The sequence below is a fragment of the Streptomyces sp. NPDC088387 genome, assembly GCF_044753385.1.
In the GTDB taxonomy this organism is placed as follows: Bacteria; Actinomycetota; Actinomycetes; order Streptomycetales; family Streptomycetaceae; genus Streptomyces.
In genome coordinates this window covers 856,430-912,999 of the sequence record NZ_JBIVNC010000001.1, presented here as the reverse complement: position 1 = coordinate 912,999, position 56,570 = coordinate 856,430, and the positions used below count along the sequence as shown (strand labels likewise).

At 71.4% G+C, this 56,570-nt stretch carries 48 protein-coding genes and 1 riboswitch (2 of these 49 running past the window's edge); of the genes, 24 read left to right on the top strand and 24 right to left on the bottom strand.

The window, feature by feature from the left end; all coding sequences use genetic code 11:
* The 3 genes from ACIQAC_RS04160 to era form a co-directional block, all read left to right on the top strand.
* A protein-coding gene (locus ACIQAC_RS04160) for a cytidine deaminase (RefSeq protein WP_402186767.1) crosses the window boundary here: on the top strand, positions 1-337 show its 3' portion. 17 nt of this gene lie to the left of the window's left edge; the window shows 337 of its 354 coding nt (coding positions 18-354); its start codon lies off the left edge, out of view; the stop codon is at positions 335-337.
* Between the two features lie 220 nt (positions 338-557).
* Positions 558-1,034 (top strand): hypothetical protein, encoded by a 477-nt coding sequence (locus ACIQAC_RS04155; RefSeq protein WP_402186765.1) that lies wholly within the window; start codon positions 558-560, stop codon positions 1,032-1,034.
* A gap of 97 nt (positions 1,035-1,131) precedes the next feature.
* Positions 1,132-2,091, top strand: coding sequence for a GTPase Era (era, locus tag ACIQAC_RS04150; protein ID WP_402186763.1), 960 nt, complete (start codon positions 1,132-1,134; stop codon positions 2,089-2,091).
* A 122-nt stretch (positions 2,092-2,213) separates the two neighbouring features.
* Here the strand turns inward: era and ACIQAC_RS04145 are convergent, their stop codons facing one another.
* Positions 2,214-3,107, bottom strand: coding sequence for a helix-turn-helix transcriptional regulator (locus ACIQAC_RS04145; RefSeq protein WP_402186761.1), 894 nt, complete (start codon positions 3,105-3,107; stop codon positions 2,214-2,216).
* A 128-nt stretch (positions 3,108-3,235) separates the two neighbouring features.
* On the opposite strand from ACIQAC_RS04145, the gene ACIQAC_RS04140 reads away from it, so the two are divergent.
* The gene (locus ACIQAC_RS04140; protein WP_402186759.1) at positions 3,236-4,090 is read left to right on the top strand and encodes an NAD-dependent epimerase/dehydratase family protein; all 855 of its coding nucleotides are present in this window, start codon (positions 3,236-3,238) and stop codon (positions 4,088-4,090) included.
* Positions 4,091-4,106: 16 nt separating this feature from the next.
* Here the strand turns inward: ACIQAC_RS04140 and ACIQAC_RS04135 are convergent, their stop codons facing one another.
* The 3 genes from ACIQAC_RS04135 to ACIQAC_RS04125 all read right to left on the bottom strand — a co-directional run bounded on the left by ACIQAC_RS04135 (position 4,107) and on the right by ACIQAC_RS04125 (position 6,864).
* Complete coding sequence (locus ACIQAC_RS04135; protein WP_402186757.1) at positions 4,107-5,432, bottom strand: GH1 family beta-glucosidase; 1,326 nt, start codon at positions 5,430-5,432, stop codon at positions 4,107-4,109.
* Between the two features lie 73 nt (positions 5,433-5,505).
* Complete coding sequence (locus ACIQAC_RS04130; RefSeq protein ID WP_402186755.1) at positions 5,506-5,772, bottom strand: protealysin inhibitor emfourin; 267 nt, start codon at positions 5,770-5,772, stop codon at positions 5,506-5,508.
* 21 nt (positions 5,773-5,793) lie between these two features.
* Positions 5,794-6,864: a M4 family metallopeptidase gene (locus ACIQAC_RS04125; protein ID WP_402186753.1), complete on the bottom strand. Its 1,071-nt coding sequence runs from the start codon at positions 6,862-6,864 to the stop codon at positions 5,794-5,796.
* Positions 6,865-7,372: 508 nt separating this feature from the next.
* On the opposite strand from ACIQAC_RS04125, the gene leuA reads away from it, so the two are divergent.
* From leuA to ACIQAC_RS04090, 7 genes are all read left to right on the top strand, one after another.
* Positions 7,373-9,094: a 2-isopropylmalate synthase gene (gene leuA, locus ACIQAC_RS04120; protein WP_402186751.1), complete on the top strand. Its 1,722-nt coding sequence runs from the start codon at positions 7,373-7,375 to the stop codon at positions 9,092-9,094.
* A 184-nt stretch (positions 9,095-9,278) separates the two neighbouring features.
* The gene (locus ACIQAC_RS04115) at positions 9,279-9,974 is read left to right on the top strand and encodes a TerB family tellurite resistance protein (protein ID WP_402186750.1); all 696 of its coding nucleotides are present in this window, start codon (positions 9,279-9,281) and stop codon (positions 9,972-9,974) included.
* Positions 9,975-10,055: 81 nt separating this feature from the next.
* On the top strand, positions 10,056-14,048 hold the full coding sequence (gene fxsT / locus ACIQAC_RS04110) for an FxSxx-COOH system tetratricopeptide repeat protein (RefSeq protein WP_402186748.1): 3,993 nt from the start codon (positions 10,056-10,058) through the stop codon (positions 14,046-14,048).
* Between the two features lie 123 nt (positions 14,049-14,171).
* A complete protein-coding gene (locus ACIQAC_RS04105; RefSeq protein ID WP_402186746.1) occupies positions 14,172-16,259 on the top strand; it encodes an MMPL family transporter in 2,088 nt (695 codons plus the stop codon).
* Between the two features lie 54 nt (positions 16,260-16,313).
* Positions 16,314-17,552, top strand: a complete 1,239-nt coding sequence (locus tag ACIQAC_RS04100) for a sensor histidine kinase (protein WP_402186744.1) — start codon at positions 16,314-16,316, stop codon at positions 17,550-17,552.
* The gene (locus tag ACIQAC_RS04095; protein WP_402186742.1) at positions 17,549-18,214 is read left to right on the top strand and encodes a response regulator; all 666 of its coding nucleotides are present in this window, start codon (positions 17,549-17,551) and stop codon (positions 18,212-18,214) included. Before ACIQAC_RS04100 ends, ACIQAC_RS04095 begins: the two co-directional genes overlap by 4 nt.
* 69 nt (positions 18,215-18,283) lie before the next feature.
* Positions 18,284-19,474 (top strand): exo-alpha-sialidase, encoded by a 1,191-nt coding sequence (locus ACIQAC_RS04090; protein ID WP_402186740.1) that lies wholly within the window; start codon positions 18,284-18,286, stop codon positions 19,472-19,474.
* A 185-nt stretch (positions 19,475-19,659) separates the two neighbouring features.
* On the opposite strand, the gene ACIQAC_RS04085 is transcribed toward ACIQAC_RS04090, so the two are convergent.
* From ACIQAC_RS04085 to ACIQAC_RS04065, 5 genes are read right to left on the bottom strand one after another with little or no spacing between them, the layout of a single operon-like run.
* A complete protein-coding gene (locus ACIQAC_RS04085) occupies positions 19,660-20,586 on the bottom strand; it encodes a dihydrodipicolinate synthase family protein (RefSeq protein ID WP_402186738.1) in 927 nt (308 codons plus the stop codon).
* Positions 20,586-21,647: an oligopeptide/dipeptide ABC transporter ATP-binding protein gene (locus ACIQAC_RS04080; RefSeq protein WP_402186736.1), complete on the bottom strand. Its 1,062-nt coding sequence runs from the start codon at positions 21,645-21,647 to the stop codon at positions 20,586-20,588. Before ACIQAC_RS04080 ends, ACIQAC_RS04085 begins: the two co-directional genes overlap by 1 nt.
* A gap of 52 nt (positions 21,648-21,699) precedes the next feature.
* A complete protein-coding gene (locus tag ACIQAC_RS04075) occupies positions 21,700-23,679 on the bottom strand; it encodes a dipeptide/oligopeptide/nickel ABC transporter permease/ATP-binding protein (RefSeq protein ID WP_402186735.1) in 1,980 nt (659 codons plus the stop codon).
* The gene (locus ACIQAC_RS04070) at positions 23,676-24,638 is read right to left on the bottom strand and encodes an ABC transporter permease (RefSeq protein WP_402186733.1); all 963 of its coding nucleotides are present in this window, start codon (positions 24,636-24,638) and stop codon (positions 23,676-23,678) included. The genes ACIQAC_RS04075 and ACIQAC_RS04070 overlap by 4 nt, the downstream gene beginning before the upstream one ends.
* Before the next feature lie 16 nt (positions 24,639-24,654).
* The gene (locus tag ACIQAC_RS04065) at positions 24,655-26,292 is read right to left on the bottom strand and encodes an ABC transporter substrate-binding protein (RefSeq protein ID WP_402186731.1); all 1,638 of its coding nucleotides are present in this window, start codon (positions 26,290-26,292) and stop codon (positions 24,655-24,657) included.
* 301 nt (positions 26,293-26,593) lie between these two features.
* On the opposite strand from ACIQAC_RS04065, the gene ACIQAC_RS04060 reads away from it, so the two are divergent.
* Complete coding sequence (locus ACIQAC_RS04060; RefSeq protein ID WP_402186729.1) at positions 26,594-27,307, top strand: FadR/GntR family transcriptional regulator; 714 nt, start codon at positions 26,594-26,596, stop codon at positions 27,305-27,307.
* A gap of 117 nt (positions 27,308-27,424) precedes the next feature.
* Here the strand turns inward: ACIQAC_RS04060 and ACIQAC_RS04055 are convergent, their stop codons facing one another.
* A complete protein-coding gene (locus ACIQAC_RS04055; RefSeq protein ID WP_402186727.1) occupies positions 27,425-27,838 on the bottom strand; it encodes a nuclear transport factor 2 family protein in 414 nt (137 codons plus the stop codon).
* Between the two features lie 118 nt (positions 27,839-27,956).
* Here ACIQAC_RS04055 and ACIQAC_RS04050 point away from each other — a divergent pair, with 118 nt between their 5' ends.
* Both ACIQAC_RS04050 and ACIQAC_RS04045 read left to right on the top strand, forming a co-directional pair.
* Complete coding sequence (locus tag ACIQAC_RS04050) at positions 27,957-28,577, top strand: TetR/AcrR family transcriptional regulator (protein WP_402186725.1); 621 nt, start codon at positions 27,957-27,959, stop codon at positions 28,575-28,577.
* A gap of 94 nt (positions 28,578-28,671) precedes the next feature.
* Positions 28,672-29,844 (top strand): abortive phage infection protein, encoded by a 1,173-nt coding sequence (locus tag ACIQAC_RS04045; RefSeq protein ID WP_402186723.1) that lies wholly within the window; start codon positions 28,672-28,674, stop codon positions 29,842-29,844.
* A 67-nt stretch (positions 29,845-29,911) separates the two neighbouring features.
* Here ACIQAC_RS04045 and ACIQAC_RS04040 read toward each other — a convergent pair whose 3' ends face one another.
* The 4 genes from ACIQAC_RS04040 to ACIQAC_RS04025 all read right to left on the bottom strand — a co-directional run bounded on the left by ACIQAC_RS04040 (position 29,912) and on the right by ACIQAC_RS04025 (position 34,395).
* Positions 29,912-31,411: an alpha/beta hydrolase gene (locus ACIQAC_RS04040; RefSeq protein ID WP_402186722.1), complete on the bottom strand. Its 1,500-nt coding sequence runs from the start codon at positions 31,409-31,411 to the stop codon at positions 29,912-29,914.
* Positions 31,412-31,528: 117 nt separating this feature from the next.
* Positions 31,529-32,524, bottom strand: a complete 996-nt coding sequence (locus ACIQAC_RS04035) for an ABC transporter substrate-binding protein (protein ID WP_402186720.1) — start codon at positions 32,522-32,524, stop codon at positions 31,529-31,531.
* Between the two features lie 12 nt (positions 32,525-32,536).
* Positions 32,537-33,367, bottom strand: a complete 831-nt coding sequence (locus ACIQAC_RS04030; protein WP_402186718.1) for an ABC transporter ATP-binding protein — start codon at positions 33,365-33,367, stop codon at positions 32,537-32,539.
* Positions 33,367-34,395 (bottom strand): FecCD family ABC transporter permease, encoded by a 1,029-nt coding sequence (locus ACIQAC_RS04025; RefSeq protein WP_402186967.1) that lies wholly within the window; start codon positions 34,393-34,395, stop codon positions 33,367-33,369. The genes ACIQAC_RS04030 and ACIQAC_RS04025 overlap by 1 nt, the downstream gene beginning before the upstream one ends.
* 130 nt (positions 34,396-34,525) lie before the next feature.
* Positions 34,526-34,604, bottom strand: a riboswitch (cobalamin riboswitch).
* Between the two features lie 493 nt (positions 34,605-35,097).
* Here ACIQAC_RS04025 and ACIQAC_RS04020 point away from each other — a divergent pair.
* The 3 genes from ACIQAC_RS04020 to ACIQAC_RS04010 all read left to right on the top strand — a co-directional run bounded on the left by ACIQAC_RS04020 (position 35,098) and on the right by ACIQAC_RS04010 (position 37,027).
* Positions 35,098-35,322, top strand: a complete 225-nt coding sequence (locus ACIQAC_RS04020; RefSeq protein WP_402186716.1) for a hypothetical protein — start codon at positions 35,098-35,100, stop codon at positions 35,320-35,322.
* A gap of 67 nt (positions 35,323-35,389) precedes the next feature.
* Complete coding sequence (recO, locus tag ACIQAC_RS04015; protein ID WP_402186714.1) at positions 35,390-36,166, top strand: DNA repair protein RecO; 777 nt, start codon at positions 35,390-35,392, stop codon at positions 36,164-36,166.
* A 27-nt stretch (positions 36,167-36,193) separates the two neighbouring features.
* Entirely contained in the window at positions 36,194-37,027 is an 834-nt protein-coding gene (locus ACIQAC_RS04010) for an isoprenyl transferase (protein WP_402186712.1), read from the top strand.
* A gap of 120 nt (positions 37,028-37,147) precedes the next feature.
* On the opposite strand, the gene ACIQAC_RS04005 is transcribed toward ACIQAC_RS04010, so the two are convergent.
* The 4 genes from ACIQAC_RS04005 to ACIQAC_RS03990 are packed head-to-tail and all read right to left on the bottom strand — an operon-like array spanning position 37,148 to position 40,283.
* Positions 37,148-37,570, bottom strand: a complete 423-nt coding sequence (locus tag ACIQAC_RS04005) for a Fur family transcriptional regulator (RefSeq protein WP_402186710.1) — start codon at positions 37,568-37,570, stop codon at positions 37,148-37,150.
* A 60-nt stretch (positions 37,571-37,630) separates the two neighbouring features.
* Positions 37,631-38,533 (bottom strand): metal ABC transporter permease, encoded by a 903-nt coding sequence (locus tag ACIQAC_RS04000; protein WP_402186708.1) that lies wholly within the window; start codon positions 38,531-38,533, stop codon positions 37,631-37,633.
* Positions 38,533-39,300, bottom strand: coding sequence for a metal ABC transporter ATP-binding protein (locus ACIQAC_RS03995; RefSeq protein WP_402186706.1), 768 nt, complete (start codon positions 39,298-39,300; stop codon positions 38,533-38,535). Before ACIQAC_RS03995 ends, ACIQAC_RS04000 begins: the two co-directional genes overlap by 1 nt.
* A gap of 17 nt (positions 39,301-39,317) precedes the next feature.
* Complete coding sequence (locus ACIQAC_RS03990) at positions 39,318-40,283, bottom strand: metal ABC transporter solute-binding protein, Zn/Mn family (RefSeq protein ID WP_402186704.1); 966 nt, start codon at positions 40,281-40,283, stop codon at positions 39,318-39,320.
* Positions 40,284-40,444: 161 nt separating this feature from the next.
* Between ACIQAC_RS03990 and ACIQAC_RS03985 the strand changes: the two genes are divergently transcribed.
* Together ACIQAC_RS03985 and ACIQAC_RS03980 are read left to right on the top strand one after the other, a co-directional pair.
* Positions 40,445-41,827 carry a glycine--tRNA ligase gene (locus tag ACIQAC_RS03985; protein WP_402186702.1) on the top strand — a complete coding sequence of 461 codons (1,383 nt, stop codon included), beginning with the start codon at positions 40,445-40,447 and terminating at the stop codon, positions 41,825-41,827.
* A gap of 195 nt (positions 41,828-42,022) precedes the next feature.
* Positions 42,023-42,637, top strand: coding sequence for a LysE family translocator (locus ACIQAC_RS03980; protein WP_402186700.1), 615 nt, complete (start codon positions 42,023-42,025; stop codon positions 42,635-42,637).
* A gap of 16 nt (positions 42,638-42,653) precedes the next feature.
* Here the strand turns inward: ACIQAC_RS03980 and ACIQAC_RS03975 are convergent, their stop codons facing one another.
* Positions 42,654-43,700, bottom strand: a complete 1,047-nt coding sequence (locus tag ACIQAC_RS03975; RefSeq protein WP_402186699.1) for a chitinase — start codon at positions 43,698-43,700, stop codon at positions 42,654-42,656.
* A gap of 221 nt (positions 43,701-43,921) precedes the next feature.
* On the opposite strand from ACIQAC_RS03975, the gene ACIQAC_RS03970 reads away from it, so the two are divergent.
* The gene (locus ACIQAC_RS03970) at positions 43,922-44,926 is read left to right on the top strand and encodes an aldo/keto reductase (protein WP_402186697.1); all 1,005 of its coding nucleotides are present in this window, start codon (positions 43,922-43,924) and stop codon (positions 44,924-44,926) included.
* A 26-nt stretch (positions 44,927-44,952) separates the two neighbouring features.
* Complete coding sequence (locus tag ACIQAC_RS03965) at positions 44,953-45,564, top strand: TetR family transcriptional regulator (protein WP_402186695.1); 612 nt, start codon at positions 44,953-44,955, stop codon at positions 45,562-45,564.
* Between the two features lie 7 nt (positions 45,565-45,571).
* Here the strand turns inward: ACIQAC_RS03965 and ACIQAC_RS03960 are convergent, their stop codons facing one another.
* On the bottom strand, positions 45,572-45,790 hold the full coding sequence (locus ACIQAC_RS03960; protein ID WP_402186693.1) for a hypothetical protein: 219 nt from the start codon (positions 45,788-45,790) through the stop codon (positions 45,572-45,574).
* A 146-nt stretch (positions 45,791-45,936) separates the two neighbouring features.
* Positions 45,937-47,388: an MFS transporter gene (locus ACIQAC_RS03955; protein WP_402186691.1), complete on the bottom strand. Its 1,452-nt coding sequence runs from the start codon at positions 47,386-47,388 to the stop codon at positions 45,937-45,939.
* A 104-nt stretch (positions 47,389-47,492) separates the two neighbouring features.
* Here ACIQAC_RS03955 and dusB point away from each other — a divergent pair, with 104 nt between their 5' ends.
* Entirely contained in the window at positions 47,493-48,647 is a 1,155-nt protein-coding gene (gene dusB, locus ACIQAC_RS03950) for a tRNA dihydrouridine synthase DusB (RefSeq protein ID WP_402186689.1), read from the top strand.
* A 15-nt stretch (positions 48,648-48,662) separates the two neighbouring features.
* Here the strand turns inward: dusB and ACIQAC_RS03945 are convergent, their stop codons facing one another.
* The 3 genes from ACIQAC_RS03945 to ACIQAC_RS03935 form a co-directional block, all read right to left on the bottom strand.
* Positions 48,663-50,228 carry a CDP-alcohol phosphatidyltransferase gene (locus ACIQAC_RS03945; protein WP_402186965.1) on the bottom strand — a complete coding sequence of 522 codons (1,566 nt, stop codon included), beginning with the start codon at positions 50,226-50,228 and terminating at the stop codon, positions 48,663-48,665.
* A gap of 336 nt (positions 50,229-50,564) precedes the next feature.
* A complete protein-coding gene (locus tag ACIQAC_RS03940; RefSeq protein ID WP_402186687.1) occupies positions 50,565-52,502 on the bottom strand; it encodes a glycogen debranching N-terminal domain-containing protein in 1,938 nt (645 codons plus the stop codon).
* Positions 52,499-53,950: an MGH1-like glycoside hydrolase domain-containing protein gene (locus ACIQAC_RS03935; protein ID WP_402186685.1), complete on the bottom strand. Its 1,452-nt coding sequence runs from the start codon at positions 53,948-53,950 to the stop codon at positions 52,499-52,501. Before ACIQAC_RS03935 ends, ACIQAC_RS03940 begins: the two co-directional genes overlap by 4 nt.
* Positions 53,951-54,072: 122 nt before the next feature.
* Between ACIQAC_RS03935 and ACIQAC_RS03930 the strand changes: the two genes are divergently transcribed.
* Both ACIQAC_RS03930 and ppdK read left to right on the top strand, forming a co-directional pair.
* Positions 54,073-55,284, top strand: coding sequence for an ROK family protein (locus ACIQAC_RS03930; RefSeq protein WP_402186683.1), 1,212 nt, complete (start codon positions 54,073-54,075; stop codon positions 55,282-55,284).
* A gap of 398 nt (positions 55,285-55,682) precedes the next feature.
* Positions 55,683-56,570: the start of a pyruvate, phosphate dikinase gene (gene ppdK, locus ACIQAC_RS03925; protein WP_402186681.1), read on the top strand. The gene runs 1,827 nt beyond the window's last position; 888 of the gene's 2,715 nt are visible here — the first part of the coding sequence; the start codon lies at positions 55,683-55,685; the stop codon falls past the right edge of the window.

Genomic DNA, 56,570 nt, shown 5'->3' with positions numbered 1-56,570 from the left:
GCTCGACGCCGAGGACCGCAAGATCGTCACCCTGGCCCGTTCGGCCCGTGCCCGCAACGGTGTGCCCGAGGGTGCCGCCGTACGGGACGAGACCGGCCGTACGTATGTCGCCGGGACGGTGGCACTGGAGTCGCTGCGGCTCAGCGCGCTGCGCACGGCCGTGGCCATGGCGGTGGCGTCCGGCGCGCGGTCCCTGGAGGCGGCGGCCGTGGTGAGCGGGGCCGAGGAGGTGCCGGCCGAGGATCTGGCGGCCGTACGGGACCTCGGGGGTGCGGGGACGCCGGTGCATCTGGCGGGGCCGGACGGGCAGTTGCGCCGGACGGTCTCCGCGACCTGAGGCTTACCGGCGGTAACATGGCCGGTTTTCAACGTTGCTGGGGCTCCGCGCTCCGGTATCAATGAAGCGTCAACCACGACGGGCCGTCAGATTCGTCTCTCGCGGAGCGTGTCCGTACCCGCCCCGCGACTGCCGTCCCTCGCTCAGCTCCCCCGCTGTACCGCACGTGCGTTTCCCGCCCCACCCCACATGGCACCCCCACACGGGAAGGGAACCATCCATGACACCCAAGCGGATAGGCACCGGCGCGGCCATCACTGTCGCCGCGCTCGCGGCCTCCGGGCTCGCGTTCGCCCCGACGGCGCTGGCCGTCACGCCCCAGACGGCCACCATCAACGCCAGCTGCGAAAGCCTCGGCAGCGGCGCGGCCACGCTCACGGCCACCCAGAACGGCACGGCGGCCACGATCACCGTCAACTCGACCGACATCAAGGCCCCGATCGCCCTGGGCGCGGACTCCATCGCGTCCCGGCTGACCCTGGTGAAGGCCGGCGGCGGCACCGTCGTCTTCTCCGGCACCAAGAACCCGGCACTGGCCAGCGGCGGTCCGGTCACCGTCGGCCCGCTCAACGGCACCGTCGCCGCCGGCGACACCCTGGAGTCGTTCGGCGGCTCGCTGTCGCTGACGGTCTTCGGCTTCATCACCTTCACCTGCACCGCGAGCGGACCGCAGTCCCCGGGTCCGTTCGTCTTCTGACGGACCTACGACGACGGGCCGGGCACCCTTGGCGGTGCCCGGCCCGTCGGGGGACCGATCGCGCAGTCGTACGGCAGGGTGCTGTGGATCAGGGACAATGGGCGCCATGAGCGTCCGTACCCCTTCATCCGAGCCGTCCGAGGCCCCCCACCGCGCCGGCTTCGCCTGTTTCGTGGGCCGCCCCAACGCGGGCAAGTCCACCCTCACGAACGCTCTGGTCGGGCAGAAGGTGGCGATCACCGCGAACCAGCCGCAGACCACGCGGCACACGGTCCGCGGCATCGTGCACCGGCCCGACGCGCAGCTGATCCTGGTGGACACCCCCGGCCTGCACAAGCCGCGCACGCTGCTCGGTGAGCGGCTGAACGACGTGGTGCGCACCACGTGGGCCGAGGTCGACGTGATCGGCTTCTGTCTGCCGGCGAACGAGAAGATCGGGCCCGGCGACCGGTTCATCGCCAAGGAGCTCGCCGGGATCCGCAAGACCCCGAAGATCGCCATCGTCACCAAGACCGACCTCGTGGAGTCCAAGGCACTCGCCGAGCAGCTGATCGCCATCGACCAGCTCGGCAAGGAGCTGGGGTTCGAGTGGGCCGAGATCGTGCCGGTGTCCGCCACCGCGGACCAGCAGATCGATCTGCTGGCGGATCTGCTTGTTCCCCTGCTGCCCGAGGGGCCCGCGCTCTATCCCGAGGGTGATCTCACGGACGAGCCCGAGCAGGTGATGATCGCGGAGTTGATCCGGGAGGCGGCGTTGGAGGGGGTGCGGGACGAGTTGCCGCACTCCATCGCGGTGGTTGTCGAGGAGATGCTTCCCCGTGAGGATCGGCCGGCCGACAAGCCGTTGCTCGACATCCACGCCAACCTGTACATCGAGCGGCCCAGTCAGAAGGGGATCATCATCGGGCCGAAGGGGAAGCGGCTCAAGGACGTGGGGATCAAGTCGCGCAAGCAGATCGAGGCGCTGCTCGGTACGCCGGTCTTCCTGGACCTCCACGTGAAGGTCGCCAAGGACTGGCAACGGGATCCCAAGCAACTCCGCCGCCTCGGCTTCTGACCCCCTCTTCCCTCGCCCCCGCCGCCCCTACCCGTCCCATCCCGGGGCTCCGCCCCGGACCCCGCTCCTCAAACGCCGGAGGGGCTGGAGACAGCCCGTCCGGCGTTTGAGGACGAGGCCGTTCAGGCCGAAGGGGGGTCCGGGGGCGCAGCCCCCGGGATGGGACGGGTAAGGGCGGCGGGGGCGAGGTTCTGTAGGCCTACGACGCGTAGGAGCCGGAGGCGGTCGTAGGAGGCCGTGGCCGGGCGGGCCGTGTGGATGACCAGGAGTTGGTGGTGCTCGTGACTGAGCATGACCTCGCAGTCCAGCTCCAGCAGCCCCACCACGGGATGCAGAAACCGCTTGGTGGCCCGGTGGCGGAGCGCCACATTGTGCTCGGCCCACAAGCGGGCGAACTCCCGGCTCCCTGAGCGGAGTTCGGCCACGAGCGCGGCCGGCTCCGGATCGTCGGGCCGCGCCGCGGCGAGCGCGCGCAGATTCGCCACATGGACCCGGGCGTGCTCGGCCCGGTCCTCCTCGGGAAAGAGCGAGCGCGCGTCCGGGTCGAGGAAGTACCGCCGGACCAGATTGCGCTCGCGCCGCGGCCGGGACATCACGTCCCCGGTCAGCGCCCGCGCCAGCGCGTTCTGCGCCAGCACCTCGCCGAGGTCGCTGACGACCTGCGCCGGCGCGTCGTCCAGCCGGTCAAGGATCATCAGCAGCCCGGGCCGCACATGCGTGGACGCCGTCTCGCGCCGGCCCGGCTCCTCACCGGCCAGGTGGAACAGATGGTCGTACTCCACGTCGGACAGCCGCAGCGCGCGGGCCAGCGCGGTGAGGGTCTGCCGGGACGGCCGCGGACCCCGGGACTGTTCGAGGCGGGTGTAGTAGTCCACCGAGAGCCCGGCGAGCGACGCCACCTCCTCGCGGCGCAGGCCGGGCGTACGGCGCCGGCTGCCCGGAGCGAGACCCACGTCCGACGGGGTGAGACGGGCGCGGCCACGGCGCAGGAAGTCGGCGAGTTCGACGCGGTTCACCCTTCCAGCCTGCGGTATCGCACCGCCGTTAACCAGGGACCGCCGGTCCCCCGATCAACAGGTCTCTCCCGCCCCGCGCCCCGCCGCCCCAGGCTGAGGGCATCGGACCAACGAGAGCGAGGCAGATCATGCTGACACTGGTGACAGGGGCGACGGGCGAGGTCGGACGGCGCTTTGTGCCCCGGCTGCTGGCACGGCGGCGCCCCCACGAGGAGGTACGTGTACTGGTCCGGGAAGCGGCCCGGGCCGAGTCCCTGGCGGAGCTCGGCGCCGAGATCGTCGTCGGCTCCCTGCTGGACGGGGAGTCCCTCGGCAAGGCGGTGGCCGGCGCGGACGCGGTCGTGAACATCGCCGCGTCCTTCCGCGGGGTCCCCGACGAGGAGGCCTGGGCGGTGAACCACGGGGCGGCAACCGCCCTGGGCCGCGCCGCACGGGCCGCGGGCGTCCGGCGCTTCGTCCAGCTCAGCACGGGGCTGGTGTACGGCACCGGCCGGGACCGTCCGCTGACCGAGGAGGACGAGATCCGGCCGGGCGGCGACATGTGGGGCGCCTACACCGAGTCCAAGGTCGAGGCGGAACGCGAACTGCTCGCCCTGGACGGTATGGACGTACGTGTCGCGCGCCTGCCCTTCGTCTACGGCGACGGCGACCCGCACCTCGCCCAGTCCCTGCGCTGGGCCGCGCACTGGGCCGGCACCAAGCGCCTCCAGATGGCCCACCACGCGGACGTGGCCCAGGGCCTGCTCCGCCTGCTGTGGGCGCCGGGAGTGGCGGGCCGCACCTACAACATCGCCGACGACACCCCCGTCACGGCGGTCGAACTCCACCAGCTGAACGGGGTGGAGATCCCGGAGGCCCTGCGCACCACCACGGACCCGGACCCGTGGTCCGGCATCATGTCCACCGAGCGCATCCGCCGCGAACTGGGCTACCGCCCCCACTTCCCGAGCGTGTGGTCGGCAAGGGAGGCGGGAGCCCTGTGAGGGGGGAGCGAGTGGATCAGGCGCGCTGCGACGCCACCATCGCCCGGTACCACCCGTACGACGCCTTCGGTGTGCGGGCCAGCGTCTCGTAGTCCACGTGCACGAGCCCGAACCGGCGCGCGTAGCCCTCGGCCCACTCGAAGTTGTCGAGCAGCGACCACACGAAGTACCCGCGCACATCCACCCCGGCCTCCACGGCCCGGTGCAACGCCCGGACGTGCCCGTCGAGATAGGCGATCCGCTCCTGGTCGTCGAGGCCCTCGTACGAGCACCCGTTCTCGGTGATCACCACCGGCGGCAGCTTCTCCCCGTACCGCTCCCGGAAGCCGGTGAGCAGTTCGGTCAGTCCGTCGGGGATCACCGGCCACCCGAAGTCGGTCACCGGCACGCCCTCGATCTCCCGCACGGAGAAGGGCAGTTCGGCCGGCATCCGCACCCCGCCGAAGTCGATCTCGGCACCCTCGGGCGCGCCCACCCGGGTGGGCGCGTAGTAGTTGACGCCGTACCAGTCGACCGGCTCGGAGATCACCTTCAGGTCGGCCGACACGTCCCCCGGCATCAACTCCCCGAGCCCGGCCGGGTATTCACCGAGCAGCAGCGGGTCCGCGAAGAGCCGGTTCAGCAGTACGTCGTAGAAGTCGGCGGCCTCGACGTCGGCACTGTCCCGCGACGCCGGCCAGGTCGGTCCGTGCGAGTTGGCGATGCCGATGTCCGAGGCGCCGCCCGCGCGCAGCGCCTGCACGGCCAGACCGTGCGCGAGCAACTGGTGGTGGGCCACCGGCAGCGCGTCGAACAGCAGCTGCCGGCCCGGCGCGTGGACGCCGAGCGCATGCCCCAGCAGGGTGTGCTCGGCGGGCTCGTTGAGGGTGATCCACTTGGTCACACGGTCGCCGAGCCGCTCGGTGACGGCCGACACGTACGCGGCGAAGCGGGCCGCCGTGTCCCGGTCCAGCCAGTCCAGTTCCGCGGGCAGGTCCCAGTGGAAGAGGGTCGGCACCGGCCGTACGCCCGCCGCGCACAGCTCGTCGACGAGCCGGTCGTAGAAGTCCAGTCCGCCCGGGGAGTCGACCCGGGGCCAGGAGATCGAGAAGCGGTACGCGTCGACGCCCAGGCCCGCGAGGAGCGCCACGTCGTCGCGGTAGCGGTGGAAGTGGTCGCAGGCCACGGCCGCGGTCGAGCCGTCCTTCACATGTCCCGGCTCCGCGGTGAAGGTGTCCCACACCGACGGTCCCCGTTGGTCGGCCGCGCCCTCGATCTGATGGGCGGACGTCGACACGCCCCACAGGAAGCCGTCAGGGAAGCGGGGGATCGGGTCCGTCGCCGTGCGTTGGTCAGTCGCCATGCGCGGATCATCCGTACCCCTGGTAACGGAAGTCAACGGGCGGACGGGAAGAAGGGGCCCGGGCCGGGGCCGGTCACGCCCCTTCTTTGAGTACCTTCGTGATCAGGCTGCGCTGTTCGTCCGTGAGCCGGGGGTCCGTGCAGTAGACCGTCCGGTCGTCGACGGTGATCCGGTAGCTGAAGCCGTCCGGTACGGCCGCCGGCGGGGTGCCCCGGCCGGCGGCGACCGCCCGCTCGGCCAGGGTGTGCCAGTCCTGCGCGTCGGGCCGCCCCGCGGTGTCCACCTCGGCCTGCCGCTCGATACCCGCGAAGCCGCCCGTACGCCTCACCTGAATCCGCATGGGTCCCTGTCTAGTACGGAACTACGCCCCGCGCACCCCGACCTGCTCCCAGGCCTTCAGTACCGCCTGGAACTCCTCGCCCTCGCCGAAGCGGGCCTTGGCCGCGGCCACCGTGAGTCCGGCGAACTCGGCGAAGTTCGCCTGCGCCGTCAGCTCGCCGCCGGTCAGCACGTCGTACCAGATCTGCCCGGCCCGCTCCCAGGCGTGGCCGCCGAGGGTGGTCGCGGCGAGGTAGAAGGCGTGGTTCGGGATACCGGAGTTGATGTGCACGCCGCCGTTGTCGCGGCCGGTGCGCACGAAGTCGTCCATCGTCGCCGGCTGCGGGTCCTTGCCGAGGACGTCGTCGTCGTACGCCGTGCCCGGGGCCTTCATCGAGCGCAGCGCCACTCCGGTCACGCGCGGGGCGAGCAGGCCGGCGCCGATCAGCCAGTCCGCCTGGTCGGCGGTCTGGTTCAGCGTGAACTGCTTGATGAGGGAGCCGAAGACGTCGGAGAGTGACTCGTTGAGCGCGCCGGGCTGGCCGAAGTAGGTGAGGTTCGCCGTGTACTGGGTGACGCCGTGGGCGAGTTCGTGGCCGATGACGTCGATCGGGATGGTGAAGTCGAGGAAGATCTCGCCGTCGCCGTCGCCGAACACCATCTGCTCGCCGTTCCAGAAGGCGTTGTTGTAGTCCTCGTCGTAGTGCACGGTGGCGTCCAGCGGCAGGCCGTCGCCGTCGATGGAGTCGCGCTCGAAGGCGTTGAAGAACAGCTCGAAGGTGGCGCCCAGGCCCGCGTACGCGCGGTTCACGGTGGCGTCCCTGCCGGGTTCTTCGCCCTCGCCGCGGACCTTTGTGCCGGGGAGGGTGGTGCCGTGTGTCGCGTCGTAGATGGTGCGCTGTGGTTTGCCGGCCTCGGCGTCCTCGGGGGCGGCGATCGCGGGGGCGCCCAGGACGGTGGTCAGCCGGCGGTGGGTGCGTTCGTAGGCGTCGCGCTGGAGGGTGCGGCGGGCCGGGCCGGCCAGTGCCGGGTCTTCGGCCTGGGCCAGTTTGTCGAGGACGTGGGGTGGCACGACCGTGCAGAAGGTGGGCTCTTGGACCCCGTTTGTGTTCATGTGCGGCACGATGGCACTCCGTTAGGGGGCTGTCACTAGGGGCAACCTTGATTGGTGAAATATGCGGATGCCTTCGGGTGGGGTGGTCGCGGTGTGTTATCGGCCGCGGGCCGGTGGGGGTTCGTCGCGCAGTTCCCCGCGCCCCTGAGAAGGTCGTTGGTCGGCCGTGGGCCGGTGGGGGCTTGTCGCGCAGTTCCCCGCGCCCCTGAGAAGGTCGTTGGTCGGCTGCGGGTCGGTGGGGGCTTGTCGCGCAGTTCCTCGCGCCCCTAAAGCAAAAGCCCTCCCCCCGACCCGCGCCCGTCGCGCAGCGCCCCCGCCGGTGCAGTCCCGCATGTTGATACGGGTCGGTCGGGGCGCGGGGTGTCGGATAGCATGCTGCGCATCATGCGATTTGGGCTGCTTCTTCTTAGCTGCCGCGGCGAGGGCCTGTAAGACAGGTCGACTCCCTCCCCGCGGAGCTCGGCGTTGCGTCGGCCGTCCTTCCGGACCTCTGAGGAGCCCCGCAGACATGGTGAACCGCCAGCAGCCCAGTTCCATGCCGATTCAGAAGTACGGCCGCTACGAGCAGGTCGACATCCCCGACCGCACCTGGCCGCAGAACCGCGTCACCACCGCCCCCCGCTGGCTCTCCACCGACCTGCGCGACGGCAACCAGGCCCTGATCGACCCGATGTCCCCGGTACGCAAGCGGGCGATGTTCGATCTGCTGGTGAAGATGGGCTACAAGGAGATCGAGGTCGGGTTCCCGGCGTCCGGGCAGACCGACTTCGACTTCGTCCGGTCGATCGTCGAGGACGAGAACGCCGTACCCGAGGACGTGACGATCTCCGTCCTGACCCAGGCCCGTGAGGACCTGATCGAGCGGACCGTGGAGTCCCTGAAGGGCGCCCGCCGCGCCAACGTGCACCTGTACAACGCCACCGCGCCCGTCTTCCGCCGGGTCGTCTTCCGCGGCTCGAAGGACGACATCCGGCAGATCGCGGTCGACGGGACGCGGCTGGTGATGGAGTACGCCGAGAAGCTGCTCGGCCCGGACACGGCGTTCGGCTACCAGTACTCGCCGGAGATCTTCACCGACACCGAGCTGGACTTCGCCCTGGAGGTCTGCGAGGGCGTGATGGACGTCTGGCAGCCCGGCCCGGACCGCGAGATCATCCTGAACCTGCCGGCCACGGTCGAGCGCTCCACCCCGTCCACCCACGCGGACCGGTTCGAGTGGATGGGCCGCAACCTGAGCCGCCGCGAGCACGTCTGCCTCTCCGTCCACCCGCACAACGACCGCGGTACGGCCGTGGCGGCGGCCGAGCTGGCCCTGATGGCCGGCGCCGACCGCGTCGAGGGCTGTCTGTTCGGACAGGGCGAGCGCACCGGCAACGTCGACCTGGTCACCCTGGGCATGAACCTGTTCTCGCAGGGCGTCGACCCGCAGATCGACTTCTCCGACATCGACGAGATCCGTCGTACGTGGGAGTACTGCAACCAGATGGAGGTCCACCCGCGCCACCCGTACGTGGGCGACCTGGTCTACACGTCCTTCTCCGGCTCCCACCAGGACGCCATCAAGAAGGGCTTCGACGCCATGGAGGCCGACGCGGCCGCGAAGGGCGTCACCGTCGACGACATCGAGTGGGCCGTGCCGTACCTGCCCATCGACCCCAAGGACGTCGGCCGCTCCTACGAGGCCGTGATCCGCGTGAACTCGCAGTCCGGCAAGGGCGGCGTGGCGTACGTCCTGAAGAACGAGCACAAGCTGGACCTGCCGCGCCGGATGCAGATCGAGTTCTCGAAGATCATCCAGGCGAAGACGGACGCCGACGGCGGCGAGGTCACGCCGAAGGCCATCTCGGCGATCTTCCAGGACGAGTACCTGCCGAACCCCGACAACGCCTGGGGTCGGATTCAGGTCAAGACCGGCCAGACCACCACCGACAAGGACGGGGTGGACACGCTCACGGTCGAGGCCAGCGTCGACGGCGTCGACACCGTGCTGACCGGGTCCGGAAACGGCCCGATCTCCGCGTTCTTCGACGCCCTCCAGTCCATCGGCATCGACGTACGCCTGCTGGACTACCAGGAGCACACGATGAGCGAAGGGGCGTCCGCGCAGGCGGCCTCGTACATCGAGTGTGCGATCGACGACAAGATTCTTTGGGGAATCGGTATCGACGCGAACACGACGCGCGCTTCGCTGAAGGCGGTCGTCTCCGCCGTCAACCGGGCGGCGCGCTGACCGCTCTGACCGGGGGTTTACGGGTCCCGTCCGCCGATCACGGCGGGCGGGACCCCGTCGATTACCGGCCATGTCGCCGCACAGGTCACGGAAAGGTCTCGTCGGGGGTGCTGACTCGGGCTCAACTATGTGGCTAACATCACGCCAGCGCGGCGATGTTGCCGTGGGGTTACGGAGGTGCGACGTGCTGCCAGGACGCGAACGAGACGGCCGTGCTGCCAGGCATTCGCGCATCCTGGGCACCCGCACCGCGTGGACGGCCGTCGGCGACGGACAGTTCTTCTGTCCGGGCTGCGGCGGAGACCGCAACTACCAGCGGCTCACCGGCCGCCGCCGCTTCACCCTGCTCGGCCTACCGGTGCTCCCGCGCGGCGAGACCGGCCCCACCGTCGAGTGCGCGGCCTGCCGCCGGCACTACGGCACCGACGTACTCGACCACCCGACGACCACCCGCTTCTCCGCGATGCTCCGGGACGCCGTGCACACCGTCGCCCTCGCGGTGCTGGCCGCCGGCGGCACCCGGGCGCGTACGTCGCTCTCCGCCGCCGCCGGCACGGTCCGGGCGGCCGGCTTCGACGACTGCACCGAGGAACAGCTCAACGCCCTCGTGGAGGCCCTCGCGGCGGACACCGGCCGGGTGTACGGGCGGGCCTGCGGACCGGGCCTGGCCATAGAGCTCCACGAGGCCCTGGACCCGCTGGCGCCGCATCTCGCCCCCGCGGGCCGGGAGGCGATCCTCCTCCAGGGCGCGCGGATCGCCCTCGCGGACGGGCCCTACACGGCGGCCGAGCGCGAGGTCCTCGCCACGGTGGGCGCCGCGCTGACCATCACGGCGGACGACGTGACCCGGTTGCTCACGGCGGCCGGTACACCGACGTAGCTCTCCCGGACGGCCCCCGGGCGGCGGTGTGCGGGGGCACAATCGTCTTTCCAGTACGTGCTGGGGGACGAGGGGGAGCACGTGAGACACGGCCTGCGCTGGGCGCTTGTGGTGGCTCTGGACATCGCGGCGTTCGCGGCCGTGTTCCTCGGGTTCTACGCCGCCGACCTGCCACTGCTTCCCACGTCCGACGAGGGCCGTATTGCCCTCGGTGTCGCCGCGGCCACGGTCGCGGCGACCGCGGGCGGGGCATGGGGCGCCTGGTGGGCGCCCCGGACGGCGGCGGCACCCGCGGCGCCGCCGGAACCCGGGGTCCGCTGGGAGCTGCCGCACGCGACCGTGACCGTGCACCGGGACCCCTCCGACCCACCGGCCGCCCCGCGCCCGGTGCGCACGGGCGACCTGCCGCGCGAACCGGCCGGCTTCCAGCCGCGCGAGGACCTGCTCGCCGAACTCGCCGCCGCCACCGAGCGGCACAGCCTGACCGTCGTCCACGCCGTGACGGGCGCCCGCGGTGTGGGCAAGACCCAGCTCGCCGCCGCCTACGCCCGGCGCCGGATCGAGGAGGGCTGGCCCGTCGTCGCCTGGATCACCGCGGAGAACAGCGGCCAGCTCACCCGCGGACTCGCCGACCTCGCCGACCAGCTGGAGGTGCGCGAGGCCGGGGACGACGAGCCGACGGCCGCGCGGGCCGCCCTCACCTGGATCGGCCGCAACCCCGACCCGTGTCTGCTGGTCCTCGACAACGCGACGGACCCCGACGAGGTGCTGGGCCGGCTCCCGACCGCGGGACGCGCCCAGGTCGTGGTCACGGCCACCGACCGGGCCTTCGAGAACCTGGCCGGGGCGCGCGTCGACGTCACCGTCTTCAGCCGGGAGGAGGCACTCGACTTCCTGCGCCACCGCACCGGGCTCCCGCACGACCCGCACACCGACGCCGAGGCGCTCGAGGTCGCCGAGGAACTGGGCCGGCTGCCCCTCGCCCTCGCCCAGGCCGCGCACGTCATCCGCGTACGGGGGAGCGGATACCAGGGCTATCTGCACCGGCTGCGGACCTATCCGCTGGAGGACGTCCTGGAGCGGGTGCCCGGTGAGCGCTACCCGCACCGCGTGGCCGAGGCCGTGCTGATGGCGGTGGAGGAGGCCGAGCGCGGCGAGCACGGACGGCTGGTGCGGGTCCTGCTGGAGGCGCTGTCCGTGCTGTCACCGGCCGGAGTGCCCCGGGACGTCCTCACCGGTGTGCTGCGGCAGGCGGGGTTCGACGACACCGCCGACCCGGAGGCCGCGCTGGGAGCGCTGACCCAGGTCTCCCTTGCCACCGACGCCGGAGCGGACGCGGTGGCCGTGCACCGGCTGGTGCGGCGCGTGGTGCGGGAGCGGTCCGGCGACGCGATCCGGCCCGTCGTCGGGGCCGTCGCCGGGCATCTGACCGAGGTGCTGATACCGGACTCACAGGCCTGGGAACGCAGGGAGTTCGGGGGCCAGCTAGTCGACCAGATCGACACCCTGTGGGGCGTCGTACGCGAGGACCTGGCGGCGTACGACGAGGAGCAGCAGGAGGCGCTGGTACGGCTGCGGTACTGGGCCGCGTACGACCACCTCGGTGAAGTGGGCGCGCTGGCGCGGGCGGTGGACTGGGCGGCCGAGACGCGCAGGGACTGCGAGCGGGTGCTGAGCGAGGACTCCGGCGCCTTCCTGATCGCCCTGGAGCTGGAGGGCGACATGCACGCCTGGGTGGGCCACACCCGGCAGGCCATCGCCGACCGGGAGCGGCTCCTCGAACTCGTCGAGCGGCGCCGGGGACCCGAGCACACCGACACCCTCGAAGCGCGCCGCTCCCTCGCGGCCACCCTCCAGAACACCGGGCGGTACGAGCTGGCCGTACCCCTGTACGAGGCGCTGGAGCGGGACGTACGGCGTATCCACGGCGCGGACCACGAGCAGACCCGCGGTGCGCAGCGGCGCCTGGCGAACGCCTACGCCACCGCCGGCCGGCTGGGCGAGGCCGTGCGGATCGTGGACCTCCTGCGCGGGGACCTGCTCCAGGCGTCCGGCACCACCACCTCGGACCTCGACTCCCTGCCGAGCCTGGCCGACGCCTACGGATCGGTGGGCCGGCAGGAAGAGGGGGCGGCCCTCCTGCGCCGCTACCTCGCGGAGTGCGAAGCCACCCACGGCCCCGACGCCTCCGACACGATCTGGGCGCGCAACGACCTGGCCCTCCAGTGCATGGACGCGGCCCTGTACACCGAGGGCCTCGCCGCGGCCGAGCGCGCGCTGGCGGACGCCGAGCGGGTCTTCGGCGACGAGGCCGAGGACACCACGGAGATCCGCGACACCCTCGCCACCTGCCTCCAGTCCGTCGACCGCGACAGCGAGGCGATGGCCCTGTTCCGGCGGGTCGTCGCCGAGCGGATCGCGGTGCACGGCCCGGAACACCCGCGTGTGCTGGCCGCCCGCGCCCGGCTGGTGTGGTCCCTGGACGAGTCGCGGCGCCCCCGCGAGGCCTACACCGAGCAGCGTGAACTGATCGCCGACTACACACGGCTGCTCGGCGACGACCATCCGAGCACCTTCGGCGTCCGCAGGTTCCACATCCACCTGTGCACACGGCACGGCCGGATCCAGGAGGGGGTGGAGTTCGCCCGCGAGGTCCTGGCCGACCACCAGCGGGTGCACGGCTCCACCCATCCCCGCACCTTCGACGTGTGTCTCGCCCTCGCCGACGCCCTGACGGCGTCCTCCCGGTACCCGGAGGCCGTCGCGCTGCTCCGGCAGACCCTCCTGGACACCACTCGGGCCCTCGGTCCCGGTCATGGCCACACGTTCTCCGCCCGCTCCCGCCTCGCCTCGGTGCTCACCGAGGTCGGTGCGTTCGACGAGGCCCGCGCGCTGCGCGAGGACGCCGTCACCGAATCCGTCCGGCTCTACGGCGACCAGCACATGGAGGTCGTGTACGCGCGCAGCGATCTGGCCGACGCGCTCACCGCGTGCTCGCAGCACGAGGAGGCGCTCGCGCTGCACCGCGAGGTCGTGGAGGACATCGCGCGCCTCCGTGGCGCCGACCACCCCTCCACCACCCTGGCCCGGCGCTGGCTGGCCGACGCCTGCGGCAAGGCGGAGCGGCACGGGGAGCGGTGCGAACTGGCCCACAGGGCCGCGCTGGACACCGAGCGGACCCACGGCGCCGACAGCCTGGTGACGCTGGCCGCGCGGGACGAGTACATGTGGGCGCTGCGCGCCGTGGGGCGCCGGCGCGAGGCCCGCCGAGGCAGGAGACAGCTGCTCGCGGACTACGTACGCCTCCTCGGCGTCGGCCACCCCTTCTCGATCCGCTGTCTCGACGACGTGGCCGACGGCCACCGGGAGGTCCAACGGCGCCTCAAGGCACTGCGGATCCGGCGGCGGGTCCTCGCCGCGCACGAGGCACGGGCGGACCCCTGGCACGGGGAGTCGGTCGGCGCGCGCCGGCGTCTGGGCACCGCCTACGCCTCCGTCGGTCTCGTCCACCGCGGCGTCGCCGTCCAGCGCCGTCTGCTCGACGACCTCACGGAGCGGTACGGCCCGGACCACGGCGCCGTGCTGACCCAACACCACTGGCTGGCCCATGCCCTGCTCAGGACCGGCCGCCGGGGCGCGGCGTCGGCCGTGGCGCAGGCCTGCCGACGTGCCTGCGAACGCGTCCACGGCCCGGACCATCCCCGGACCCTCGACGCCCGCTTACGTGTCGCCATGGTCAACCGGCTGACCGGCCGGCCCCGCGTCGCGCTCCGCGAATACGCGGCGCTGGCCGCCGACCGGGCCCGCGTCCACGGCGCGGACCACCCCCTGGCCTGGTACGCCCGCGTCCACCACGCCAAGGCGCTGCTCTGGGCGCTCCACCCGCACCGGTCGGTCGCCGCGTTCGACACCGTGCTCCAGGACGGCGTCCGCCTCTTCGGCCCCGACAGCCCGCAGGTCCGCAACCTCGCCGCCTGGCGCTACCCCCTGCTCTGCCTCGCCACCGGCCACTGGCGCCGGCTGCGCGCCGCCCGCGCCCTCCGCCCGCGCCCCGCGGTACTCCCGGGGGAGTAAGGGCGCCCCCGCGCCACCCGCGGCAGTAGCCGCCAACTCCCTCTGCCGCGCGACGAATCGGCGCCCCCACCCCGGAAGTCTGGGAACCGACCCAGACACCCCGACCGGAGGGAGGCCCGACTCATGGGGGCCGCTACTACATCGACACGGCGCCGGCGTGCCGTGCCCTGGCTCATGCTGGGGCTGTGGATCGCCGTGCTGGCGATCGCGTCGCCGTTCGCCTCGAAACTCGGTGATGTGCAGCGCGACCGGGCCGTGGACTATCTGCCGGCCAGTGCCGACTCGACGCAGGTCGCCAAGGTGCAGGACCGGCTGCCGGGTGGCGAGACCACCGAGATGGTCGTCGTCTACCACCGCGACGGCGGACTGACCGGCGCCGACAGAGCGACCGCGGCCCGGCAGATCGAGGAGATCGCCGGGGCGCACACCCTGACCGACCGGCCCGAGGGGGTGCCCTCGCGGGACGGGACGACCCTGATGTACCCGGTCGCCAGCAACGAGCCGGGGACCGACGAGGAGGCGCGTGACGCGCTGGTCAACGACGTGCGGGAGGTGGCCCGCGGCGGGGACGGGCTGAGCGTCGAGGTCGGCGGCGAAGGGGCGCTCGCGACCGACGCGTCCGAGGTTTACAACTCCCTCGACGGGCCGCTGCTCTACACCACCGTCGCCGTCGTCGCCCTGCTGCTGATCATCATCTACCGCAGCCCGTTCCTGTGGCTGGTGCCGCTGGTCGTCGCGGGCATCGCCGACTTCCTGTCGATGGGCGTGGCCTACGGGCTCAACCAGTGGTTCGGTACGTCCGTGTCCGGCCAGAGTTCCGGGATCATGACGATCCTGGTCTTCGGCGCGGGCACCGACTACGCGCTGCTGCTCGTCGCCCGCTACCGGGAGGAACTGCGGCGCATCGAGCGGCCCTACGACGCCATGGTGAGCGCCCTGCGCGGCTGCGGGCCCGCCGTGCTCGCCTCCTCCGGCACCGTCGCCGCCGGACTGCTGTGCCTGCTCGCCGCCGACCTCAACTCCAGCCGGGGCATGGGCCCGCTCGGCACGGTCGGTGTGCTGTGCGCGCTGTTCGCCATGCTGACCCTGCTGCCCGCCCTGCTGGTGCTGCTCGGGCGCCGGGTGTTCTGGCCACTGGTACCGCGTTACGGCAGTGAGCCGAAGGCCCGCCGGTCGCTGTTCTCCGCGATGGGCAGCTCCGCCGGACGCCGGCCGCTGACCGTGCTCGCGAGCGGCGCGGTACTGCTCGGGGCGCTCGCCCTGGGCACGCTCAACCTGCCCGGCAACCTCAAGCAGGAGGACTCCTTCACGAGCACACCCGACGCGGTCGCCGCGATGCAGACCCTCGGCGAGGCCTTCCCCGAGCAGGGCACCCAGCCCATCGCCGTCATCACACCGACCGACCGCGCCGACGCCACCCTCGCCGCGGTGCGCGACACCGGCGGTGTGGAGAGCGCCGAACGCGGGCGCAGCGGCGACGGCTGGACCGAGATCGCCGTGATGGCCGCCTCGCCCCCGCAGTCCGACGGGGAGACCCGCACCATCGAGGAACTGCGCGACCGGCTCGACGGCTCCTACGTCGGCGGACCCAGCGCCGAGCAGCTCGACCTGAAGGACACCAACGCCCGGGACCGGCTGATCGTCATACCGATCGTGCTGCTCTCCGTGCTGCTGATCCTCGTGGCGCTGCTGCGCAGCCTGGTCGCGCCGCTGCTGCTGGTCGCCGCCGTAGTCGCGGTGTGGGGCGCGTCGCTCGGCATCGGCGGACTCGTCTTCGAGCCGCTGTTCGGCTTCGAGGGCACCGACCCGGGACTGCCCCTGCTGTCCTTCGTGTTCCTCGTCGCCCTCGGCGTCGACTACGGCATCTTCCTGATGCACCGCATGCGGGAGGAGTCACTGGGCGGCGCCGAACCCGCGGCGGCGGCCCTGACCGCGCTGCGCACCACCGGCGGGGTCATCGCGTCGGCGGGACTGGTCCTCGCGGCGACGTTCGGGGTGCTCACCAACATGCCGCTGGTGCCCCTCGTCGAGCTGGGCTTCGTCATCGCGGTGGGTGTGCTTCTGGACACCTTCCTGGTACGGACGTACCTCGTGACCAGCGCGAGTGTCGCCCTGGGCCGCAAGGTGTGGTGGCCGGGACCGCTCTCCAAGGCGCCCCCGGCGCACGTCCCGCCGAAGGAACCCGAGCGTGTGACGGCCTCGGCCCACTGATCGACCGGCGCCCCTCCCTCCCGGAGGGGCGCCCTCCTCCCGGAGGATGAGCCCGTGCAGGCATCCACCACGGCCACCCGGCTGCGTATCGGCGAACGCGTCATGGCGGCCATCAACCGCGAGCCGTCGACGGCACCGCACGGCACCCGCAACGACGTCGTGCTCGCCGCCGCGACCGCCGTCGTCGCCGTCGTCCTCTCGCAGCTCGGCGACCACGGGCTGCGGGCCGACGCGCTCGGCCTGACGCTGCTGCTCGCCGCCCACGTGCCCCTGGTGTGGCGCCGCCGCCGCCCGGTGCTCGTCCTGCTCGCGGTGGTGGCCCTCGTCGGCCCGTACCACGCCCTCGACAACAACCACACCGCGCCGATCCCCGCGACCATGCTGGTCCTCTACACGGTCGCGGCGACCGGAACCGTGCGGCGGACACTGCTCACCGCCGTCTCCGTCATCGGCGTGACGCTGGTCATCAACGCCCTGTTCGATCCCGACGGCGTCCGGGAGGTGCTGCGGATCTCCGGCTGGATCCTCGCCGTCCTCTTCTTCGGCATCGACGTGCGCTACTACCGCCAGTACTTCGCGGCCGTCGTCGAACGCGCCGAGCGGGCCGAACGCACCCGCGAGGAGGAGGCCCGCCGCCGGGTCGCCGAGGAACGCCTGCGCATCGCCCGCGACCTGCACGACCTGCTCGCCCACAGCATCACCGTGATCGGCGTGCAGACCTCGGTCGCCGCCCATGTCCTCAACGCCGACCCGGAGCGCCTCGACCGGGCCGCCGTCGCCGCCGCCCTCGACGACATCGCCGAGACCTGCCGCTCGGCGCGCGGTGAACTCCGCACCACCCTCGAGGTGCTGCGCGAGCGGGACGGCTCCGAGACCCGCGGCCCGCTGCCCGACCTGCGTGGCCTGGGCGACCTCGCCGACACCGCCCGCCTCGCCGGCGCCAAGGTCGACCTGTCCGTCACCGACGACGACGTGCCGCCCGCCGTGGGCGCCGCCGCCTACCGGATCGTGCAGGAGGCGCTCACCAACGCCCTGCGGCACGGCGGACGCGACGACCTCACCGTGCGGGTACGGGTGTACGCCGACACCGGTGTCCTGCGCGTGACCGTCACCGACGACGGCGCGGGCGCCGGCACCGGAACACCCGGCTTCGGCCTGGTCGGCATGCGCGAGAGGGCCCGCAGCGTGGGCGGCACACTGGACGCCGGGCCGCTGCCCGGCCGGGGCTTCGAGGTCAGTGCCGTACTGCCCGTGAGCGCCGTGAGGGACGACGAGAGGGAACGAGCCCGTTGAACGCGATCCGAGTGCTGCTCGCCGACGACCAGACCCTGGTACGGGCCGCGTTCGCGATGCTCGTCGAGTCCGCGAAGGACATGGAGGTCGTCGGCCAGGCCGGCACCGGCCGCGAGGCCGTCGAACTCGCCCGCAGCGCCCGCGCCGACCTCGTCGTCATGGACATCCGGATGCCCGACCTCGACGGCATCGAGGCGACCCGGCAGATCGCCGCCGACGACGACCTCGCGGGCGTGAAGGTCCTGGTCCTCACCACCTACGACACCGACGAGAACATCGTGGCCGCCCTGCGCGCGGGCGCCTCCGGCTTCCTGGTCAAGGACACCCACCCCGCCGAACTCCTCGACGCCATCCGCACGGTGGCCGCCGGCGAGGCCCTGCTGTCGCCCGGCCCGACCGCACGGCTGATCGAACGGTTCCTGCGCAGCCCCACCGTGCCGCTGACCGGCGGCCCCGACTGTCTCTCCGACCGCGAGCGCGAGGTCCTCACCCTGGTCGCGCGCGGCCTCAACAACACCGAGATCGGCGAGTCCCTCGGCCTCAGCCCGCTCACCGCCAAGACCCACGTCAGCCGGATCATGGGCAAGCTGGGCGCGCGGGACCGGGCACAACTCGTCATCGTGGCGTACGAATCGGGACTGGTACGGCCGGGCGGCATGTGACGCACGACATCCGACGCCCCGTCAGGGACGATGGGGGAGAAGACATCCGACGCCCCGTCAGGGAGAGCGATGAGACTCCTGAGCCGTGCCCTGCTGACCACCGCCGTGCTCTGCGCACCCGTCACCGCCCTCACCCCCCACGCCACCGCCGCCACCGGCTGCGCCTCCTCCGTGCCCTACGTCTCCGGACAGGGCGGCTACGACACCTACCGCATCCCCGCCACCGTCACGACCCGCCGTGGCACGGTCCTCGCCTTCGCCGAGGGACGGCACAACAGCGCGGGCGACACCGGAGACATCGACGTGGTGCTGCGCCGCTCCGCCGACGGCGGCTGCACCTGGGGCCCGCTCTCCGTGGTCGCCGCGGGCCAGGGTGACACCCGCGGCAACCCGGCGCCCGTGGTCGACCCGCGCACCGGCACGGTCGTCCTGCTGACCTCGTACAACAGCGGAAAGGTCACCGAGGCGCAGATCATGCGCGGCGAGGTCACGCCCGAGCAGAGCCGCCGAGTGTTCGTCCAGCGCAGCCGCGACGACGGTGCCCACTTCGACGCGCCCCGCGACATCACGGCCGACGTCAAGGCGCCCCACTGGCGCTGGTACGCGACCGGTCCCGGACACGCCGTCGCCCTCACCCACGGCCGGCACGCGGGTCGCCTGGTCGTCCCCGCGAACCACTCCGCGGCCCCGCCCGCCGGTTCCCCGGACACCGGCCAGGAGCCGCGCTGGTACGGCGCCCACGCCCTCTACAGCGACGACGGAGGCCGCCGCTGGAAGGTCGGTTTCGTCGACGACTCCTACGACGGTGTGAACAACTCCAACGAGTCCACCGCCGCCCAACTCCCCGACAGCAGGCTCTACTTCTCCTCCCGCGACCAGAACGGCACCAGTACCGGCAACCGCCTCGACAGCTACTCCCGCGACGGCGCCCGCACCCTCACCCGCCCGTACACGGTCCAGCCCACCCTGAACGAGGCCCCAGTGGTCCAGGCGAGCGTCCTCCAACTCCCGGGCAGGGGAGCCCCGTTGCTCTTCTCGTCCCCTTCGGTCCCGACGGCCCGCCAGTCAATGGCGATCTGGAGCAGCAGCAACGGGGGCAGAACCTTCACCAAGGCCATCACCTTGTCCCAACAGAAGGCCGCCTACTCGGACTTGGTCCCTCTGGGCAGAGGAACGTTCGGCATTCTCTACGAAACGGGCAAGACGGGAACGTACGACACGATCGAGTTCCGCAGACTGCGGGTCACCGACCTGACGTAGGGCGCCCGCACCGCCCTGACAGGGACGCGGGGCTGTGTTGGATTCGCGGCTCCGCCGCGGGGCGCGACCGGTCACCGACATGCCCCGGGCCCTGCAACGCCGCCAGGGGCGCGGGGAACTGCGCGACAAGCCACGACGAGCCCGCACCCGCGCAACAGGAGTTCCCCGCCCCCACCCCGGGCGATCTACACCAGCCCCGCACCGGCAAGGTACTTCGCCACACACTCCACCTCATGCGAAGCAAGCGGCACCTGCGGCTCAGCGGTAACCGGGCAGTCAATGACCCCCCGCAGATGCAGCGCAGCCTTGAACGCTCCCAGCGCCGAGGAACTGCCCCCCATCCGCGCCGAGTCCCCCACCCCCACCAGCCCGAACAACGCACAGAGCCGCTCCTGCTCGGCCCGGGCGAGCCCCATGTCCCCCGCCCGGCACAGCCGGTAGAGCCGCACATACCCGTGCGGATCCACGTTGGCGAGCCCCGGCACCACCCCGTCCGCCCCCATGGCGAGCGCCGCGTCGACAACGACCTCCGACCCGGTGAGCACACTGAACCCGGGCAGTGACCGCGCGCCCACGACGACCTCCCGGAACCCCCCGAGGTCACCGCTGGAGTCCTTCAGCCCGGCCAGCGTGCCGTCCGCGGCGAGTTCAAGGACCAGCCCGGCGGAGAGCTTGGAGTGCACGGAGCGCGGAAGGTCGTACGCGAGGACGGGGACCGGGCTGCGCTCGGCGAGCAGCCGGTAGTGGCGGGCGATCTCCGCGGGATGGGTGGCGGTGTAGAAGGGCGCGGTGGCGACCACGGCGTCGGCGCCCGCCGCGGCGGCGGAGGCGACGTGGTCGAGGACGCGGGGGGTCGTCATGTCGATCGCGCCCGCGAGCACCGGCAGCCGTCCGCCGACATGGCCCACCACGGTCTCGACGACGAGCCGCCGCTGCCGGTCCGTCAGATACGCGGCCTCCGACGTCGATCCGAGCACGAACAGCCCGTGCACCCCGCCCGCCGTCAGGTGGTCGACCAGCCGCAGCAGCGAGGGGACGTCCACCTCGCGGTCCGGCGTCAGGGGGGTGCAGACGGGCGGGACGACGCCGGTGAGGGGGGCGGGCAGGGACATCAGATCTCCCGGAGGTGGGTCTGGCGGACGAGGTCGCGGGTCGACTCGTCCTCCTCCACAGGATGGTGGCAGCGGAAGCGGTGGCCGGGCGCCGACGCGGCCGAGAAATCGGGCATTTCGCCCGCGCAGACGTCGTCGGCCTTCCAGCAGCGGGTACGGAACGGGCAGCCGGACGGCGGCCGGGTCGCCGACGGCACCGGGCCCACCAGCGGAATCGGGTCGATCGGATCGAGCAGTCCGGGTGTCGCGGAGAACAGGGCGCGGGTGTACGGATGCCGGGCGTGGTCGGTGACCCGGCCGGCCGGGGCCTCCTCGACGATCCGGCCGAGGTACATGGTGATCACCCGGTCGCTCATCCTGCGGACCGTCTGGATGTCGTGCGAGACGAACACCAGCGCGAGCCCGAGGCGGTCCTTGAGGTCGAGCAGGAGGTTGAGGATCTGGGCGCGTACGGATACGTCGAGGGCGCTGGTCGGTTCGTCGGCCACCACGAGGTCGGGGTCGAGGGCGAGGGCCCGCGCGATCGCGACGCGCTGGCGCTGGCCGCCGGAGAGCTGTCCGGGCAGCCCGTCGGCGAGCGCGGTCGGCAGGCCCACGAGCGCCATCAGTTCCCGTACCCGCTCCTCGCGCTGGGCCCGGGTGCCGCGGCCGTGCACGTCGAGCGGGTCGCGCAGGATCTGGCGGATGCTCAGCCGGCGGTTCAGGGCCGTCGACGGGTCCTGGAAGATCATGCCGGTGTGGGCGCCGACGGCCGCGCGCCGGGCGCCGGGCGGCATCGCCCACAGATCCCGCCCGCGGAACTCCACCGTGCCCGCGGTCGGCCGCTCGACCCCCACCAGCACCTTCGCCAGGGTGGACTTGCCGCAGCCGGACTCCCCGACGACCCCGACCGTCTCCCCGGCCCGTACGGCGAAGTCGGCGCCGGTGAGCGCGTGCACCCGGTCCCGGGTGAACAGCCCCCCGCTGCGGGCCCTGTGCACCACGGCGGCGCCCTTCAGCTCGATCAGCGCGGACCTCCCGTCGGACCCGCCGGCGTCCTCGGGTTTGACCAGCGCGTTCATCGGACCGCCTTCCTGACCGTGGCCTCGACGGCCCCGACGGCAACGCTCGTGTTCACGTGACCGCCTCGCTCTCCGTCGTCACCAGGTCGATGGCCGGGTGGTGGCAGGCCGCCGTGTGGGTGGGGGTGCCGGACAGGACGGGGGCCGTGGTGCGGCAGACGTCCGTCGACATCGGGCAGCGGTCGGCGAAACGGCAGCCGGCCGGGAAGTCGGCGGGAGAGGGGACGACACCCTTGATCTGCGTCATGCGTTCGGCCGCGCCCTCCAGGGACAGCACACTGCCGAGCAGGCCGCGTGTGTAGTGGTGGGCCGGTGCCTCCACCAGGTCGGCCGTCACACCGCTCTCGACGATCTGGCCGCCGTACATCACCACCACCCGGTCGGTGATGTCCGCGATCAGCGCCAGGTCGTGCGAGACCAGGACCAGGGCGAAGCCCAACTCCTCGCGCAGGCGCAGCAGAAGCTGTATCACCTGGGCCTGCACGGTCACGTCGAGCGCGGTCGTCGGCTCGTCGGCGACGATCAGCTTCGGGTCGCGGGACAGGGCCATGGCGATCAGGACACGCTGGCGCTGGCCGCCGGAGAGCTCGTGCGGGTAGCTGCGCAGGGTGCGGTCGGGGTCGAGGCCGACCAGGGCCAGCAGCTCCGCGGGGCTGCGGTGCCCACCGCGGCGGACGACCTGCTTCAGCTGGGAGCGGATCGACATCGCCGGGTTCAGCGAGGAGAGGGCGTCCTGGTAGATCATCGCCATCTCGTGGCCGAGCAGCCTACGGCGGACCCGCATCGGCTCGGCGAGCAGGTCGCGCTGGTGGAAGCGGACCTGGCCGGACACGCGGGCGCCCTTGGGCTGGAGCCCCATCACGGTCAGCGCGGTCAGGGACTTGCCGCAGCCGGACTCGCCGACCAGGCCCAGCACCTCGCCGGGCCGCACCTCGAAGCTGATGCCGTCGACGATGTCGACGCCCCGGTGGCGGGCGTCGAAGCCGATGGCGAGGTTCTCCACGGCGAGCACGGGCTGTCCGTCGGGCAGCGGCCGGGCCCGGGAGCGCAGCCGGCGGGCCGCCTCCGCCATCCCGGGCAGCTGGACCACCACTCCGCTGCCGGGTTCGGGTGTCTCCAGCTCGTCGCCCCGGTCCTCGGGGATCTCGACGTCCCGGGCCGCGGGCGCCGCCCACGCGTCGGAGACGCCCTCGGAGAGGATGTTCAGCGACAGCACGGTGACCAGCATGACCAGGCCGGGGAAGACGGTCGCCCACCAGCCGCCGGTCAGCACCATGTTCTTGCCGTCCGCGATGACACTGCCCCAGGACGGGTCCGGCGGCCGCACCCCCGCCCCGATGAACGACAGCGACGCCTCGAACACGATCGCCTCGGCGACCTGGACCGTGCAGAACACCAGGACGGGCGCGGCACAGTTGATGGCCACGTGCCGCCACACGATGTGCGGGGTGCGCGCGCCGATCACCCGCTCGGCCGTCACGTAGTCCTCGCCGTACTGGGCCAGCACGTTCGCGCGGACGACCCGGGCGACCGGCGGGGTGAACAGGAACGCGATCGCACAGATCAGGACCGTGATGCCACCACCGAAGACCGCGACCAGTACGGCCGCCAGCGCGATGCCGGGGAACGCCATCACGACGTCCAGGCAGCGCATCAGCGTCTCGTCGACCGCCTTGCGGGAGGTCGCCGCGACCGCCCCGATCAGCGCGCCCGCGACCAGCGCCAGCCCGGTCGCGCCGAGCCCGATCGCCAGCGACCAGCGGGCGCCGTACATCAGCCGGCTGAGGATGTCCCGGCCCAGACTGTCCTGGCCCATCCAGTGCGCGGCGGACGGACGCCCGGTGCCGTCGACCGGCGGGAACTGCTCCAGCGGGTCGTAGGGGGAGAGCAGCGGCGCGAACACCGCCACCACCACGACCACCACGAGGAAGCAGACGGCCACCTTCGACAGGAGCGGCAGCCGGCGCCAGCCGCGCAGCCGGACGCCGGGACGGGAGAGGGCCTCGGTCAGGGCCCTGCGGGTCATGATCATGCCGTCGAGTCCCTCAGTCGCGGGTTGACCAGCAGATACAGGATGTCGATGACGAGGTTCACCACGACGAAGCCGACCGCCGTGGTGATGACGACCCCCTGGACGACCGCCGGGTCACCGTTCTTCACGGCGTCGATCATCAGCTTCCCCATGCCGGGCAGCGAGAAGATCGTCTCGATGACGACCGCGCCGCCGAGGAGGTAGCCGACCCGGAGGCCGAGCACGGTCAGCGGGTTGATCAGCGCGTTGCGCAGCACGTTCCGCCCCACCACGACATGGGGCGGCAGCCCGCTGCCGATCGCGGTGCGGACGTAGTCCTTGTCCAGTTCCTCCACGACCGAGGTGCGCACGATCCGGGTGAGCTGCGCGGCGACCGGCAGCGAGAGGGCCAGCGCCGGCAGGGTCATCGTCTTCAGCCAGCCGGTGAAGGAGTCGGCCGGGTTGATGTAGCCGCCGGCCGGGAACCAGCCGAGGCCCACCGCGAAGTACTGGATCATCAGCAGCGCCAGCCAGAAGCCGGGCGCCGCGACCCCGATCAGGGACACGATCCGGATGATCTGGTCCGGCAGCCGGTCCCGGTAGATCGCGGCCGTCACCCCGCCGGCCAGCGACAGCACCACCGCGATGGCCAGACCGAGGAAGGTGAGCTGCACGGTCAGCGGCAGGGCGGTGGTCACCTGGTCCAGGACCTCGCCGCGGGTCAGCACGCTGGTGCCGAGATTGCCGTGGACGAGATCGACCACGAAGTCGAGGTAGCGCACCGGCAGCGGATCGAGCAGCCCGTGCTCCTCGCGGAAGTCGTGCAGCTGCTCGGGCGTCGGATTGGCGCCCTGGAAGAACGCGGACGCCGGATCGACGTCCGAGAACCGCATCACCACGAACACGAACAGCACGATGCCGAGCATCAGCGGCACCAGCAGCAGGATCCGTCGGATCAGGATCCTGACGACGGCGACCATGGACGACTCCCCTTCGTCAGACCCATTTGGCCTGGAGCAGATTGATCCCCGGGTACGGCTGGGCCCGCACCCCGGTCAGCCGGCGCGGATCCCAGGCGGTCATCAGCTCGTTGTGCACGACCGGATAGAGCACGGCCTGCTCGGCGACGACATCGATGTAGTCCTGGACCATCGCCTTCTTGCGGGCGGCGTCCGGCTCGCGCGTCGCCCGGTCCATGTCCTTGAACAGCTGCTTCGCCACCGGGTCGGCCGCCCACCGGGTGTAGCCCATCCACAGGTTCTCGGGCCCGTAGTTGTAGTGCATGATCAGATCGGCGTCGAGGCCGAACTGGTTGGGGTTCGAGGCGGCGGCCACCACCTGGTAGTCCTGCTTCTGGTCCAGCTTGGTGAAGACGGCCGTGGTCTCCTGCGGCGCCAGCGTGGTGCTCACCCCGATCGCGTCCCACGACGCCTTGATGGTGGGCAGACAGTCCGTGATCCAGCTGACGTTCACCGCCATGAGCTCCACGTTCAGCCCGCGCACCCCGGCCGCCTTCAGCAGCGCCCGCGCCTTGTCGGGGTCGTGGTCGTAGACCGTCCTCGCCCGCCGGTACGAGGGGTTCGCCTCGTTCAGGAACGAGCTGGCCGCCCTGCCGTGGCCCTTGAGCGCCACGTCCACGATGGTGTCGGTGTCGATGGCGTGGTGCAGCGCCTGGCGCACCCGGACGTCGTCGAACGGCTTGTGCGCGGTGTTGAACATCAGGAACAGGTTGTTCATCCCGGCCCCGCTGCCCACGTCCATCCCACCGCCCCGCAACTGCGCGATGTTGGCGTACGGGATGTTGTCCGCGATCTGCACCCCCGCCCCGGCGCCGGAGATCATCGCGACCCGGGGGGCCGCGTCCACGATCGTCAGCCAGTTCATCCGGGCGAAGGCGGGCGGGCGCGGGCCGTTGTAGCGGTCGTAGGCCTCGAACGTGGTGTTCGACTTCGGGTGGTGCGCGGACTGCCGGTACGGGCCCGAGCCGATCGCGAGACCCTTGATCGCGTCGTCCCAGCCGCCCGGCCGGGAGTAGATGTGCCGGGGCATGACCTTGGCCAGCGTGAGCCGCGAGATCCCGTCCGGGAAGGGGAACTTGAGGGTGAGCCCGACCCGGCGCGCGTCGATCCGCTCCACCCGGTCCAGCCAGGACGCGAAGAAGCCCTTGGCGAGGGTCGGGGTGTCCGGGTCGAGGATCCGGTCGAAGACGAAGACCACGTCGTCGGCGGTGACCGGCTTCCCGTCGTGGAAGGTGGCGCCCTCACGCAGGGTGAAGTCCCAGGTGGTGGCGTCCGGATCGGGCGGCAGCGCGGTGGCGAGCGCCGGGTAGGGGGCGCGCGTGATGGGGTCGGTGTCGACCAGGCCCTCGTAGATGTGGTTGTTGGCGGCCATGGAGAACGCGGACGCCGTCATCGTCGGGTCCCAGCTGCCGTCGTTGCCGTACCCGATCACCGCCGTCACCGCGCGGTCCGCGCCCGAGCCGCCGTCCCCGGCGTAGATCGTCGACTCCGGCCCGCACGCGGTGAGCGCCGAGGGGCCGGCCACGGCGGCGGCCAGCGCGCCGGAGAGTTTCAGGAACGACCGGCGGTCCGAGGAACGGCCGGACCGACGGCCGGTCGCCGGGACGTCGCGCACGTGGCCTCCAGCGGTGGGGGGAGAACTGCGGCGGGGGAGGGCGGCGAGGGGAGAGGCAGCGAGAGGGGGCGAGAGGGGGCGAGAGGGAGGGGGCGGCGAGCGGGAGGGGAACGGCGAGCGAGGGAGATACGACGTTCTACGTCCTGGTGGGCGCGACCCTAGGAAAGGCGCGGGGGGCGGTCAAGGGATCGCACACGAATGGCCCATCTGCCACAGGTCGGACCAATGACGGTGCCGCAGGACGGGAGTTGACGCTGGTCACCGGGCGGGGGAGGGGCGTGAGGCATCGTTCACGCGTACGATGCGGCGCATGTCCACGGACACCAGGAACAGTCGGCTCCAGCGAGCGGTCGTCCAGCTGATCCTGGACCGGGGGCTCCAGGCGGGGGCGCCGCTGCCCACCGAGACGGAGCTGATGGAGGACCTCGGCGTCAGCCGCAACTCCGTCCGGGAAGCCCTCAAGGCCCTCCAGGCCCTCGACATCGTCGAGATACGGCACGGCTACGGCACCTATGTCGGCCAGGCCTCCATGACCCCGCTCGTCGACGGGCTCACCTTCCGCACGCTCACCCGGCAGGGGGCCGACGCGGGCGCGCTCGCCGAGATCCTCCAGGTACGGGAGGTGCTGGAGGAGGGGCTGATCCGGCGGGTCGCGGCGACGCTCTCCGAGGCGGAGCTGGACGGTCTTGAGGCGGTTGTGGACCGGATGGAGAGTGCGGGGCGGCTGGGGGAGCGGTTCGACGAACTCGACCGTGAGTTCCACGAGTTGCTGTATGTGTCGCTCGGCAACGCGTTGGTGCCGCAGTTGCTCGGGGCGTTCTGGACGGTGTTTCACCGGGTGTCCGGGGCGCTGGGGCGGCCGGGGGTGCCGGCGCCCGAGGTGACGGTGGCGCGCCACCGGGACATCGTGAACGCGTTGCGCTCCCGCGATGTTCTGGCGGCTCAGCGGGCGATGGCTGTGCACTTCCACGGCATCGAGGCTCGGGCCGCGACGGAGGGTCGTGGGGGCGAGTGAGCTGGGTCGGCCGCGGGTCCGTTGTGGCGTGTCGCGCCCACGCGGCGGAGCCGCATCTTGACTGGAGCCCCGCGCCCCCAGGGGGTTGCCGGACCGCGGCCGACATGGTGAGGGCGTCTACGGCGCTGTCAGCTGGGCGGCGATGGCGGCGCCGTCCATCCAGACGTTCTCACGGGAGATCCGGCCGTCCTTGAACTCGAAGACGTGCAGCAGCCGGAAGGTGATCCGGCGGCCGTTGCCCGGGATGCCGAGCATCGACCCGGTGACCACGCCGGTGATCAGGTCCTCCACCGTGGCCGCGTTCTCCGCGTAGTACGTGTGGGTGCGCTCTTCCTTCTCGGACCGGAAGTCCTTGAGCAGTTGGCGGTAGCGGTCCAGCGCCTCGGCGGTGCCACGGGCCGGTCCGCCCGGCCAGCCGACCACGTCGTGCTCGATGTCGTCCGTGTACATCGCCACGGCCGCCTCCGCGTCCCCGTTTCCCTCGGCCTCGATGTGGGCCTGGATCAGAGCTTCCATTGCCTCGGGTGTCATGGCGCCCATGGAGCACCACCCCTCTCGTCATGCCGCTCGTCCGTAGGCGGGCGGCCCCCGTTTTTTGAGACGATGATACCGTAATGAGAAAAGTTTCTCACGACAAGAGGGGTATCGCATGACGGAGGGGCGCGTGAAGCAGAAGATGCGCACCCGGCGTGCGCTCATCGACGCCGCCGCCGCCCTGGTCCGCGAGGGCCGGTCGATCACGATCGCGGAGGCCGCCGAACGCGCCCAGGTCTCCGTGGCCACCGCCTACCGGTACTTCTCCAACCCGCAGGACCTGCTGGTGGAGACCAGGACCGTGGTGCGCGGCCCCGAGTTCCTCGCCGACCTGCCCGCCGACCCCGCGGAGCGGCTGGACACCGTGGTCTCCCGGACCGCCGACGCCCAGCTCGGCGACGAGGCGCTGTGGCGGACCCTGCTGAAGACCTCGATGGACCGCTGGTTCGAGCAGCGGACCGCCGGCACCGAGGACCCCGGCGGTGAACACCCCATCCGCAGCCGCTCCCGCGTGGAGCTCACCCGCACCGCCCTGGAGCCCCTCGCCGGCACCCTCCCGCCCGAACTGCACCGCAGACTCACCATGGCCGTCACCCTCGTCTACGGAGTGGAGGCCGTGATCAGCACCCGGGACGCCTGCGGACTCGACCCCGACGAGGCGAAGGACGTGATGCGCTGGGCCGCCGCCGCACTGCTGGAACACGCCCTCAAGGACACCCCGGACACCACCTCCTGACGGCCGGTCGGCGCGCCGGTCTCATCCCTTCGACGGGCCGCCGTAGACCTTCGGCGGACGGCGCGGACCCGGCCCCGCCCGGCAGGGTGGGCGTATGGACACGACCAAGGGAACACAGAGCACCGCCGGTTCCGGGGGCATCAGCCGGGGCCGGTTCCTGGCCGGAGCGGTCGCCCTCGGCGCGGCGGGCGCACTGCTGCCGACGGCCAACGCGACGGCGAGCGGGGTGGCGGAGTCCGGAGTCGGCCGCGGTGGCGGTGAACCGAGGAAGGCGGGCCTCAAGCGCCACGGCGTCGTCTACACCCTCGGTGCCGGCGAGACCCCCGGCACCGCCTGGAGCGCCGCCCGGATGCGCGAGGACGTCCGGATCATCCGCGATCAACTGCACGCCGACACCCTCGACGTCACCGGCGACGGCGTCGACCGCCTCAGGGCCACCGCCACCGAGGCCGCCGAACTCGGGCTGCACGTCTGGCTCCAGCCCACCCTCGGCGACCAGCCCGAGCGCGACATCCTGGAACACCTCGCCGAGACCGGCCGCCACGCGGAGCGGCTGCGCCGGCAGGGCGCGAGCGTCGAACTCAGCGTCGGCTGCGAGTTCTGGCTGTTCGTACCCGGCATCATCCCCGGCGCCAATGTGCTCGAACGGATCCAGAACCTGCTCAACGGCACCGTCGACCCCGAGCAGATGCAGCGCCGCCTCGACCGCTTCACCGCCAAGGCCGCCGCCGTCGGCCGCAAGGTCTTCGGCGGCCGGCTCAGCTACGCCGCCGCGCAGGACGACAAGGTCGACTGGGACCTCTTCGACGTCATCGGCATCGACTACTACTCGTACCACTCGCGCCCCGCCGACTACGTACGCGAACTCCGCGGCTACCTCAGCTGGGGCAAGCCCCTCGCGATCACCGAGTTCGGCAGCTGCACCTACCGGGGCGCCCCGGAGAGCGGCGGTATGGGCTGGGACGTCGTCGACTACGACAAGGACCCCCCTGAGATCAAGGGTGACCTGATCCGCGACGAGGACACCCAGGCCCGGTACGTCGGCGACCTTCTCGACGTCTTCGAGTCCATGGGCCTGTACGGCGCGATGGTCTTCGAATTCGTCACCGCGGACGCCGAACACCGCCCCGACGCCCCCCTCTACGACCTCGACATGGCCAGCTACGCCATAACCAAGCCCATCAAATCCCACCCGGGCGACCCAAACTCCACCTGGCACTGGAAACCAAAACAGGCCTTCCACGAGGTGGCCCGCAGATATGCCTGACCCAGCCTGCGGGCGGCACCCGGCAAGCGCCGGGTACCGCGTCCGACCGCTGTGATCCGAGCCCGGCCTACTTGCAGTACTTGTCGGCGCCGGGCCGCTGTCCCGTCGCCAGGAAGTGGGACACCGTCGCGTCCCCACAAGCGTTCCCGTTCTCCAGATAAGCGTCATGCCCGGTCGAGTCGACCGTCACCATGACCGCCCGATCCCCCAGCGCCGCCCGAAGCTTCCGCGCCCCGGCGAGCGGCGTGGCGATGTCCCGGGCGTTCTGCACCATCAGCACGTTCGACGGCCCCCGGTCGGTGATCCGCACCGGATCCTCCCGAGGCGGGAAGGACCAGGCCGCACACACCATGGCGTTACGCGGCATCCCATCCGTCAGCGGATACTTCACCCGGCTCTCCGCGACCCCCTTCTCGTACTCGGCGGCGTCGCCCGACCACACCACGTCGTTGCAGAGCGTCCCGGCACCGACCGCGGCGACGTTCTGCAACACCTCCTCCGGCGGCGCGGGCGGCGCCGGAGGCACCGTGCCCTCGCCGGCGGCCAGCATCAGCTTCGCCAGCCGCGGATAGCCGTCGGGGTCGTAGAGGCTGTCCAGCATGGTCTGGCGCAGCACGTTGCCGTTCAGCTCGGGCGGGTTGGCGCCCGGCCAGGGCAGCGGCTCGCGGTCGAGGCGGGCGGCGAGGCGCAGGAACAGCGGGCGTACGTCGGCGGCCCGGTCGGCGACCCGGTCCGGATTACCGGGCCGGGACGCCCACTTGGCGAACTCGGGGAAGTTGTCCTCGACGCCCTGCTCGAACCCGGCGAGCCAGGCGCGCGAGCCGATCACCGGGTCCGGGTTCAGATTGCTGTCGAGGACGACCCGGTCGGTGCGGTGCGGGAACAGCTGGTTGTAGATCGCGCCGACATAAGTGCCGTACGAGACGCCCCAGATGGAGAGCTTCCGCTCGCCGAGGGCGGCCCGGATGCGGTCGACGTCACGGGCGTTGTTCGCCGAGCTGATGTGCCGGATCAGCTCGCCGCCGTTCTCCGCGCAGGCCTGCGACGCGCGGCGTGCGGTGGCCATGTTCTCCGCGACCGAGCCGTCGGGGGCGGCATAGGGCCGCAGTCTGGTCAGGGCGAGGTCCTCGGTGGCGATCTGGCAACTCACCGGAGTGGAGGGGGCGTTGCCGCGCGGTGCGAAGCCGATCAGGTCGAAGGTCTCGCGTACCTTCCGCGGCAGCTCCTGGCCCTTCCCGGACGGGTCGTCGAGGCTGGTGCCGCCCGGTCCGCCGGGGATCAGCAGCAGCGCCCCGCGGCGCGCGGACGGCTTCTCGCTCGGGATGCGGGAGACGGCGATGTCGATGGTGGGTCCGCCGGGACGGGCGTAGTCCATGGGCACTTCGAGGGTGGCGCACTCCTGGCGCGGATCGAGACCCTCGCCGGAGCACTTCTTCCAGTCGAGCGGGGCGGGCCCGGACGGGGTCGCGGCGGACGCGGCCACCGGCCCGGTGAGGCCGAGCAGCAGCCCGGACGCGGCGATCAGTGTGGCGGTACGTGTGGTGGCGGTACGTGTGATCTTCTTCATGTGAAGAGCGTCGCGGATCACGGCGGGCCGCCACATCCGGGCAACAGCCTTGTTTTCACGGGGGTTTACCCCAGGCACCGTTCTCGGGGTCATCCCCGAGAACGGTGTCCGGCCGGGCTACTTCTCCCGCAGGTACGCCCCGAGCCGCTCGATCGCCGAGGGGTTGCGCGGGCTCTCCACGAGGTCCGCGTAGTCCAGTGTGAAGATCCGCTTGTTCCTGACCGCCGAGACGTTCCGCAGCGGCGCGTAGGACAGCAGGAAGTCCTTCTTCTGCTCGGCGCCGACATCGCCGTAGTCGCAGATGACGATCACCTCGGGGTCGCGCTCGACGACCGTCTCCCAGCCGACCGTCGTCCACGAGTCCGCGAGGTCGTGGGTGATGTTGTCGCCGCCGGCCTTGCCGATGATCTGGTCCGGCGCCGCGTACCGGCCGGAGGTGAAGGGCTGGTCCTCGCCGCTGTCGTACAGGAAGACCTTGGGCCGGTCGCCGGCCTCGGGCGCCTGCGCCTCGACGGCGGCGACCCGCTTCTTGAAGTCGGCGACGAGACCGGCGGCCCGCTGCTCGACCCCGAACAGCTCACCGAGGTTGGTGAGGTCCGCGTAGAGCGCCTCCAGCGGCGGCATCACACCGCGCGAGGTCTCGGTGCGGCCGTTGCGGCACGACTCGGTCAGCGTGTACGACGCGACGCCGAGCTTCTTCAGCGCGTCCGGGGTGAAGCCCTCGTCCTCCTTGAAGCCGTAGTTCCAGCCGGCGAAGACCATGTCGGCCTTCGCGTCGAGGACGATCTCCTTGGTCAGCTCGTTCTTCGAGAGCCACTCGACCTTGTCGTAGCCGTCCTTCCACGGCACCCCGTCCACCTCGCCCTTGTCGTCGGGCATCGCGAACCCGGCCATCCGGTCCTCAAGACCCAGCGCGAACATCAGCTCGGTGATACCGACGTCGTTGGTGACGACCCGGCTCGGGACCTTGTCGTACGTCACCTTCCTGCCGCAGTTGGTGAGCGTGACGGACGCGTCCGCCTTGGCGTCGGGTGCGTCCTTCTCCACCTCGGCGCCGCAGCCGGCGGTGACCAGGGCGGCGAGGGTGAGGGCGGCGGCAACGGGCTTGCGCATACGGGGGGTTCCTTATCGGGACGGCGGAAGGGAGGACACGGGGGAGGGCGCGGGAGGGCCGGCGGGCGCGGACCGTGGGAGCAGGTCGAAGAGCAGCTGCACGGCGCCGGTCTCGGGATGCCGTACCGGATGGGCACGGACCCCGAACACCTCGGCCAGCAGCTCGGGCGTGAGCACCTGCTCCGGCGGTCCGGAGGCGACGATCCGCCCGCCCGCGAGGACGTACAGCAACTCGCAGTGCGCGGCGGCCAGATTGAGGTCGTGCAGCGCGGCGAGCACGGTGACGCCCCCGCCCCCGCCCCCGTTTCCGACCAGTGACAGCACCTCCAGCTGGTGGGCGATGTCGAGATGGTTGGTGGGTTCGTCCAGGACCAGCACCCGCGGCTGCTGCGCCAGTGCCCGCGCGATCAGCACCCGCTGCCGCTCGCCGCCGGACAGCGCGAGGAACCCCCGCTCGGCGAGATGGCCGACGCCGGTCCGGTCCATCGCCTCGGCGCAGATCGCCCGGTCCTTCGCGGCCGTACGGTCCCGGTGCGGCAGCCGGCCCATCGCCACCACCTCGGCGACCGTGAAGTCGAACTCGGACGACGACTCCTGCGGCAGCGCCGCCAACCGCCGTGCGGCGGCCCGCGGTTCGAGCCCGTGCACGTCGTCGCCGTCGAGCCGGACGACCCCGGCGGCGGGCCGCATCGCCCGGTACACACACCGCAACAGGGTCGACTTGCCGCTTCCGTTGGGCCCGACGAGGCCCACGAACGCCCCGCTGTCCACCCGCATTCGGATGTCGTCCACCAGCCGCACCCCGGCGACCTCGACGGACACACCCTCCACGTCGAGCCGCATCAACGCCCCCCGAACGCATAGCCGCCCCGCCGCATCAGCAGCAGGAACGCCGGAACCCCGACCACCGCCGTGATCACCCCGACGGGCAGCTCGGCCGGCGCGAGCAACAGCCGCGACAGCACGTCCGCCCACACCAGCAGCAGCGCCCCGGCCACCGGCGCCACCGCGAGGACCCGTCGGTGATCGGCGCCGACCAGCATCCGTACGACGTGCGGCACCATCAGCCCGACGAAGCCGACGGCCCCGCTGACCGCGACCACCGTCCCGGTGACGGCGGCGGTCACCACGAACAGCTCCCGGCGCAGCCGCTCGGGCCGCACCCCGAGCGCGGCGGCCGTCTCGTCGCCCATGGCGAGCGCGTTCAGCGCCTCGGCGCGGGCCCGCAGCCACACCCAGCCGACGGCCACGGTCGCGGCGGCGATCGGCACCCGGCTCCAACTCGCCCCGCCCAGGCTGCCGAGCAGCCACATCATCGCCGAGCGCGCGGCCTCGCCGCGGGCCGCCGAGAACACCATCACGGTGGTCAGCGCCTCGAAGCCGTACGCCAGTGCCGTACCGGTCAGGATCAGCCGCAGCGGGGTGAGACCGTGGGCGGAACGGGCGACGGCGTAGACGATCGCCATCGAGGCGAGCGCGGACACGAACGCGGAGACCGACAGCGCCCACACGCCGAGCCCCGCGAACAGGCCCATCAGGATCACGGCGTTGGCGCCGACGGCGGCGCCGGACGAGATGCCGAGCACAAACGGGTCGGCGAGCGCGTTGCGCACCATCGCCTGCACGGCCACCCCGACGGTGGCGAGCCCCGCCCCGACGACGGCCGCGAGCACCACCCGCGGCAGCCGCAGCTCCCAGACGATCGTGTACGCGGCCACGTCCCGTTCGGCGATCGTGCCGCCGGTGAACCCGGCCCGCAGCAGCGAGAGGACCTCGCCCCAGCCGATCCCCGCGGCCCCGAGCGCGACCCCGCAGACCAGCGAGCCGAGCAGCAGCAGGGCGAGCACGGCGACGAGCAGGGGTACGGGCATCCGGCCGGGACGCGGCAGGGCCGGACGGGTCCGGCCGGTACGTATGTGGCCCGGATGTCGGCGCACGGGGCGGTCCTTCGCCTCGGCTCGCAGTCCACGGCGAGCGATCAACAGGTGGCATACCGGCCACGGGTGATCGGGCTCGTACGGGGACCGTGTCCTCGTACACACCGTTGCGGGTCAGCGCCGGAATCTCACCGGACTTCCCCCGGGGAAGGCACCCGGAGACTAACACCGCGGTCCGGCGCGGGGGTGGCCCCGTGGTGTCCGCCACAATCCGCCATGTCCGTCGGTCATCTCATCGAATTCCGGCACAACCACTCGAAAACGCCGACGATTCACGGCTCGGAACGGGATGCCTGTATTGGCCCGGGAAATCCGGCGGGGGATTTTCTCTGACGGGCGTCGAGATTCCGTGTCACACCCCGCCAGATGAATCGCGTGAGCCCTTGGCCATGGCCAACACCTGCGGAAACGCCGTAACTTGGACCCGCGCGGGAGACAAGCCGACGACGAGTCTACGGGCACGGACCCGGCCCGGAGGTGAAAAGCTTGAGATACGGAAAAGCCGGGGAACCACGGGTCAGCACAACACCTGGCGCGGTGCGCCGAAGACACGGAGGAAACCTTGAGGGAATTGCGGGTCGCGGGCGAATGGGCCGGTATTCCGCTGCTGTCGGAGCACATCGGGGCGGCCCTGCGATGAGGACGTCCAAGCCACCGGTCGGCACGTACGTCGTCGACACCCGCAGTGGGCGGGTGGGCGTGGTGATGGGCCACGAGGGGCCCTACGTCCAGCTGCGGCCGGTCGGCGGCGGCCGGGAGTGGGACTGCGCGCCCGACGGGGTCCGCGCGGCCACCAGCGGCGAACGCCTGCGCGCGGCGACCGCCTACGAGAACGCCCGCAGCCGCGGGGAGGTCCCTTGAAGAGGGGAGGTCCTGTGAAGGGCCCGGAGCGGCCCCGGGCACCGTCCGCGTGGGCGAGAATGGCCTCATGAGCCTGTTCCGTGACGACGGTGTGGTCCTGCGCACCCAGAAGCTTGGTGAGGCGGATCGCATCATCACCATGCTCACGCGCGGGCACGGGCGGGTGCGGGCCGTGGCGCGGGGGGTGCGGCGGACCAAGTCCAAGTTCGGGGCCCGGCTGGAGCCGTTCTCCCACGTCGACGTGCAGTTCTTCGCACGCGGCAGTGAACTGATCGGGCGTGGCCTGCCGCTGTGCACCCAGAGCGAGACCATCGCCGCGTACGGCGGCGGCATCGTCACCGACTACGCCCGCTACACCGCCGGCACCGCCATGCTGGAGACGGCCGAACGTTTCACCGACCACGAGGGCGAGCCCGCGGTCCAGCAGTACCTGCTGCTGGTCGGCGCCCTGCGCACCCTCGCCCGCGGCGAGCACACCCCGCACCTCGTCCTCGACGCCTTCCTGCTGCGCTCCCTCGCCGTGAACGGCTACGCACCGAGCTTCGGCGACTGCGCGAAGTGCGGTATGCCCGGCCCGAACCGCTTCTTCTCCGTCTCCTCCGGCGGCTCCGTCTGCGTGGACTGCCGGGTGGCCGGCAGCGTCGTACCCTCGCCGCAGACCCTGGAACTGCTCGGCGCGCTGCTTACGGGAGACTGGGACACCGCGGACGCCTGCGAGCCGCGACACGTCCGGGAGGGCAGCGGGCTGGTGTCCGCCTACCTGCACTGGCATCTGGAGCGGGGACTGCGGTCCCTGCGGTACGTCGAGAAGTTCGCCGAGCAGGCCGGGAAAGCCGAGAAGTAGGCACGGCCAAGAGGAGACGAGAAACACATGGTGGTACGCGGGATCCTGGGGAGCCGGCGCCGTGAGTACGCGACACCGGAACCGCATCCGTCCGGCGCCCGTCCGCCGAAGCTGCCCGGTGAACTGATCCCGCGCCACGTGGCGATCGTCATGGACGGCAACGGCCGCTGGGCCAAGGAGCGCGGACTGCCGCGCACCGAGGGCCACAAGGTGGGCGCGGAGTGCGTGCTCGACGTCCTCCAGGGCGCGATCGAGATGGGCGTCGGCGCGATCTCGCTGTACGCGTTCTCCACCGAGAACTGGAAGCGCTCGCCCGACGAGGTCCGCTTCCTGATGAACTTCAACCGGGACTTCATCCGCAAGACCCGCGACCAGCTCGACGGTCTTGGCGTGCGGGTGCGCTGGGTCGGCCGGATGCCCAAGCTGTGGCGCTCGGTGGCCAAGGAGCTCCAGATCGCCCAGGAGCAGACGAAGGACAACAACCGGCTCACGCTGAACTTCTGCATGAACTACGGCGGCCGTGCGGAGATCGCCGACGCGGCGAAGGCGCTGGCCGAGGACGTGAAGGCGGGCCGGCTCGACCCGTCGAAGGTCACGGAGAAGACGTTCGCGAAGTACCTGTACTACCCGGACATGCCGGACGTGGACATGTTCCTGCGGCCGAGCGGGGAGCAGCGCACGTCCAACTACCTGATCTGGCAGAGCGCGTACGCCGAGATGGTCTTCCAGGACGTGCTGTGGCCGGACTTCGACCGGCGTGACCTGTGGCGCGCCTGCGTCGAGTACGCCTCACGGGACCGACGGTTCGGCGGTGCGATCCCCAACGAGGAACTCCTTGCCATGGAAGGCAAGCAGGACTGACGCCCTCGGGTGCGACGCCCTAAGGGGCGCGGGGCTGTGTCAGTGTGCGGCTCCGCCGCGTGGGCGCGACAAGCCCACCACTACCCGCGCCCCGAAGCCGTCAACGGCCCACAACGGCGCTTACGAACCGCTCGCCTTGCCCGCGCAGTCGGCACACGTACCGAAGATCTCGACCGTGTGCGCCACGTTCACATACCCGTGCTCCCGGGCGATCGCCTCCGCCCAGGACTCCACCGCCGGCCCCTCCACCTCCACCGCCTTGCCGCACGCGCGGCAGACCAGATGGTGATGGTGCTCGCCGGTGGAGCAGCGGCGGTACACGGACTCGCCGTCGGACGTGCGCAGGACATCGACCTCACCGGCGTCGGCGAGGGACTGGAGGGTGCGGTAGACCGTGGTGAGCCCCACCGCGTCACCCTTGTGCTTGAGCATGTCGTGCAGCTCCTGGGCGCTGCGGAACTCGTCGACCTCGTTCAGGGCGGCCGACACGGCAGCACGCTGCCGGGTGGCGCGGCCCTTGACGGGCGGTCCAGCGGTGGGCACTGGTTGCCTCCTTGCGTCTGCGTCTTGCCGGGCCATTGTGCCAGCCCGGTCTGTGCGGAGTCAGACGCCGATCTCCTTCTCCGTCCGCCGGGCGGCCGGAATCGCGCACTCCGCGGGGTCCTCGGCCGGTTGGGCCGCGGCGGCGGCTCGGGCCCGGCGCCGGGCCAGGGGAGCCGCGAGGACCGTCAGGACGATGAACGCGCCGATGGTGAGCAGCACGATCGTCGCGCCGGGCGGCACGTCCTGGTAGTACGAGGTGACCGTGCCGCCGAGGGTGACGGCGACGCCGATCGCGACGGAGATCGCGAACGTCGCCGCGAAGCTCCGGCTCATCTGCTGCGCGGCGGCCACGGGCACGACCATCAGCGCCGACACCAGCAGCAGCCCGACGACCCGCATCGCCACGGTGACGGTGACCGCCGCGGTGATCGCCGTGAGCAGGTTCAGCGCCCGCACCGGCAGCCCGGTGACCCGGGCGAACTCCTCGTCCTGGCTGACCGCGAAGAGCTGGCGGCGCAGGCCCAGGGTGACGAGGATCACGAAGGCCGCGAGAACGCAGATCGCGGTGACGTCCGACTCCGAGACCGTCGACAGCGAGCCGAAGAGGTACGAGGTCAGGTTGGCGTTGGAGCCGGTCGGGGCGAGGTTGATGAACATCACGCCGCCGGCCATACCGCCGTAGAAGAGCATCGCGAGGGCGATGTCGCCGCGGGTCCTGCCGTACCAGCGGATCAGCTCCATGAGGACGGCGCCGAGCACGGAGACCACGGTCGCCATCCACACCGGTGACCAGGAGAGCAGAAAGCCCAGGCCCACCCCGGTCATGGCGACATGGCCGATGCCGTCGCCCATGAGCGCCTGGCGGCGCTGCACCAGGTAGATGCCGACCGCGGGGGCGGTGATGCCCACGAGGACGGCGGCGAGCAGGGCCCGCTGCATAAAGGCGTAGTCGAGGATCTCCATCAGCTCAGCAGTCCCGTGCGGATCGGTTCGGCACCTTCCGGCGCGTGCGGGTGGACGTGGTCGTGGCCGGGCAGGGCGTGCTGGCCGAGGGCCTTCGGCGGCGGGCCGTCGTGCAGGACGCAGCCGTCGCGCAGGACGACCGCGCGGTCGATCAGCGGTTCCAGCGGGCCCAGTTCGTGCAGCACCAGCAGGACCGTCGTACCGGCCGCGACCTGTTCGCGCAGTGTCCCGGCGAGCACCTCCTGGCTGGCCAGGTCCACCCCGGCCATCGGCTCGTCCATGATCAGCAGGTCGGGCCGGGAGGCGAGCGCGCGGGCGATCAGCACCCGCTGGTGCTGGCCGCCGGAGAGCGCGTTGACGGAGTCCTTCGCCCGGTCGGCCATGCCGACCAGCTCCAGGGCCTGCCGTACGGCCGCGTGGTCGGCCTTGCGGAAGACGCCGAAGCGGGTGCGGGAGAGCCGGCCGGAGGAGACGATCTCGGTGACCGTGGCGGGCACCCCGCCCGCGGCGGTGGTGCGCTGCGGCACGTACCCCACCCGCGACCAGTCGCGGAACCGGCGGTGTTCCGTCCCGAAGAGCTCGATCCGGCCCGCGCTCACGGGCACCTGCCCGATCACGGCGCGCACCGCGGTCGACTTGCCCGAGCCGTTGGCGCCGAGCAGCGCGACGACCTCACCGTGGCCCACGGTGAGGTCGATGCCGCGCAGGACCGGGCGCGAACCCAGCTCGGCGGTCACGCCGCGTACGGATATGACGGGCTCGCTCACGCTGGCCTCCGTAGCTGTCACCGGGCGCCGAGAGCCGTCTTCAGCGCCGTGAGGTTGGACTCCATGACCTTGAGGTAGTCGTCGCCCTTGGACTTGTCGGTGATGCCCTCCAGCGGATCGAGGACGTCCGTCCTCAGGTCCGCGTCCGAGGCGAGGGTCTTCGCGGTCTTGTCGGAGACCAGTGTCTCGTAGAAGACCGTGGTGACGCCGTCGGCCCTGGCCTCCTCCTGGAGCTCCCTGATCCGGGCCGGGCTGGGCTCGCTCTCCGGGTCGAGGCCGGAGATGGCCTCCTGGGTCAGGCCGTAGCGCTCGGCGAGGTAGCCGAAGGCGGCGTGGTTGGTGAAGAAGACCTTGGTCCTGGTGTTCTTCAGGCCGTCCGTGTACCGGGAGTTGAGGTCTTCGAGCTGCTTGACCAGGGTCGCGGTGTTCTTCCGGTAGTCCGCCGCGTGGTCCGGGTCGGCCTTCTCGAAGGCCTTGCCGACGCCCTCGGCGACCTGGGCGTACTTCACCGGGTCGAGCCAGATGTGCGGGTCGAGGGCGTGCTCCTCCTCGTCGGAGTGCGCTTCCTCCTCGGCGTGCGCCTCCTCCCCGGCGTGCTCGTGTTCGACGTCGCCGTGGTCCTCCAGCGTGGTCAGCGTCGCCGCGTCGATCCTGGTGCCGACCCCGGACTGGTCGACGGCCTCGTCGACGGCCGGCTGGAGGGTCTTGAGGTAGAGCACCGCGTCGGCCTCGCCGAGCCCGGCGGTCTGCTTCGCGCTGAGCTCCAGGTCGTGCGGCTCCTGGCCGGGCTCGGTCAGCGTGCTGACGTTCACATGGTCGCCGCCGATCCGGTCGGCGAGGAACTGCATCGGGTAGAACGACGCGACGACGTCGAACTTGTCGGTGTTGCCCACCGTGCCGCTGTCGCTGGAGCAGGCGGTGAGGGCAGCGAGACCGAGGGCGGTCACCGCTGCCGTGGGTATGAGGCGACGTCGTACGTTCATGACAGTCATTTTCAATGCATCTGGAAACGATTGTCAACAAGCGCCCGGAGTGGTCCCGAGCACGTCCCGATTTGGTTGAGAGGGAGCCTCCGCCGGTAACCTGAGTCATTCGCTGGAAGCACCTCTGCTTCGTCGCCCGTCGTCGTAATGAAGAGAGCACCGTGGCCGCCGACAAGATCGACACCATCGTCAGCCTGAGCAAGCGCCGTGGCTTCGTATTCCCCAGTAGTGAGATCTACGGCGGCACGCGGGCCGCCTGGGACTACGGGCCGTTGGGTGTCGAGCTCAAGGAGAACCTCAAGCGCCAGTGGTGGCGCTACATGGTGACGTCCCGCGAGGACGTCGTGGGTATCGACTCGTCCGTGATTCTCGCGCCCGAGGTCTGGGTCGCCTCCGGCCACGTCGCCACCTTCACCGACCCGCTCACCGAGTGCACCTCCTGCCACAAGCGGTTCCGCGCGGACCACTTGGAGGAGTCGTACGAGGAGAAGAAGGGCCGCGCCCCGGAGAACGGGCTCGCGGACATCAACTGCCCGAACTGCGGCAACAAGGGCCAGTTCACCGAGCCCAAGCAGTTCTCCGGCCTGCTCGCCACCCACCTCGGCCCGACCCAGGACAGCGGCTCCGTCGCCTACCTGCGGCCCGAGACCGCCCAGGGCATCTTCACCAACTTCGCCCAGGTGCAGACCACTTCGCGCCGCAAGCCGCCGTTCGGCATCGCCCAGATGGGCAAGTCCTTCCGCAACGAGATCACGCCCGGCAACTTCATCTTCCGCACCCGCGAGTTCGAGCAGATGGAGATGGAGTTCTTCGTCAAGCCGGGCGAGGACGAGAAGTGGCAGGAGTACTGGATGCAGGAGCGCTGGAACTGGTACACCGGCCTCGGTCTCCGTGAGGAGAACATGCGCTGGTACGACCACCCCAAGGAGAAGCTCTCCCACTACTCCAAGCGCACCGCCGACATCGAGTACCGCTTCCAGTTCGGCGGCAGCGAGTGGGGCGAGCTGGAGGGTGTCGCCAACCGCACCGACTACGACCTCGGTGCCCACTCCAAGGCCTCCGGCCAGGACCTCTCCTACTTCGACCAGGAGGCCGGCGAGCGCTGGACGCCGTACGTCATCGAGCCCGCGGCCGGTGTCGGCCGCGCGATGCTGGCGTTCCTGCTCGACGCCTACGTCGAGGACGAGGCGCCCAACGCCAAGGGCAAGATGGAGAAGCGCACGGTGCTGCGCCTCGACCACCGGCTCGCGCCGGTGAAGGTCGCCGTGCTGCCGCTCTCCCGCAACCCCGAGCTGTCCCCGAAGGCGAAGGGGCTCGCGCAGGCGCTGCGGCAGAACTGGAACATCGACTTCGACGACGCCGGTGCGATCGGGCGCCGGTACCGGCGCCAGGACGAGATCGGTACGCCGTACTGCGTGACCGTCGACTTCGACACGCTCGACGACAACGCGGTGACTGTTCGTGAGCGGGACTCCATGAAGCAGGAGCGGGTTTCTCTCGATCAGATCGAGGGGTATCTGGCTTCCCGGCTCGCCGGTTGCTAGTGGGGTGAGCCGGGTCGCGCCTGCCGGGCTTGTGTGAGTTTCCGGCTGCGGATCCGTTGTGGCTTGTCGCGCAGTTCCCCGCGCCCCCTACCGGGGTGTGGGGAACCGGTGTTTTTGAGGGGGCCCTCATTGGTCCCCGATGGCGGGCGTGGATTGGTCCTGTCGCGGGGCCAACGCGGCCGCCAGGGTGGGCTCATGAGTATTGCTTTTCTGGTGACCACCCTCGTGGTCGTCGTCACCCCTGGAACCGGGCTTGTCTACACCCTTGCCGCCGGGCTTGCCGGGGGGCGGCGGGGAAGTGTTGCCGCCGCTGTCGGGTGCACGCTCGCGATCGTGCCGCATGTGTTGGCGACCGTCACCGGGCTCGCCGCGCTGCTGCACGCGAGCGCCACGGCGTTCCAGGTCCTCAAGTACGCGGGCGTCGCCTATCTGCTGTACATGGCGTGGGCGACGGTGCGGGACAAGGGCGCGATCGACCTCGGCGGCGAGGAGTCGGCGCCGCCCGGCTCGTGGCGGGTGATCCGGCGGGCCGTGCTGATCAATCTGCTCAACCCGAAGGTGACGATCTTCTTCCTGGCGTTCCTGCCCCAGTTCGTCAGCCCGGCCGAGCCGCACGCGGTGCCCCGGATGCTGTTCCTGGGCGGTGTGTTCATGCTGGTGACCCTGGTGGTGTTCGGTGCGCTGGGGCTGCTCGCGGCGGCCGTACGCAGCCAGGTCGTGTCCCGGCCTCGGGTGCTGACCTGGCTGCGCCGGACGTTCGCGGGGTCGTTCGTGGCCCTGGGCGCCAAACTCGCCCTCACCGCCCGCTAGTTCGTGCCGGGGCGGCTCAACGTCCTTGCAGGGACTTCACGTTGTCGCCGAAGGTCCAGTTCCTGGAGCCGTCCCAGTTGATGGACCAGGTCATCAGGCCCTTGAGCCGGGTGCCGTAGTTCCGCCAGGCCTGGCCGACGAGGGACGTCGACATGTAGCCGCCGCCCGCGCCCGACTGGGCCGGCAGCCCCGGGACCTGCTTGTCGTACGGGACCCTGATCGTCGTGCCCTGGATGACCAGGCCCCTGTTGAGGCAGTCGGTCTGGGCGGTGAAGCCCTGGACGGTGCCGGCCGAGTAGGAGTCGCCGGAGCAGCCGTACATGCTGCCGTTGTAGTACTGCATGTTGAGCCACCACAGGCGGCCGTTGTCGGCGTACTTCTTGACGATCGGCAGGTACGCGCCCCAGATCGAGCCGTAGGCCACGCTGCCGCCGGTGACGTACGCGGTCTCCGGGGCCATCGTGAGGCCGAAGTTGGACGGCATCTGGGCGAGCACGCCGTCGATGATCCGGATCAGGTTGGCCTGGGACGCGGACGGCTGGTTGATGTTGCCGCTGCCGACGAGGCCGGTCTCGATGTCGATGTCGATGCCGTCGAAGTTGTACCTCTTCAGGATCGGCACGATCGTCGCGACGAACCGGTCCGCGACGGCGGCCGAGCTGAGGTCGATGCCGGCGGTGGCGCCGCCGATCGAGAGCAGGATCGTCTGCCCGGCCGCCTTGGCCGCGCACATCTCGGCGGGCGTGGCCACCTTCACGCCGGTGTCCATGCCGTCCTCCCACAGCGCGGTGCCGTCGGAGCGGATGACGGGGAACGCCGCGTTGATCACGTTGTAGCCGTGGGCGGCGATCCGGGAGTCGGTGATCGGGGTCCAGCCGAAGGGCGGGTGGACGCCGTTGGCGGCGCCGTCCCAGTTCTCCCAGTAGCCCTGGAGCACCTTGCCCGCGGGCTTGGACTTGACCGCGCAGGTGTCGGCGGCGGACGCGGTGGTGGCGACGGGGAGCTGGGTGAGGCAGGCGGCCGCCAGGGCGGCGGAGAGCAGACGCAGGGCGCGGCGGAGCATACGTGCCTCCCGGTGGGGGTGCGGTGAGGTGTCGTAGCCATGACATTGCGCGTGGTCCAGACCTCTCGTCAATAGGTCTGGACCATCTTGGCCAAGTATGGAATGACGGCTGACAGGTATCAGATGACAGATATTGAAATCTGTCATCTGTCATGTCATGGTGGAGGCACGTCCACCCCGTTCACCACGTCCACCCCGGACCAAGGAACCAAGGAGTTCTTATGCGCACCCGCACCCTCGGCACGACCGGCCCCCAGGTCTCCGCGCTCGGCCTCGGCGCCATGGGCATGTCCGCGCTGTACGGCGACGCGGACCGGACCGAGTCCATCGCCACCGTCCACGCCGCCCTCGACGCCGGCGTCACCCTCCTCGACACCGGCGACTACTACGCCATGGGGCACAACGAGCTGCTGATCGGCGAGGCCCTGCGCACCGCCCCCGCCGCCCGCCGCGAACAGGCCCTGCTCAGCGTGAAGTTCGGCGCCCTGCGCGACCCGGACGGCGGCTGGGCCGGCTACGACGGCCGCCCCGCCGCGGTGAAGAACTTCGCCGCCTACTCCCTCCAGCGCCTCGGCGTCGACCACATCGACGTCTACCGGCTCGGCCGCCTCGACCCGGACGTGCCGGTCGAGGAGACGGTCGGCGCCATCGCCGAGCTGGTCGAGAGGGGCCACGTCCGGCACATCGGCCTCAGTGAGGTCGGCGCCGACTCACTGCGCCGCGCCGCCGCGACCGCCCCGATCTCGGACCTCCAGATCGAGTACTCCCTGATCTCGCGCGGCATCGAGCAGGACATCCTGCCGACCGCCCGTGAACTGGGCATCGGCATCACGGCCTACGGCGTGCTCTCCCGCGGCCTGATCTCCGGCCACTTCACGGCCGACCGCCGGCTCGCGGCCAACGACTTCCGGGCCATGTCCCCCCGCTTCCAGGGCGAGAACCTGGAGCGCAACCTGAGCCTGGTCGAGGAGCTCCGCAAGATCGCCGAGCAGAAGGGCGTCAGCGTCGCGCAGATCGCCATCGCCTGGGTCCTCTCCCGCGGTGAGGACATCGTGCCGCTGGTCGGCGCCCGCCGCCGGGACCGGCTGACCGAGGCGCTGGGCGCACTCGACGTCACGCTGGACGCGGCGGACCTCGCGGGCATCGAGGCGGCCGTCCCGGCGGACGCGGCGGCGGGCGACCGCTACCCGGCGGCCCAGATGGCACACCTCGACAGCGAGCGCTGATCCCGGCGCCGGGTACGGTCTGAACCATGCCACCGACCAGCGAGACCCTGACCGCCGAGCGCATCCTGGAGGCGACCGAGGACGTGCTGCGCCGCCACGGACCGGCCAAGGCCACCGTGGTCGACGTGGCACGCGCGCTCGGCGTCAGCCACGGCAGCGTCTACCGCCACTTCCGCACCAAGGCGGCACTGCGCGAGGCCGTCACCAAACGCTGGCTGGACCGTACGTCGCAGACGCTGTCGGTGATCGTCGCCGAGGACCGCGACCCGGAGACCCGGCTGCGCGCCTGGCTGTGGGCCCTGTTCGACGCCAAGCGCCGCAAGGCGGGCGAGGATCCCGAGCTGTTCGCCACGTACATGGTGCTGGTCGGCGAGGCGGTGCAGGCGGTCGACGACCACCTCGTGGACCTCACCGCGCAGCTGACCCGGATCGTCCACGACGGCGCCGACGCGGGTGTGTTCACCGTCGCCGACGAGTCCGTCACGGCCCGCGCGCTCTTCCACGCCAGCGGACGTTTCCACGACCCCTGCTATGCCGCGGAGTGGGTCCGCCCCGGCGTGGAGTCGGACCTGGAGGCCCTGCTGGAACTCCTGCTGCGGGGCCTGAGATCCCGTGAGGCCGGCCCCGGCACCGCCTGACCGGCGCTCAGCGGCCCGGCGCCGACTCCGTCGGATCCACCGTCGCCTGGTGCGCCTCCGCGAGATGTTCCTCCGCCTTCAGCCAGGGCAGGAACTGCGCTCCCTTGCGCCAGCCGCACGTGTCACAGCTGATCGTGCGCTGCACTCCGGTGCGCTCGACCCGCACGACGTGTTCCCGCCCGTGCTGGTCCCAGCGGCTCACCTTGCTCGTATCGATCTGGGGCATGACGTCTCCCACGTCCGGGTCCGGCGATCTGTGTCGCGCAGCAAGGAGTGTGCAGCAGGAACAACATCAACAGGGGTTTCTTCACCGTAACTTCGGGAGAATGGCGGTGGCCCCGCCACCCGTCGGGGGGACCCCCTGGACCAGGGCTAGCCCTGCTTCCCGGCTCCCACGGACTCCCGTACCTCGCCGGACTCCAGGCGTTCGGCGGTGCGTTCGGCCGTGCGGCGGGCCCAGGCGCCGCTGGTGAGCAGGCCGAGGACCAGGACGGACAGGCCACAGGCGACCAGGACCCACCAGCCGGGCCGGGCGGCGGCGACGAAGGTCCTCGAGTACGAGGACTCGCCGATGCCGGCGGCCAGCAGGGCGCCGACGACCGCGACGCCCAGGGTCTGGCCCAGCTGGCGGCTGGTGGAGGCGACGGCCGCGGCGACGCCGGCCTGCGTGCGGGGCATGCCGGAGACGGCCGTGTTCGTGATGGGCGCGTTCACAAAGCCGAAGCCGATGCCGAAGAGGACGTAGCCGAGGAAGAGGGTTCCGTCGGACGTCTCGGCGTCGAAGGCGGCGAAGAGCAGGGCGCTCGCGGTGATCGCCAGACCCGCGACCAGGAGCGGGAGCCGTGGGCCACGGGTGCCCACCAGACGGCCGGACAGGGGTGCGCACAGGAACGCCGGGACGGCCATCGGCAGCATCCACAGACCGGCGTGCAGGGCGTCCAGGCCACGCACGTTCTGTAGATAGAGCGTGGACAGGAAGAGGAAGCCGCCCAGTGCGGCGAACGCGCTGATGGCGATCACCGTGGCCCCGCTGAACGGGGCCGAGCGGAAGAAGCGCAGATCGATCAGCGGCTCGGCGCGGCGCGGCTCGTAGCGCAGCAGGATCAGCAGGGCGGCGACGGCGACGGCCGCGAAGGGCAGGGCGGTGGCGATCCCGGCGTTGGGCGCCTCGATGATCGCGTAGGTCAGCGAGCCGAACAGCAGGATGATCAGGACCTGGCCGACCGGGTCGAAGCGCCGGGGCTTGGGGGCGCGGGACTCGGGTACGAACCGCAGGGTCAGCAGCAGGGCGGTGAGCCCGACCGGCAGATTGACCCAGAAGATCGCCCGCCAGTCCACGGCCTCCACGAGCACTCCGCCGACGAGCGGTCCCGCGGCCATCGAGATGCCGACGACCGCGCCCCACGCGCCGATCGCGCGGGCCCGCTCGCGGGGGTCGGTGAAGGTGTTGGTGATGATCGACATGGCGACCGGGTTGAGCATGGAGCCGCCGACGGCCTGGATCATGCGGAAGGCGACGAGCGTCTCCAGATTGGGTGCCACCGAGCACAGTGCCGAGCCGGTGGTGAAGATGACCAGCCCCGCGATGAAGACCCGCTTGCGCCCGATCCGGTCGGCCGTGGAGCCGGCCAGCATCAGCAGCGAGGCGAGGACGAGCGTGTACGCGTCGATCGTCCACTGGAGACCTGACGTGCTGGCTCGCAGGTCGCGCTGCATGGAGGGCAGGGCGACATTCAGTGCGGTGTTGTCCAGGCTCACGATCAGCAGGCTCATACAGCAGATCGCGAGCACCAGCATGCGTCGGCGGGGGCTCAGCTCGGGCATGACATACATCCTACGCCCACTTCGATAGTGCGGCTAACTAATGAATGGGGCATGTATCGCCCTCCCGGCACGGGCCCGCTCCCGCGGCACGGCACAATGGAGGAATGTCCACGCCCGTCACGCCCACGCGGCAGCCGCTGCGGATCGGTCCGCACACCGTCCAGCCGCCCGTTGTCCTGGCCCCCATGGCCGGGATCACCAACGCGCCCTTCCGTACCCTCTGTCGAGAGTTCAGCGGTGGTAAGGGCCTGTTCGTGAGCGAGATGATCACGACCCGGGCGCTGGTCGAACGCAACGAGAAGACGATGCAGCTGGTCCACTTCGACGCGACCGAGAAGCCGCGCTCGATCCAGCTGTACGGCGTGGACCCGGCGACCGTCGGCAAGGCCGTCCGCATGATCGCGGAGGAGGGCCTCGCCGACCACATCGACCTCAACTTCGGCTGCCCCGTGCCCAAGGTGACCCGCAAGGGCGGCGGCTCGGCGCTCCCCTTCAAGCGTCCGCTGCTGCGCGCCATCCTGCGCGAGGCGGTCACCGGCGCCGGTGACCTGCCCGTCACCATGAAGATGCGCAAGGGCATCGACGACGACCACATCACCTACCTCGACGCCGGCCGGATCGCCGTCGAGGAGGGCGTCACCGCCATCGCGCTGCACGGCCGCACCGCCGCCCAGCACTACGGCGGCACCGCCGACTGGGACGCCATCGCTCGCCTCAAGGAGCACGTCCCGGAGATCCCCGTCCTCGGCAACGGCGACATCTGGTCGGCCGAGGACGCGCTGCGCATGGTCCGCGAGACCGGCTGCGACGGCGTGGTCGTCGGCCGCGGCTGCCTCGGCCGGCCGTGGCTCTTCGCCGACCTGGTCGCCGCCTTCGAGGGGCGTACGCGGGACATCGCCCGTCCCTCCCTGCACGAGGTCGCGGCCGTCATGGTCCGCCACGCCACGCTGCTCGGCGAGTGGATCGGCGACGAGGCGCGCGGAGTCATCGACTTCCGCAAGCACGTCGCCTGGTACCTGAAGGGCTTCGCGGTCGGCTCGGAGATGCGGAAGCGCCTCGCCATCACGTCCTCGCTCGCGGAACTGCGCGCGGGACTGGACGAGTTGGACCTCGACCAGCCCTGGCCGACCGGTGCCGACGGCCCGCGCGGCCGTACGTCGGGCAACAACCGGGTCGTCCTGCCGGACGGCTGGCTGAAGGACCCGTACGACTGCGCGGGCGTCGGCGAGGAAGCCGAACTGGACACCTCCGGAGGCTGACCGGCCCCCGGGCGCTCAGCCCTTGCTGGGATGCGGAGTGGAGCCGTACGCCGTCAGGAAGCGGTCGCGGAAGGCGCTCATCTTCCAGACCGGGGTCTTCGGCCCCGGCTGGAGGCCGTCCGCCCAGCCCCAGTCCGAGATCTTCTCCAGCACCTTCGGGTCCTTGGCGACCACCGAAACCGGCACGTCCCGGCTGGCGTTCGGGCCGGTCACCTTGGCCAGCGGCTGGTGGTCGCCGAGGAAGACGAGCACGGTGTCGTCGGTGCCGTAGCGCTCCAGCCACTGGGTGAGGCTGTTCACCGAGTACTGGATCGACTTGCCGTACTCCTCCTTGGAGCGTTCCGCGTCGGTCGCCACCTCGGACGCCCGGTAGCCCTGCTTCTCGATGCCCTTGAAGAGCGAGCCGTCGCCGAGGTCGTCCCAGTCGACCATCTTCGGCAGCGGCGCCCACGGCTGGTGGCTGGAGGTCAGGATGATCTCCGACATCAGCGGCTTGTCGCGCTTCTGGCCGTGCACCCGCTGCTCGAACTGCTCCAGCGTGTACTGGTCCGGCATGGTCGACCAGCTGAACTTCGGCCCCTTGTAGCCCAGTTCGGAGGAGTCGTAGACGTTGTCCAGGCCGAAGAACCTCTGCTCCGGCCAGCCCTTCTGCACACCCGGCATCACACCGACCGTGTCCCAGGCGCCGGTCTTCTGGAACATCTTGGTCAGGGTGAGACGGTCGCCGGCGGTCACGGTCCGGTAGCGGGCCTGGTTGTCGATCCACAGCCCGGACAGGAACGTGGAGTGGCCGAGCCAGCTGCTGCCGCCGAACGTCGCCGACGTCAGCCAGCCGCTCTTCGCCTTGAACCCGGCCGCGTCCAGCGCCTTGGTCCGCGCGTCCAGCGTCCCCGTCACCCCGGGTGCGGTCACCGGGTCCTCGATCGCGGTCCGGCCGTAGCTCTCGATGAACGCGAACACGACGTCCTTGCCGCGCAGGTCCGGGACCAGCTGATCACCCGGCGTCGCCCCGAAGGTGTCCGCCTTCGCGTCCTTCGCGAACGCCGCCTCGTCCTTCAGCGTCCACCGCACCATGTGCGCCTTCGACTGCAACACCTCGGTGGCCCGGTCGGCGGCCAACGGCACCCCGCCGAGCTGCAACCCGAGGGTGGAGCAGGTGATCCAGACCGTGCCGGCGACGAGTGTGCCCCGGGTCGCGACCGACCTGTGCCGCTCCAGCAGCCGGCTCAGCCGGACCACCGCGAGGGCCGTCCCGGCGATCAGCGCGACCGGCAGCAGCAGCGCGGCGATCGTGGCGATCGTGGTGGTCGTCCGCCCGAACGCGTCGACCATGTACGACTGCGCGTCGTCCAGCAGCCCCCAGTCCAGCACCGGGTTGAAGCCACGCCCCAGATACTCCCCGAACCCGATGTCCAGCAGGTTCAGCACGGTCAGCACCCCGAGCGCGCCCCCGGCCACCGCCGCCACCACGGTCCGCCACCGTCCGCGCAGCGCGAGCAGCACCACGGCCCCGATGACCGCCTCGGCGGGCAGCCGCACAAACCGCGAAGGCCGGACGTCCGTCAGCACGTTGGGCAGCATCAGCGACACGAACACGAACAGCGCGGCGCCCCCGGTGGCAACCCGCCCGGACACCCGCACAGCAGCGGGATGCCGGGCGGCCCAGGCCGTCAGAACCCTCCGTGGGGACTCCGCAGACCGACGCAAGTGCGTGAAGACGGCCACCAGGGGTTCCTTCCGTACGAAACTCAGCAACACAGTCCCGTACGGCCCCGCCCCGGACCCTGTTCACCCCGGTAAGCCAGGGATGAGCAAACACCGGGCAATCCCATGACCAACCCCCACAGCAACGCAGGTCAGCAGGGGCGCGGGGAACTGTGCGACAAGCCACCACGCACCCGCACCCCGCCCGCGGCGCTACGCTCCCCCCACCGCCGTCAGCAAAGCCAGCGGCGCAGCCGCAGCCCGCGACTCCCGCTCACACGCGTGCGGATAAGGCACCGGCGCCACAGCAGCCCCCCTCCCGTACCCCGCCAGAACCTCCGGCAGCCGATGCCCGGACGCGGACGCCGCCGACACCACCGCCAGCGCGAGCGCCCGCGCCTCGTCGTGCAACCCGTACCGCGCCAGCCCCAACGTGATCAACGCGTTGTCGTGCGGCCACACCGACCCCCGGTGATACGACAACGGGTGATACGCCCGCTGCCCCGCGGCCAGCGTCCGCACCCCCCACCCCGAGAAGAAGTCGGGCTCCAGCAGCCGCCGCCCCACGACCTCCCCGTACTCCTTGTCCAGCAGCCCCGACCACAGCAGATGCCCGGCGTCCGAGGCCAGCGCGTCCACCGGCCGCCCCTCGCCGTCCAGGGCGAGCGCGGGGAACGCCCGGTCCGGCATCCAGAAGTCCCGCTGGAAGCGGTCCCGCAGATCACCGGCCGCCTGTTCGAGCAGCGCCGCGTACACCTCGTCGCCCCACACCGTGCGCGCCAGCCACGCCGTGCGCCGCAGGGCGTCGTACGCGTACCCCTGCGCGCCCGCCGCCATCACCGGCCCGCTCGGCCGGCTGCCGTCGGCGCAGCAGATGGCGCCGGGGGAGTCCTTCCAGTTCTGGTTGGCGAGCCCGCCCTGGTCGGCGCGGTAGACGAGGTAGCCGCGCGAGGTCAGCCCGCCGTGGTCCAGCATCCAGCCGACGGCCGCGCGGGCGTGTGGTTCGAGACGCCGGGCCATGGCGCTGTCGCCGGTCTGCTCGACGTACGCCCCGAGCAGCACGAGGAACAGCGGGGTCGCGTCCACCGACCCGTAGTACCGCCCGTACGGCACCTGCCCGAAGTGCGCCAGCTCGCCGTGCCGTACCTCGTGCACGATCTTCCCGGGCTGCGCGACCGCGCTCGCCGCCGTCTCCGTCGCCTGGGTCGCGGCGAGCGCCGGGAGGGTGGCGGCGGCCAGCCGCGGCCGGTACGGGAGGGCGAACAGGGAGGTCAGCAGGGCGTCCCGGCCCAGCAGCGCGAGGAACCAGGGCGCCCCGGCGGCCGGTACCCGCAGCTCCTCGCCGTCCGGACCGGTCGCCGGCACATGCAGTACGGCCAGGTCGGCGAGGCCCCGCGCACAGGCCGCCGCCAGCTCGGGCCACTCGGTCGGGAAGGCCACGGAGTCCATGAACTCGGCCTCGCGGGCGAGGATCTGGTCGGCGACCGTGCGCGGGGTGGCCGGCACCCGCAGGGTCCGTTTCTCGCCGTGTGGGCGGGCCATCACGCGGGTGACCAGTTCGGCCGTGCCGTGCGGCTCCAGTTCGAGCGTCCAGACCAGGCGGCGGGCGCCGGTGCCGGTCTCCTCCACCGCGTCGGGGGCGGGCGAGGAGGTCACGGTGGTGGACGAGAGCCAGTCGCCGCGGCGGTAGGTGAACTCGACGCCGTCGTCGAGGACATGGCGGCGGCGGGTGACGCCGATCCTGGCGTAGGTGCGGTGGTCGGCCCGTAACTCGAACTGGTCGGTGAAGTCGGCGTCGACCGTGAGCGCGATCCGGACCGTGGCCGGCTCCTGGCGGTTGCTGGTCACGCTCAGCGACTCCACGAACGAGCTGTCGCCGACGGCCTGTTCACGGAAGAGGGTGTACGCGGGCGGCTCCTGGCGGCCGCCGCGCGGCACGAGCACACACCGCGCGGTGTCGGCGTCCGTCACCGGCGCGAGCGTCTCGGGCACGGCCCCGTCGACCGTGAGCTGCCAGCGGCTCAGATGCCGGGCGTCGCGCACGAACAGCCCCTCGGGGGAGCCGCCGTGGCGCACCCCGCTGATGTCCCCGCTGTCGTCGACGGCGGCGAACGTCCCTGCGTACACGAGCAGATGATGCCGGTCCGTCATCCCCGGTCCCCTCCCATGGCTGCGGTGATGCCCTCGGCCGTCCCCATGGCGGCCAGCAGGTCGAGTGTGAGCGCGGCGGTCCAGCCGAAGCCGGTCGCGCCGCAGGCCTCGCCGGTGTACGGGTCGACGTACTCGGCGAAGCCGGAGGACCGCGCGGTGTCCACGAGCGCGGTCCGCAGCGAGTCCGCCAGGTCCCGCTCGCCGTGGGTGCGCAGCCCGCGCTCCACCAGCCAGCCGGTGTTGAACCAGGCGGGTCCGCGCCAGTATCGGTGCGGGTCGAAGGCCTCGCCGAGCAGGTCGTAGCTCGGTACGAGCCGGGTGGTGGCGCCCAGACCGAAGTGCGGGCCGGTCAGCGTGGCCACCAGGGCGGCGGCCACCTCGCGCGGCAGGGTCGGCAGCAGCAGCGGAACGAGCCCGGAGACCCCGCGCTCGGGGATCAGGCCGCCGCCGCGCACGTCCCGGCAGAAGAACATCCCGGCCGCCGGGTCCCACAGCCGCTCGATCAGCGTCCCGGTGAGCCGCTCGGCACGCGCGTGCCGGGCGGTCCCGCTGGCGCCGAGCTCGTGCGCGATCCGCGCGAGGGCGTGCTCGGAGGCGATGAGCAGCGCGTTGAAGGAGGGATCCTCGACGGCGAAGCCACCGGCCCCGGCGGTCCCGTCCGCGTACCCGCCGGAACCCCCCGACCCCCCGGCCCCGTCCGCGTACCCCCCGTCCCGGTAGTCCGTCGCCAGCCGCACGTACCGCCCGTAGTCGAGATCCGTCGGGCGGTCCTCGGGTGCCCCGTGGGCGAGGTCGGCGCGGCGGAAGGAGCGGGCCGGGGCCGGGGTGACCCGGGCGAGCGGGGCGTCCCAGGCGGGGCTGTTGTCCATACCCTGTTCCCACGGGTGCACCACGGACGCGAGGCCGCCCCCGCCGAGATCGCGGCGGTGCAGCAGATAGCGGTGCCAGGCGGCCAGCTTGGGGTACATCCCGGCAAGGAAGCCCCGGGCGCGGGAGAGGCCCGGGTCGGCGCGGTGCACGAGCCAGACCGCCAGCGCGTGCACCGGTGGCTGCACGATCCCGGACGTCTGTACGGTTCCCGGAGCCCCCGCGGAGCGTCCCGCGGTCGAGGAGCGCCAGAAGTCGGGGCTGGGGAAGTAGGCGTCGAGCGGCACGGAGGGGTTGAAGACGATGTGCGGGATCCGGCCGTCGCCCCACTGGGCGGCGAGCAGCGTCTCCAGCTCGGTCTGCGCCCGTAACGGCGAGAGGTGCCGCTGCCCGATCGCGACGAACGCGGAGTCCCACGACCACTGGTGCGGATACAGCCCACGCGAGGGCACCGTCGACGTACCGGTCCAGTTGCCCTCCAGCACGCGCGCGGCCCCGGCCCACGCCGCACCGGGCTCCCGGGGATCGTATGCAATCGCTCGCTGTGCAGGTCGCGCTGTGAGTTGGGCTGTGCGATCCACTCGGGGCTCCCCGAAAGACGTTCGGCCTGACCGGGTTCGGTCGCGGCTACCTTAGGGTTACGTCTACTTAACACGCAAAACTCAATATGTAATGCAGAGTTGAGAAACACAAGGGGGTGCGCATGTCCGGACGGAACGGGACTCAGGCGAGCGCCGGTGAGCTGCTCGAACTCGTGCGCAGCGGGCGGGCCACCACGCGTGGCGCGCTGCAACAGGTCACCGGTCTGTCCCGGGCCACCGTCGGACAGCGCCTGGACCGCCTCTTCCGCGCGGGCTGGCTGCGCGAGGGCGCCGGCGGCCCGGTCGACTCCCCGCTCGGCGGCCGTCCCTCGATCACCCTGGAGTTCGACGACGCCCACGCGGTCGTCCTCGCCGCCGACCTCGACACCCGGCACGCGCGTGCCGCCCTGCTCACCCTGACCGGCGAGATCCTCGCCGAGTCCGGCGGCACGCTGGTCGTGGAGGACGGCCCGGAGGCGGTCCTCGGCGCGCTCGGCGGCTGGTTCGCCGATCTGCTGCGCAAGGCGGACCGCCGGGTCGAGGAGGTCTGCGGCATCGGCCTGGCGGTCCCGGGCCCGGTCGACACCACCACCGGCCGGGTCGTGCAGCCCCCGATCATGCCCGGCTGGGACGGTTACGACATACGGGGCCGTCTCGCCCGCTCCTTCGCCGACCACACCGGCTCCGCCGCGCCCGTGCCGGTGCTCGTCGACAACGACGCCAACCTGATGGCGTACGGCGAACAGCGCACCGCGCACCCCGACTGCTCGGCCTTCGTCCTGGTCAAGGTCTCCACCGGCATCGGCGCCGGGGTCGTCGTCGACGGCTCCCTCTTCCGGGGCATCGACGGCGGCGCGGGCGACCTCGGCCACATCCGGGTCCCCGAGGGGGCGAAGGCGCTGTGCCGGTGCGGTTCCTACGGCTGTCTCGCCGCGGTCGCCAGTGGTGGCGCCGTGGCCCGCAGGCTGGCCGAGTCCGGTGTGCCCGCGGCCTCCGGCTCGGACGTGCGGGAGCTGCTGGCGGCCGGGCATCCGGAGGCGGCGGCGCTGGCCCGGGAGGCCGGGCGCAGTGTGGGGGAGGTGCTGGCGACGGTCGTGACGCTGCTCAACCCGGGTGTGCTGATGATCGCGGGGGACCTGGCGGGGACGCCGTTCCTCACCGGCGTACGGGAGCTGCTCTACCAGCGGGCGCTGCCGCGCTCCACCGCTCATCTGGAGGTGGTGACCTCGCGCCTGGAGGAGCGGGCGGGGCTGGTGGGGGCCGGGGCGATGGTGGTGGAGCACCTGTACGCGCCGGAGCGGGTGGAGGAGCGGCTGCGGGCGCTTGGTGTGTGAACGGGAGGTTTCGTCCGCCGGACGCCGGTCCGCATGGTGAAATCCCGTCGCCTGTGGCAGCGTGATTCTCGCCACCCTTGATAAGGGTTGCGCTCAGATGAGCGGATCTTGGGCGACTGCACTTCTCCAAGGGGTGGCACTCAGTGCCACCCCTTGATCGTTCATCGATCGAAATCAGACGTGCCGAGAGGCGCTCATGTGAGCAGTAATCACGGTGTGTGGCAGATGTTGCCTTCAAGAAGTGAACACATGCTCCGGTGCTCCCTTGCCAAGCCTTGACTTTCGATCCGGTGGCGGACGCGTGGTTACAGGCTTATGACGCACAAGTGGACGTACCCAGGCGCCTTGGATCTGGGTATGTTCCTGGCCGTCAGGGCAGCCACCGAGTCCTCTAGGAGTTGGGACCCGTGTCGGAAAACAACAAGTTCGTTTACGACTTCACCGAGGGCAACAAGGACCTCAAGGACCTTCTCGGTGGAAAAGGTGCCAACCTCGCCGAGATGACCAATCTGGGCCTCCCGGTGCCTCCCGGCTTCACCATCACCACCGAAGCCTGCAAGGTCTACCTCGACAGCGGCACCGAGCCGGCGGCACTGCGTGACGAGGTGAGTGCGCACCTCGACGCGCTGGAACAGCGCATGGGCAAGAAGCTCGGCCAGGCCGACGACCCGCTCCTCGTCTCGGTCCGCTCCGGCGCGAAGTTCTCCATGCCCGGGATGATGGACACCGTCCTCAACATCGGTCTCTCCGACAAGTCGGTGCAGGGCCTCGCCAAGCAGGCCGGCAACGAGCGGTTCGCCTGGGACTCCTACCGCCGCCTCATCCAGATGTTCGGCAAGACCGTCCTCGGCGTCGACGGAGACCTCTTCGAGGAGGCCCTCGACAAGGCCAAGGACACCAAGAAGGTCGCGGTCGACACCGAACTGGACGCCCCGGACCTCAAGAAGCTCGTCACCGCCTTCAAGAAGATCGTCAAGAAGGAGGCGGGTCGGGACTTCCCGCAGGACCCGCGCGAGCAGATGGACCTCGCCATCCACGCGGTCTTCGACTCCTGGAACACCGACCGCGCCAAGCTCTACCGCCGCCAGGAGCGCATCCCCGGCGACCTCGGCACGGCCGTCAACATCTGCTCGATGGTCTTCGGCAACCTCGGCCCCGACTCCGGCACCGGCGTCGCCTTCACCCGCGACCCCGCCTCCGGCCACCAGGGCGTCTACGGCGACTACCTCCAGGACGCCCAGGGCGAGGACGTCGTCGCGGGCATCCGCAACACGGTCCCGCTGGCC

What these genes read in the sequence shown, in the direction of transcription:
- ACIQAC_RS03960 (WP_402186693.1), bottom strand. Translation starts at nt 45,790, where the DNA reads ATGCCCCAGATCGATACGAGCAAGGTGAGCCGCTGGGACCAGCACGGG.
- ACIQAC_RS04010 (WP_402186712.1), top strand. Translation starts at nt 36,194, where the DNA reads ATGGTGGTACGCGGGATCCTGGGGAGCCGGCGCCGTGAGTACGCGACA.
- ACIQAC_RS04055 (WP_402186727.1), bottom strand. Translation starts at nt 27,838, where the DNA reads ATGACACCCGAGGCAATGGAAGCTCTGATCCAGGCCCACATCGAGGCC.
- ACIQAC_RS04040 (WP_402186722.1), bottom strand. Translation starts at nt 31,411, where the DNA reads ATGAAGAAGATCACACGTACCGCCACCACACGTACCGCCACACTGATC.
- ACIQAC_RS04035 (WP_402186720.1), bottom strand. Translation starts at nt 32,524, where the DNA reads ATGCGCAAGCCCGTTGCCGCCGCCCTCACCCTCGCCGCCCTGGTCACC.
- ACIQAC_RS03970 (WP_402186697.1), top strand. Translation starts at nt 43,922, where the DNA reads ATGCGCACCCGCACCCTCGGCACGACCGGCCCCCAGGTCTCCGCGCTC.
- ACIQAC_RS04020 (WP_402186716.1), top strand. Translation starts at nt 35,098, where the DNA reads ATGAGGACGTCCAAGCCACCGGTCGGCACGTACGTCGTCGACACCCGC.
- ACIQAC_RS04050 (WP_402186725.1), top strand. Translation starts at nt 27,957, where the DNA reads ATGACGGAGGGGCGCGTGAAGCAGAAGATGCGCACCCGGCGTGCGCTC.
- ACIQAC_RS03975 (WP_402186699.1), bottom strand. Translation starts at nt 43,700, where the DNA reads ATGCTCCGCCGCGCCCTGCGTCTGCTCTCCGCCGCCCTGGCGGCCGCC.
- ACIQAC_RS03965 (WP_402186695.1), top strand. Translation starts at nt 44,953, where the DNA reads ATGCCACCGACCAGCGAGACCCTGACCGCCGAGCGCATCCTGGAGGCG.
- ACIQAC_RS04080 (WP_402186736.1), bottom strand. Translation starts at nt 21,647, where the DNA reads ATGAACGCGCTGGTCAAACCCGAGGACGCCGGCGGGTCCGACGGGAGG.
- ACIQAC_RS04125 (WP_402186753.1), bottom strand. Translation starts at nt 6,864, where the DNA reads ATGAACACAAACGGGGTCCAAGAGCCCACCTTCTGCACGGTCGTGCCA.
- ACIQAC_RS04140 (WP_402186759.1), top strand. Translation starts at nt 3,236, where the DNA reads ATGCTGACACTGGTGACAGGGGCGACGGGCGAGGTCGGACGGCGCTTT.
- dusB (WP_402186689.1), top strand. Translation starts at nt 47,493, where the DNA reads ATGTCCACGCCCGTCACGCCCACGCGGCAGCCGCTGCGGATCGGTCCG.
- ACIQAC_RS04070 (WP_402186733.1), bottom strand. Translation starts at nt 24,638, where the DNA reads ATGGTCGCCGTCGTCAGGATCCTGATCCGACGGATCCTGCTGCTGGTG.
- recO (WP_402186714.1), top strand. Translation starts at nt 35,390, where the DNA reads ATGAGCCTGTTCCGTGACGACGGTGTGGTCCTGCGCACCCAGAAGCTT.
- ACIQAC_RS04045 (WP_402186723.1), top strand. Translation starts at nt 28,672, where the DNA reads ATGGACACGACCAAGGGAACACAGAGCACCGCCGGTTCCGGGGGCATC.
- era (WP_402186763.1), top strand. Translation starts at nt 1,132, where the DNA reads ATGGGCGCCATGAGCGTCCGTACCCCTTCATCCGAGCCGTCCGAGGCC.
- ACIQAC_RS04060 (WP_402186729.1), top strand. Translation starts at nt 26,594, where the DNA reads ATGCGGCGCATGTCCACGGACACCAGGAACAGTCGGCTCCAGCGAGCG.
- ACIQAC_RS03990 (WP_402186704.1), bottom strand. Translation starts at nt 40,283, where the DNA reads ATGAACGTACGACGTCGCCTCATACCCACGGCAGCGGTGACCGCCCTC.
- ACIQAC_RS04025 (WP_402186967.1), bottom strand. Translation starts at nt 34,395, where the DNA reads ATGCCCGTACCCCTGCTCGTCGCCGTGCTCGCCCTGCTGCTGCTCGGC.
- ACIQAC_RS04085 (WP_402186738.1), bottom strand. Translation starts at nt 20,586, where the DNA reads ATGTCCCTGCCCGCCCCCCTCACCGGCGTCGTCCCGCCCGTCTGCACC.
- ACIQAC_RS04130 (WP_402186755.1), bottom strand. Translation starts at nt 5,772, where the DNA reads ATGCGGATTCAGGTGAGGCGTACGGGCGGCTTCGCGGGTATCGAGCGG.
- ACIQAC_RS04000 (WP_402186708.1), bottom strand. Translation starts at nt 38,533, where the DNA reads ATGGAGATCCTCGACTACGCCTTTATGCAGCGGGCCCTGCTCGCCGCC.
- ACIQAC_RS04090 (WP_402186740.1), top strand. Translation starts at nt 18,284, where the DNA reads ATGAGACTCCTGAGCCGTGCCCTGCTGACCACCGCCGTGCTCTGCGCA.
- ACIQAC_RS04155 (WP_402186765.1), top strand. Translation starts at nt 558, where the DNA reads ATGACACCCAAGCGGATAGGCACCGGCGCGGCCATCACTGTCGCCGCG.
- ACIQAC_RS04135 (WP_402186757.1), bottom strand. Translation starts at nt 5,432, where the DNA reads ATGGCGACTGACCAACGCACGGCGACGGACCCGATCCCCCGCTTCCCT.
- ACIQAC_RS03955 (WP_402186691.1), bottom strand. Translation starts at nt 47,388, where the DNA reads ATGCCCGAGCTGAGCCCCCGCCGACGCATGCTGGTGCTCGCGATCTGC.
- ACIQAC_RS04105 (WP_402186746.1), top strand. Translation starts at nt 14,172, where the DNA reads ATGGGGGCCGCTACTACATCGACACGGCGCCGGCGTGCCGTGCCCTGG.
- ACIQAC_RS04030 (WP_402186718.1), bottom strand. Translation starts at nt 33,367, where the DNA reads ATGCGGCTCGACGTGGAGGGTGTGTCCGTCGAGGTCGCCGGGGTGCGG.
- ACIQAC_RS03945 (WP_402186965.1), bottom strand. Translation starts at nt 50,228, where the DNA reads ATGCTGCCCAACGTGCTGACGGACGTCCGGCCTTCGCGGTTTGTGCGG.
- ACIQAC_RS03930 (WP_402186683.1), top strand. Translation starts at nt 54,073, where the DNA reads ATGTCCGGACGGAACGGGACTCAGGCGAGCGCCGGTGAGCTGCTCGAA.
- leuA (WP_402186751.1), top strand. Translation starts at nt 7,373, where the DNA reads ATGGTGAACCGCCAGCAGCCCAGTTCCATGCCGATTCAGAAGTACGGC.
- ACIQAC_RS03940 (WP_402186687.1), bottom strand. Translation starts at nt 52,502, where the DNA reads ATGACGGACCGGCATCATCTGCTCGTGTACGCAGGGACGTTCGCCGCC.
- ACIQAC_RS03980 (WP_402186700.1), top strand. Translation starts at nt 42,023, where the DNA reads ATGAGTATTGCTTTTCTGGTGACCACCCTCGTGGTCGTCGTCACCCCT.
- ACIQAC_RS04075 (WP_402186735.1), bottom strand. Translation starts at nt 23,679, where the DNA reads ATGATCATGACCCGCAGGGCCCTGACCGAGGCCCTCTCCCGTCCCGGC.